Below are 57,671 nucleotides of genomic sequence, written 5' to 3'. Positions count from 1 at the left end.
CCGGATAGGCTTCATAAATAATAGAAAAAATCGCTAATTAACTATCGATATTATCGTAAATTAATTGTCACTTCGTTGTCATCATTATCACTGCTACGTAAATCAAGTCGATTTTTAACTACAGGACGGCTAGGCTCTACGGTACTAGGTAGTCTATTAGTGTTAACTGTAGCTATTTCCCGCTCAGAGTCTTTATTCTGTAGAGAGATAGGATTGCCCACCGGAGCAGCCACAGAAGGAGTGTTGCTTATCGACCCCACGCTATCTGAGACCTGCTGCGCTGATGAAGAAATTTGCACGCCACTGGGTTTAGTAACCGGATTTACCGCAGGCTTTCCGCCTAGCTGCTGTCTTTTTGCTAGCCATTCATCCAAGAAAGACGAACCTCCGGCTGAGGGTTTCTGACCAGCAGATGAAATGCCCTGCATAGAATTCAGCTTTGGCGCTTGGCTACTCCTAAGCCTATCGAAAATCTCCTTCTCAACAACCGCGCGCGGCTTGCCGTACTTAGCTGCAGACAACCTTACTAGAGCATCTCTCAACTGGTTATTGGCCTGCCCCATCGGAGGGATCCAGTTCATACTGAATGGAGCTGACGGCACGTTATTAATCATTACAGAGGTTATAGATTGGAAATTTGGCAATTTAGCCAAATCGTCAACATCAAAAGTCGGCTGGAACTTCTTAACCATCAATTCTGCATCCGTCACACCAATACGCCCAGAGATAACCGTACCAACGTTACCAATGATAGCTTCACGTATCTTATCGGTTAATTGGGTCATAAACTGATTACCCATAATAAGGCTTAATTTATATTTACGAGCCTCTGATAGAATAGATTCAAAGCTGTCTGTAGCAAAGTTCTGGAACTCATCGACATATAATGAGAAATCAACTCGCTGGTCCTCTGGAATATCGGCCCGCGACATTGCCGCCGCCTGAAATTTCATCACAAAGATAATACCCAACAACTTGGAGTTTAGCTCCCCCATCTTGCCCTTCGACAAGTTAACTAGTAAAATCTTATTATTATCCATAATTTCACGCAGATTAAAGCCAGATTTTGTTTGACCAATAATATTACGCATAGCATCATTAGAGATAAATGGGCCAAACTTTGCCACAACCCACGAAACAACCTCGCCGGCTTCATTCGAACGCTGAGATGCCGGAAATTCCTTTGTCCAAAAATCAATAACCTGCTGATCCTTTACATATTTCAGCTTACTCTTAACAAATTCTGGATCAATAAGACACTTTGGCACATCAATAAATGTTCCACCTGCGGGGTCTGCCATCAGCAGTAATGCACAGTTTCTAAAAATATGCTCCAGACGAGGACCAACAATGCCTGTATGTCCCGGGTCGTATAACCCGTATAGCATATTAATTGCCTCTTGAACCAAAAAATCTTTCTGATCCGGCGTATCAAATTCAAACATATTGAGCCCAATTGGATTAGCCATATCTGATGGGTTAAAGTATATGATGTCCTCAACTCGCTCTTTTGGCACTTTTCCTAGCAATGATTCTACCAAATCGCCATGCGGATCAATAAAAGCAAACCCACGACCATCCATCATGTCTTGGTATGCCATGTTCTCCTGAAGCACTGACTTACCTACACCAGTCTGACCAATAATGTAAACATGGCGACGGCGATCTTTTGTGCCTATACGGATTGGCTTCTTTACTCCCCGAAACTCGTTATAGCCGATTAGAAGGCCCTCGTCTAGAATGTCAGTTGGTCCATCAACCTGCTTTGACATTTGACGCTTAACCTGTGAAGTCGGGATTGCGCTAGATCCTGGCAGGTGGAATAATGTTGCCATTTCAACACTGTTGAGAATATTACTACGAGCTTCTTGAGGAAAGAACCGCATGATATAAGCCGTTGTCATTTCCTCAACATTTCTCGTTAAAGAAAACTTAAAACCGTTATTACGAGGGGAATCAAATAGCGAAAAAGCAGCAATAATATTTTTTAGCAATACCTGCGAACGAGCTGCGGTATTTGAGGAAATTACAACACGTATAAGAACTTCGTAGGCAGGATATCTAGTCTTCTCACTAATGGCATCGACTTCGGCCTGCTCTAAAGAGGTCAATTGCTTATCTTCTGGACTCTTTGCTTCGTCCTTATCTCCACCCTCTGGTGGCTTCCATAATGCCTCCATAATATCAAGGGGAGCAACACCAGCCAGCCCCTTTTTCTTACCTTTATTCTTTTTCATACCATCAATATGAGACTCTGAGGCTTTTGACCACCCATCATAAGCTGGTCTCAATAAGAACTGAACACCTATGCCATCCTCTCTAGAAGCAGAAGATAATGCATTTAAAAGTGCCCTAGAAGCGTCCCTTTTTGACTCTTGGTAAGTAGATATCGGATATACAAATGACTTCTTTAAAGTAAATTCACCACCTATAGTACCGCTCATTTTTCCCACTTTACTGAATATATTAGCATCAGTGACTTCTTCTAGTCGAGCAGATGGATAAGCCGCCGCCACAGCCTGACGAATAACATCCACCAGCACTAACGGAACTACAGCATAATAATGGACAAGCCCACCACGCGCAACAATCTCGAATGACATATGACGCTGTCCATAAACCTTACTTTTAAACCCTTTCGTAGCCGTACTTGAGATGATGTTGTACATCACCTGAGCTTGGGACAAGACCTCTTCCGTAAGGTCTCTCTCGTCTCTATTGGAACCATTAACATCTTCGCTAGTTGGCGGTAAATGAATAAGTAGTGGCACCATTTTCAGCCCACGTTCGTAATTTTTAGCCTCCCTAAGCATATTACGATACTGAAGAAAAGCCACCGCAATACCAGCCGCAATAATAACTATTACTATAAAACTAACAATCAGAGGACCCGCACCCATATAAAAACCTATTCACCACTATTATAATCTTTACCCAACGTTTTATTATACCTTTTTTTCAAATAATCAATTTGCAGCTGGGTAATAACCCTACTTCTCTCATAAGGGTCATCTTTCGTTAAAATTATAATTTTTTTTACTTTATCTACCCACTCTTTTTCAATTAGATCCTCGTCTGCTGCAACTAATGGCGTATCGTCGCTAGAGACCGAAGTCGAACCCGCATTTACTGATGTTGTATTTTTATCATCATTCAGAAGAGCGGCTGAGTCATCGGTGTCATCGACGGGCAATGCTACTGGTATATTATTGTATCGCTCAACAGTAGAAGACTGTCTACGCTCTGTATCAGATATCAGTTCAGGACTTTCTGTTGTACTTTCTACACCATTATCGCCACCCATAAATATATGGGGTTGTGCCTCAGTATTCCTGCTGACTTGTGGTAATTCCGGATTCATACATATACATTGTATCACGTCACCACTTAAAAGCATACGTTTAGGCGTTCCGAGATATTAGTATCTTTTATGTATAAAAAAGCACACCAAAAGCTCAAAAATCGCCAGCAGCATTACTTCGAAAAACCCAACACCGCCCATTGACTGCATCCCAACATAAATAGTCGGAGCAAGAGATATCATAGTAGAATAATAATATATTTTATACTTAGACTTCTCAGAGATTTTATTAAAATCAAAAAAGTTCGCAGCTATTCGCTCCGAAACTAAAAATATCACATAGACTATACAGATAAACAATATATACAAGCACGTAAAAAATGCCAAAATTCCAAACGGACCCGCACTACTTGGATTAGTCGCATTCAACAAAACAGCAATAAAGATCGTGGCAACCAATGCAATGAGACTAACTATTCTTATCCCCATACTCACATAATACTATAAACAAGAAGCCTGAGCGATAGTATTATCAGAAATAAACACAACCATCCGCCGATAAAAAATAACTATTAGGCGCGGGTGTCTATAGCTGCTTTTAGCTACCGCTCGAGGCGATTGACCGCTCCTTAATTAAGGAGCATCCCTGCGGCGTTCCTCTGCATACACCCAGTATTATAATCGCTAACATCTTAACGAGGATTAACTGGATGCATGCGGTACTAGCCGCGCGCTCAACGCTTTTACAATTTGTGTTGTCGTAAAGGCGGAGCATTGGCTGCGTCATTATAAAAATCATGCAGCCAATTGTCCGTCAAGTACTTACTCTTAAATGTTGGGTCTTTATTTATGAATTATTAATGTGTTTTTTTGCTTTTTAGTTTCCAATAAAAGCTTACGTTTATACTAGCACAACCCATTTATTATGTCAACCAAAACATTATTAAAAATTATTGTAATATTTACTTATTATTAGCTGTTGTTAAAATTATCATCTGTTAAAGTGGTAAATATAATTTTGTCTACTTAAGTGTTTTTTACAACAATATTACGAATACTGCCCTATTGCAGTCCCATAATGATACCCATGCCAAGGTAGCTAAAGTCATTACAGAAGGTGCAATTTAAATTTTCGCCAACACGTACGAACTCGATAACATTGGTTCATTTATTTTTTACCTATATAAATCTATAGTACAAATCTTTAGATAACTCACAAAATAAACTAAGTATTTTTGTCAATCAGAATATATTAAATATTTACAATCATATCGCCCCCCTTTTTTCTTCTTTTCATCGCCACGGACACGACTATCGTGCATACTTTTTTAAATAATTATTACGTCATATCAAATAGTGATTATTCCAAAATTATACAATCGCCCTGGACATTACAAGCCAGCTCAAAATATATTAAGACATAAGCCATAGACCCGACTATACAAATAACGTCTTTACCCCAGCAAACTATGGCACAAACCACCCTAAGACAAAACTCTCAGGTGATACAAACGATCAACTACAAATCAATCTTCTATAGCACCTCGCCACCATAGACGGTGATAAATAATGAGGATAGTGAGTGTAGTATTTTTTACTTAGGTTTTTTGTAAAAATACTGTTGACATAAGCATTTCTATGACTTATTATGGGGGTAGCTTCTGAATAAAAAAGTTATACAGAAGCCAAAAATAAAAAGAACTTGTAAAACTCCACTTTTTAAAAACAACCACTACTCGCAGGTGGTTGTTTTTTTGCAGCCTACATTACTTACCAAATAAAAAACCGGCCTCTCGGCCGAATCAAATATACATGGTGGAGCTGCCGGGTACTGCCCCCGGGTCCAACTGGTATCATGATACTCGTCTACGAACATAGGCTCATTTAAAAATTTTATAACGTCACCTGGCTAAAAAATGAGTCGAAAAAACCAAGTTTCGTTACGCGGAAAAAGTCCCGCATGCCCGCCGCTTCCGAGCGTGCAGCTAGCAACATATATATGACACCCTACACATCGGCTGTTGCCACGATGCTAGGATGATCGCTAAAAACTAAGCAGCGATAGCGACCGGCTGAGCAACTTTGAACGAATCAAAGAATGCAGCAACACGATCTTTCAAAGATGTTCTTGCATCTAAAATCATACGTTACGCGTATCGTCGGCTCGCAGAATATCTTGATAAAGTCCAATTGTCGAAAGCTATATCAGCCCCGCACATTAATAATGATTATACCACTGCCTCATTTAAAAATCTATACACTTATGTTTTAATAGACTTATGGTAAGCAGAGTTGTCTCAGCCACACCCTATGGTTTCACTGGAAAGATTATTGAGGTTGAAGGCGACATGTCAAAGGGGCTACCTAGCCTACAAATCGTAGGTATGGGCAACAAGGCTATTGATGAATCTCGAGATAGAGTACACAGTGCAATAAAAAATTCATCCCTAGATTTTCCAAAGGGCAAATTAATTGTTAATTTAGCTCCAGCGGAACTGCCAAAAGACGGATCACAGTTTGATCTGCCAATAGCACTAGCCATCTTGTGTATAGGAGGTATGCTAACTCAAAACGACATAGAAGGTGCAATTTTTGCAGGTGAACTAGCCTTAGATGGTAGCCTACGACCAATACGATCAGCAATTGTCACAGCTGAGGTTGCTAAAAACCACAAAATTAAATCAGTATTCGTGCCAGCCCAGAACGCAGAACAAGCATCTCTAGTTCCCGGTGTTGAAATATTCCCAGTAGACAATCTCAAATCTCTCTTCCTACACTTAAAAAAGGAGAAGTTCATTAAATCAATAAATAGAACTAAAAATAAAATAGAAACTAACACGCCAGAAGACAAGACGACAATTGACGACATCTATGGACAGGAACAGGCTAAAAGAGCCATTCAGATTGCCGTAGCTGGAAGACATAACATTTTGCTATCTGGCCCTCCGGGATCAGGAAAAACTATGCTAGCAAAATCTCTAAAAAACCTATTACCCCCACTATCAAAAACTGAAATCGTTGAAGTTACCAAACTACACAACCTGGGCAATACTAACACTATCAGCAGTACCATTAGAGAGCGCCCATTCAGATCACCCCACCACACCGCTAGTAGAGCTTCCATCATCGGCGGCGGATCAAGGATACAACCCGGAGAAATCAGTCTGGCGCATCGAGGTGTTCTATTCCTAGATGAGCTATTAGAATATCCCAGAAATATCTTAGAGTCGCTACGCCAGCCCCTAGAAGACCACGAGATCACAGTGAGTCGTGCTAACGGTAAGTTCAACTTTCCTGCCAATTTTTTATTGATTGCCACTATGAATCCCTGCCCATGTGGGTTTCTTGGTGACTCAGACAAAACCTGCATCTGCTCACAAAATCAAATCCTTAACTATCAAAAAAAGCTATCAGGACCGCTACTTGATCGCATAGACTTAACCGTATCAGTTTCAAGAGTTCCCCACGAAAAGCTACTCAGTAATAGCTCGTTGATAAAATCACAACATTCATTATTTTTGTCTGAAATTTCTCAAGCTCGTGCCATTCAGAAAACTAGATATGGATGTAGCTATAAATACAACAATGACCTTTCAAGTAGCGATGTTGACAAAATTACATCTATTTCAGCCGCTACGAAAGCCTTCTTGATTAACGCAGCTAGGCGACTAGACTTAAGCACGCGCAGCTATTTTAAAGTAATTAAAGTTGCCCGCACAATAGCCGACCTAGAAAATTCAACCTCGATAGAAGTTTCACATATCGCCGAAAGTCTGCAGTATAGACAAATTAACATTAACTAATTACATCCTTGAAAATAATAAACATCTCTGTTACAATAGCAACTGAGTTAATCTAAAATTGCTTCAAAAGGAGAGCCAGAGATTAATAAGTCAATCCGTATCAACGGAGCAATCCGTGCAAAGGAACTGCGGATAATTGGTCCTGACGGCGAGCAGCTGGGAATCATGTCGCTTCAAGAAGCCTTGAAAAAGGCCGAGGACATGAATCTTGATTTAGTTGAAATATCGCCAGGAGCCAAACCGCCAGTTGCAAAAATCATTGACTGGGGCAAATATCAGTACCAGAAGATGAAAGATCAGCAAAAAAACCGACGGCAAGCAAAGTCTGGAGACTTAAAGCAAATGCGCTTTGGTCTAAAGATAGGAGCTGGAGATCTTGAGGTAAAGCTGAAAAAAATCCGTAAATTCTTGGAAAACGGACACAAAGTTCGCATACAAGTAGTTTACAAGGGGCGCGAAATGGCCCACAAAGAAATTGGCTACGAATTGATTGACAAAGTCATGGATCAACTTAGTGACGATGCAATATTAGAGCAAAAGCCTCAGATGGCTGGTCGCAATCTGAGCGTAGTAATAAGGAGTAAGTAATGCCAAAGCTAAAGACCCATAAAGGCACTGCGAAGAGAATTAAGCTGACCAGTACCGGCAAATTGACACGCCAGCGCGCATTTGGCGGTCACTTTTTGGCTAAGAAGTCAAAAAGCCGTAAGCGCGCAATAAATACAACAGCAACCGTAACTGGTTCGATGGCTAAGAATGCTCGTCGAGCAATGGGAGTATAATTATGCGAGTAAAACGAGGAGTTACCGCACGCGCCAAACATAAGAAGATTCTAAAAGCAGCCGCAGGGATGCAACATAACCGTACTAGAAGTTTTCGTCTAGCAAAACAAGGGGTTATTCGTGCCCTACAATACGCTTATCGTGACCGCCGCAATAAAAAACGCGATTTGCGTGGACTATGGATTACCCGCATTAACGCAGCCGCTCGCCAGGAAGGCACAACTTATGGCAAGCTAATAGCTTCTATGAAGTCCAAAAATATTGAGATTGATAGAAAGATTCTGGCTGAATTAGCAGTTAGCGAGCCAAAAGCTTTTGCCGAGATAGTAAAAGCTAGCCTATAATATAACCTCCTAGCCATAATGGAAAACACCCTGTGTCATATCAGGGTGTTTTCTTATAGCCTGTCTATAAGCCGGGTTCTGTCTAGGGTAATCATCTATCTAGTTTGCTTGTTGCCAAACAAATCAAGCGGTTATCGGTCTACGAGTGGACTCCTCTTTGCATGCAGACCTCCTTGCAGTCGGCAGGGTTTACCTCCCATCTACGTCACCGTAGACGACTGTGAGCTTTTACCTCACTCGTTTCACCTTTTCCTCTATATAAATAGAGGTAGTTTCGTTTCTGTGGCACTTTCCCTAGGGTCTCCCCCGGTCGCCGTTAGCGACTGCCGTCATCCTTCACTGCCCGGACTTTCCTCTTAAGATTAACTCAAGCGACTACCCAACAGGCTACCTATCCATTATACCATTAAAACCCCAAGCTTTTCCGTGAGCGCTCGATATTCCCCGCGTAGATGCAAGGTGGGTGCCCGCAAAGTATTACCACAGTAATAAATCATTAGAGCTCCCTATCATATGATGTTAGGAAAATCATACGCGCCCACGGAAAAACCTAGGGTCTACTAATATTATACACCAAAAATCATCATAAATATATGCAATATAGCCCGAGTACAGCCAAACATTACCTGACCCACCGCACCAGAAAACAGTAAAACAAGAACTAGCACCAAAAGAGCGCCCTGCTGCTCAATTTTTTGCATAATAACCCTAACCCCCTCTGGCGCTACAGCATACAAAATTCTCGATCCATCTAGCGGTGGGATTGGTAGCATATTAAAAATAAAAAATCCTAAATTTACAGATACAGCAGTGGAGATAACCATCCCATATATAGTTGGCTGTATCACTCCCCCGGAAGTAATAATGCCACAAATCACCCCCAAACCAAATAAGATAAAAGCAATTAGTAGATTAGTAATTGGACCAGAAAGAGCCACTAATGCAGCCCCCCACTCACCAAAGCGTACCCTATTTGGATTAAATGGAACCGGCTTAGCACCACCAAAAATTGGCCCGTGCAACAGCACCATCATTAGCGGCAGCAATATGGTCATAAAAGGGTCAATGTGTCTTATTGGATTTAATGTTAGCCTGCCCTCCTGTCTGGCTGTATCATCACCCAAAGCATAACCCATAAATGCATGCATAGCCTCATGGATGGTCATAGATAGCAGTATAACGACTATAACTATTATTATCTCCAAAACCATAGGTGCTATTATAGCACCAACCGGCCATCTTGACTAATTACATAAATGTCGCTACAATAATAAAGATTGTTATCAATAATAAAGTAAAGAGAGTGGAAATGGCATCACGATGTGATTTAACAGGCAAAGGCAAGCAGTATGGCAATAATGTCAGCTTCTCCTTGCGCCGCACCAAGCGTGTCTTCAAGCCAAATCTTCAAAAGAAAACTTTTGTTGTTGATGGTCAGAAAATCACCATGACCTTAAGCACACAAGCGATTCGTACTTTGAAGAAAAAAGGCATCTTAAGTACGCCTGGCAAGTAAATATCTATTTACGAACTTCTAAAATTAAAATCACCCCAGCTAAATACTGGGGTGATTTTAATTTATTGCAAAGACTAGCTTCTAGATATTTTTACAATCGTTAAGCTGCCAGGCAAATCGGCAGACTTCTTTAATTTCCACTTCTGCCCAGCCTCAATGACCGGAGCCCCCAAGGCCTTCACGAACTCATCCAAGTCAGCTTGCGGAACCTCATAATTTAAATTTGAATCCCTATAATGTACTGGAATAACCACCTTAGCGTCAAGCTGGCGAGCCACCTTAGTTGCACCTACGGCATCCAGTGTATAGCCACCACCTCCTACGGGTAATATTGCAAAATCTACAACGCCAATATTCTCTAGCTGATCGTCAGAAAGTCCATCCTCCACATTACCGACAACCACACCCTTAACGTCGCCGACTGTAATTCTGTAAATTGTAGTTTTTCTTACATCACTACCAGCATCAATATGCCTACGCGCAGGGATACCTAATATAGATATATCCCCAACCTCATATTCACCAGGTCCATTAAAAAGCAACTTTGGCGATGATTCCACATTGGAGAGCCTATCTTCAGTGACCACCTCTATATCGTTATTAATGGGCACATTTTTACCACCAGCAATCTCTAAATTTGGATCAAAGACAACACGAAGCTTTCTTGTATTAATGACAACAGCGTTGGCGCCCTTATATTCTATCTCAAACATCCCTACTCCTTTCTCATTATACCTTCTGTATCTAACAATACTGAATGTTTGTTCCTAATCATATCCATTATAAACCTATCCTTGACGCTCATCCTATAATAAAAGTCATCATACGTCATTATAGCATAATTTATTTCACTCTTCTTAGCCTTCTCAATTCTTTTTATCAAGTTCTTTATTGCTACCGCAGACATGTTATCGCCAACCAGGAGCAAATCAACAGAGGCGATAGAGCCAATATCCAGCTTTCCAGCAGTTATAGCTATTTTTAAGCCTCGTATTCTCTTTATTGAATCTTCCCATGAAACACTTGCCGGCTTTTTATCATCATTATTTTTATCAGAGAAAATCACCATAAGAGGCTTCACATAAGGATAATCCTCATTCACACTGTAATATAACTTATTATCTATAGCATCCTGCTTCACAATGCCCACAGAAACCATATTCGCCAATTCACGACGAACAGAATTTATTTGCTCATCAATCATTCTAGTAATTTCTCTTACGTAGAACGATTTTTCCAGATTATTAAGAAATAAATACAGTAGTTTTACTCTTGTTTTTGAACCAAATAATGAATCAATCATTGCACTATAATTGTAACATATTTTTTACTTGTCATCTAATAATCGTGACAAATAGTGTTCGCATGAATCTATATCTCCCCACTCAATAAACGGATTGCGCCTAAACCATGTTAGCTGACGCTTCACAAGACCTATGTCCCTTTTTATAAACTCTTGGACCGCTTGCGACTGATCCATACTTCCATCTACTACCTTTTTAATAATCGGATAAACATTACCAGTCATCGCTTCGTTAGTCCAGCCATACTGACATCCCAATATTATTGTTTCTTTGACAACACCATCATTGAACATTTTTTTTGCTCTACCTGTAATCCGTTGCGTTAGTAGATCTTTTTTTGTTGTAATTCCAACAATAATAGTGCTTTTCGACGGAGTGGGCTGCCTAGACACTTCCTGTCCAGCCAATTCAATTGACCTAATCAGATATCTTTTATTCTTATTATTTTCTGGCAAAGAGATATCCTGTTTAATACAATAATCCTGAAGCTGCTCTACAGTCATTTTCTGCAGCTTATTACGCCTGTCTTTGTCATAATCATTACCAAATTCAAAGTCAAAAACAACTGCATCAACATACAAACCGGTACCGCCCACAAGAAAAGGCACATTGCCTCTGCTTCTAATTTCTTCAATTTTACGATTAGCATAATCTTTAAACTGTGCAGCGCTGAAAGAAACTCCTGGATCCACCAAATCAATACCCCAGTGAGGTACAATCCGTTGCTCATGAAGCGAGGGCTTTGCAGTACCGATGTCCATACCCCTATAGACAGTTCTACTGTCGGCACAGATTATTTCGCCACCATACTTCTTGGCTAAACGTACCGCCAGAGATGTTTTCCCGCTACCAGTTGGACCAACAATTACAATTAACGGCAACTTAGAACTACTGCCTATCAATTCTGACGCCATCTTCGCTCCTTAAAATTAGCTACCCTGTAACGATCATCGCACAAAATACCATCCTGCTCCAGCATCAACCGTTGCGCACACTGCCCTCCAGGAAAACCAACAGCCAAACCCCCTCTTGAATTAACAAGCCTATGCCACGGCAAATTACTCGGTCCGCCATGAGCAATCTCTCCAACCTGTCTGGCTGCATAGGGATGTCCAGCCATAGCTGCTATATCTCCGTAAGTAGTCACCTTATCGGACGGCAATAGAGCCATCAGTACATATACTCTATCCCGGAGATTATCAACTTTTATATTTTCCAAAAACTCTCCTTATAAAGATTTTAAATATCCAGAGAGGTTCTCTAGAGGAATTTTTTCCTCGCCAGTCTGAGTTCGAACACTAGCCTCGCCCGCTTCCATATCCTTTGGTCCTACTATAAGCTGAACTGGTATCTTCATAGACGTCGCCTCTCTAATCTTTTTACCCAAAGACTCGTTTCTTAGGTCTAATGTAAATCTTACATCATTATACTTAACGGGCTTAGTTAGGGTAGTTTCTGACAAAATAGTTGTTATTTTATCAACATAGCCTAATACAGAATCATTAATGGTCAAAATACGCACCTGCTCTGGAGCTGCCCAGAATGGAAACCAACCACCTGTATGCTCAATAAACACGCTCAAAAATCGCTCAATCGAACCTAGTAAAGCACAGTGGACCATAACAGGTGTTGTAGAGTTGCCATTAATGTCCACATACTCCAGCCCGAACCTCTGAGGTTGTACGAAATCTAACTGCACAGTTGCCACCTGATGTTCACGACCAATTGCATCAGTCGCCATGAAGTCAATTTTTGGACCGTAAAAGGCCGCTTCGCCCTCCTGCTCAAAGTAATCTAGGCCCACTCTCTCAACGGCTGACTTTAATTGACCTTGTGCAGAGTCCCATAGGTCAATATCACCTAAGTATGAATCAGAATCGTCACGATAACTCAGGCGAACTCTTAGCTTCATGTCAATTGACTCATACAGTTCACGAGCCGCCGACAACAAGTTATTAATCTCCTCCTCAATCTGGTCTGGCCGACAGAAGACGTGACTGTCGTCTTGTGTCAATGAACGAACACGACTTAATCCACCTAGCTCTCCAGTCTTTTCATCACGATAATCAGTTGTCGTCTCCAGATATCTTACTGGCATATCTCGATAACTTCGTGGACGTGAGGCAAAAATCTGTGTATGGTGCGGGCAATTCATAGGCTTGAGGGCCATTTCATCACTAGTCTCTTGACTCTTTACTAGGAACAATTCTTCACCAAACTTTGCCCAGTGACCCGACTTTTCATACAAATCTTTTTTTGTGATATGGGGAGTCCACACCTTCTCAAAACCGAATTTCTGCCGCAACTGATTTGAATATTGAGACATCACCTCACGTAAAATAGTCCCTCTAGGTGTAAATAGTGGCAAGCCAACACCCACTAGTGGCGAGGTCGTGTATAAATCAAGGTCCCTACCCAGCTTTCTATGATCGCGCTGCTTTGCAATCTCTATATTTTCCAAATATTCATCTAGCTCTTCCTGGGTGGCAAATGCTACGCCGTATATACGCTGCATTTGCAGGTTATTTTCATTACCACGCCAATATGCGCCAGCAACCTTAGTCAGCTTAAACGCACCGACCTTACCTGTACTATCAACATGTCCACCCCTACACAAATCGACATAGTCACCCTGCGAATACAAAGATACGGCCTTGACCTTACTAGGAGCTTCATTTGCAGAGCCAATATCCTCGCCAGATAATTCACTAGCAACGGTAGTACCAGACCGCTTAAGGTCGTTTAATAGCTCAATCTTAAAGTTCTGCTGATTTTCCTTAGCCCAATCAATAGCCTCATCTATTGCCACATCTCGCCTTTCGAATGGATAATTAGCAGATATTATTTTTCGCATCTCTTTTTCTATCTTCGGCAGACTATCTTCAGAAATTGTCGCACCATCAAGATATATATCATAATAGAAACCATTCTCAATAGCTGGACCTACGCCAAACTTTGCCTGAGGCCATAAACGCTGAACAGCCTGAGCCATAATATGCGCCAAACTGTGTCTCATAGATTTTAGTTCATCTTCACTCATATCAATATTATAGCACGCTCCTTGCGAACAGATATCTGTTGTGATAGTATTATTACATCTGGGCGATTAGCTCATTTGGCTAGAGCGCTTCATTGACGTTGAAGAGGTGAGAGGTTCGAATCCTCTATTGCCCACCAGATACGACAAAAAGCATACCCTTTATTATTTACCAATAAAGGGTATTTAATTTTATCGATGTAAGCATTGACATTATAGAGTAAATATGTTAGTATCCATAGTATGAGTAAACATAGCTCGCCGCAATTAGACACAAAAATCAAACAATCATGCTCCTTGTTGAGCAAAGCGCAACTTCATTATGAATACAACAGGAAGATTAACGAGGAGAGATCTGCGCTGTCTGCTGATCTGCGCAATCGTTAGACCTCTACTTAATACACAGTAGAACTGAGGGCCCCTGTAAATGGGGCTTTTTATTTTACACAGTGCTTTTCCACTAGATTTTTTTATAGTTATATGACAATATATTGATATGATATGTTTAAAATGTTTTCACGACAAAACCCGTATAGTAAACTCTCGTCAAAATAAAAAATATCCGGCAACATGGAGAAGGCATGCGTGTACAAGGTGCGGACACTCTTTTACAACCTACGAGAAGCCGGTAATTCACCTTCCAGTCCTATCGAAAGAAAACAATATTAATAACTTCTCTATAGGCAAGCTAATCATCAGTATTGCACGAAGTTTTAATCATGATAAAAAAGCAGCTGATTTTTACAGCTACGATTTAGCAAATACCGTACAAGATAAGCTACTATTTCTACAAAACAAACATACAATATCGGCACAAGATATAGCAAAGATTACCCACTCTACTCTACAGAGTTTTGATCAAATAGCAGCCCTACAGTACGCTGCCCAGCATAATCTAATCACTAGTCAGCGGAAGAGACGCGGTCGCCCCTCTTTTTATTACCCCGAGAACGACCCTGGTCATTCATCTCAACAGTAGTTTTTTCCGTTACATCAAATTTATCAAGATACTTACCCAGTAAAAGATGCGTCTGAGCATTGTACGAAGCCATTGAACTGTATACAATAGCGATTACTGGCATCAAAGCCCACTGCATAACCATAAGTATGTTCCTACGCTTCTTATATCTTTCTGGGCGTGGAGGTAGAAGCTTAAATGATACAAAAATTAATACCAGTATACCCACCATTGCCACCTGTTGTATCAGACTTACTGTATCAGGCAATTGATGAGCGGCGACGCTACGAGCAGCCTCACCGTTTAATACAAGCGGCGCCCATCCACCAAACGCAACGATTAGCGCAATGCAGGCCTGTGTAACATGTCCATCTAATAATCTTATAAACCTTGCCAAGCTCGGTAAAAACCTTACCTTCCTGTCCTTATTGAATACATTGTTACCAACATATGCCACATCTGAAGCGCCATAGCTCCAGCGGCGTAATTGAATAAACTGAGCGCGTAACGTTTTTACATAGCCATTAGACAATACTGCGTCCTGATATATTGGAACGAACATTGGCACGACCTCATAATTGCCATTGAAATAAAAATAGCTACGCCAATATTGATGTCCGTCTTCGACAATTGTACGAGTACTCCAGAAGTTCATCTCCACAAGCGCACTCATAGGCTGTGCATGAGATGCAAAATTGCGCAAAGAGTAAGGCCTCATAGAACTAATGATATTCCAAAATGAATTACCTGTCGCCACCACTCTCATCGGCGCAGGTACGTCCCATATATTATTAGTAAACAAGCATATTGGCTGGAACGATAAATGCTTCCTATCTTCATGTGTAATATATTCATACGTTAAATAGTCAAAGTAGTGCTTGTGCGGTTTATTATCGCAGTCCATTGTTGTAACTATTACATCAGAAAAGGCTATTCCTTCATGTTGTAAATACTGCTGCAGCCATTTACCAGCATAGGTAATATTCCCTCCCTTACCAACAACTTCATTTGGTAGGTCTTTTGGGTGCTTTACTATATGGAAAGAGTGAAAATTCTTACCGTACTTTTCCTTTAAAATATGGGCTGTCTTATCAATTTCAGCACCACCACGTTCTTCATAGGCAAAAACAACAATCAAACGCGTCTTATCGTAAGTCGTCTCTAAGACCGACTTTAGTGCAGGCTCTATCACTTCAATACTTTCATTGTATGCCGGCATTATGAGGGCGTTGTAAATATTACCGGGCTTTGGGAAATGCCCTTCCTCTGCAGCTGACATAAACCTCAGATTCTCTAAGTGTTGTTTATAAAGCAACGCCCCAGAGGGGATATCTCTCAACCTAGAATACGATTCTTTTGGACTCTCTAAGTCCATTAAACGCCTGCTCCAATCAACCCTAGATGCTCTTTCCATGTTTCTGTGACCACTAACCACCCTATAGCTAATGGCAATCGTCTTCACAAAAGCGACTAAAATAATAGTCAGAAGATATATTGACGCCAGAACAGGATTAACTATTGATAGAATAATGAGGAGAATGATAGCTCCGTAGCTTAACAATCCCGGTAATATTTCAAAAAATCGATATTTTTTTGTTCGTTTGCCAAGTGGAATTTCAATATCCATACATTTATCCTAATGATGCAATTTTAATAATTGAATATGCCAATGCAGTCAAAACAATCAAGATTCCCAAAGTCAACCACAGAAAAAATACAGCCATACTACGCTTTTCTAACGAAACCAACTTAATGCTTAATATAGAATGTCCAAACACAATCATAAAAGCTAGAGCAATATATCCGAACAAACTGTACCAATGGTTTCTATAAAAGTTTGCAACTCCGTACGCAGTGTAACGAGTAATAACCTGCGCCTCACTATGCTTAATAGATGTTATCAAGAATATGGAGATAGCAATAAAAACTATGATATTAACAATCAAAAGGATAGATATTCCACGATCGCTTAAAACGGTTTTTATCGATTTATTGATAGTATCTTTCATAAAATGGAGCCGCTGACTGGGCTTGAACCAGCGACCTGCTCGTTACGAATGAGCTGCTCTACCAGCTGAGCTACAACGGCAAACTCCTTAGAAAATTATAACAAAAATAGAGGGTTTTTCAAACCAAAAAGATTATTTATCAATGGAGATAAAATATTTTACCTTATTATTGTTCTTAAGATAATTAAACCGATTATTAAATTCTGTTAGCGGCACCTTAACGTAAGAATAATTCACCATATTATCCTCAAGACTATTAAGCGTCACAAAATAGTAGCCGTCGCCAGCTAAGGTTTTTACTGGTTCTGATATCTTACCTTTTGCTAGCAATGTAGCAGATTTTGTCAAGCCACCGTCAGAGTTGTCTGTAGAAACAGACAGATTAAATACAGGCTGGACTTTATTGCCCATCTCATCAGCAATATCTTTTAAAGATTTTCCACTCTTCACCTTATTTTGGATAGTAGACACCAAATCATCAGCCGTCTTATCAATCTTAAACGATACTTCCTGCTTTAATAAGGTGTATTTCATTGCTATCTTTAGCTCATCCATAGACCAGTGCAGATTATCTTTTACTACAGATTCATAAGCAGACTGTGAAAGTTTGCTGGATTCTTGTTGCTTTTTAATTAGATCCTGAACCTTGTTGTCGTCAACTGTAATATTATTTTCTCTTGCAAGCCTTTTAGCGTATGCGACCTCTAGGGCTTTATTTATTGACTGATTTTGATAAAACTTAACTTTATCTTTTTGATCAGATTGCCCTTGGGTCTGCAGGACAGCCAGCGAGCTTCGATGGTACAGCAAATAATCACTATAATTCGCATTTTCTCCATCTATATTCGCCACTGGAAGGGGCAAAATTTTAGTAATTCTATAGGCAATATCACTAGTATCTTTCCACAAGTACAGCTGAGCCCAACCAAGACCAACAAAAATAGCTAAAATTGCCACGCTGACAAACATTGTTATCCATACCAATCGACGCTTAGTATACTGGATGGGATATTTATGCTTACGACCAGCCGCCAAGACCTTTTCGCGATGCTGAGCTACAGTATCATTTGTAATTCTCGTAGGTAGCTTCTTTGGTTGTTTTTTATCTTTACGATTCAATAGATTTTTCATTATCACCCTCCTTTTTCACTGAAAGTTCTACCGCATCCTGTAGTTTATTATAGACATCGTCCGGATGCTCTACGTTTTTTATAACAAGATCACCAACAAACGTCTGAATAATAATTGTGCCAAACTTAAACATCTCCCCACTAAATCCTGGAATATTATAGCTAATATTTTGAATTTTTGATAATTTCAGCTCAATTACGTCCTTACCAAAAAAACCATGCTGTGTAATTTGACGGATTCTCTGATCTGTAACAATGTAATAAGTGTAAAACCACATCAGAAAATGGTAAGAAAATAGTACCAGACCAAAAACAAAACTACCAAGAAACAACCATAATAAATTCAGGTTATCTTGCCAGAGAAGAAACGGTAACGACCCAAGCGCCATTGACCCGAGAAGTAAATAGAACCCTTTACGCATAGCAATAATATGACGACGAAATACGAACAATAGCTGCTCCCCGTCACGCTGTCCATCAAATTGATTATCTTTTAGCTGTCCTGTCATATACGTGGTACCCCGGGCAGGAGTCGAACCTGCAACCTTATCCTTAGGACGGATCTGCTCTATCCAGTTGAGCTACCGAGGCATAACCTAATTATACCACGAGTAGCTCTCAGGTAGACCAGCCTAACGCGTAAACTTCTCACTTAGTGTATGATAGCTAACTAGCTCCTCTGGCTTGAACCAGTGGTTAATCTCACTAACAGCCTCCTCTGGGTCACCTGAAGCGTGGATTAGGTTTGGTACACCCTTTTGGCACTCATCAGCATAGCCAAAGCTAATATGAGAATAGTCGCCACGAATAGTTCCCATATCTGCCGACTTTGGCTCAGTTGGACCAACAATCTTCCTAACGACAGCTACGGCCTCAACCCCTTCTAATACCATTGCTATGACCGGACCATCCATCATCATATCTAACGTTATATTTAGCGTACCCTCGCCTCGACGCGTAGCCAACTTACCTATGTCCTCATAGTGCGCATAGTAATGGTCTCTAGATGGCGATGTCATTTTTACACCAACTATCTTCAAGCCGACTCGTTCAAAACGTTGTAAAATTTCCCCAACTATTCCCCGCTGAACAGCATCAGGCTTAAAAACGATCAGCGTTCTTTCAACGCCACAATATTTTTTTTCACTATCTGACATAGGTTGCTCCTTTGCTCATTATTATTTTTATTATAGTACCAAAAATAGATGATTTGATAAACCAGCCCTCTAACTGTAAAATAAGTATATGTTTATATCAGAAGCCCTAACTGATTTTCTAGAACACCTGGAAGTTGAGAGTGGGCGCAGTCAAAAAACTATTATAAATTATCAGCTCTATCTAGAGAGATTCATCGATTTTGCCGGTGATATACCTGTTGATAAAATTACATCAGAGCTAATTAGGCAATATCGTCTCTGGCTAAACCGTTATAAAAATGACAACACAGGCGAAAGCTTATCTTTAATCACACAAAGCTATCATCTAATTGCACTTCGAGGGCTACTCACATACCTTTCTCGCCGCGATATCAAAAGCTTGGCTGCGGATAAAATTATCCTACCCAAGACTGTCCGGAAACAAGTAACTTTTCTGCAATACGACGAGGTACTGCGAATGATTGAGCAAATACCAACCGACACCGAGTCGGGGCTGAGAGATAGGGCAATTGTTGAGCTACTGTTTTCCAGCGGCCTCCGCGTCTCTGAATTAGTCAACTTAAATCGGGATCATATAAACCTAACAAGGCGCGAGTTTATGGTGCGAGGAAAAGGACAAAAAGACCGACCAGTTTTTATATCAAAAGGCGCCGCCGAACATGTATCCACATATCTGGACTCAAGAACAGATAACCTACCTGCACTATTCCTAAGTTACAGTAAACGAACCGTCGCACCCAGTACTTCTGGAGGTTACCGACGCCTAAGCGCTCGTAGCATTCAACGAATGGTTAGCCAATATGCACGCCTAGCTGGCATTACCAAACACGTAAGCCCACACACCATGAGGCATAGTTTTGCAACCGACCTTCTAATGAATGGTGCCGATCTACGCTCAGTTCAATCTATGCTAGGACATAGCAATATATCAACAACCCAAGTATACACCCATGTTACAGATCAACACCTAAAAGATATTCACGAACGCTTTCATAGCGATACGTAAATTACCTTTAAGGTTTGCATCGACCAGCAACGGCAGATCCGCTACCAGATACAGAGAAATCCTTACAGAGGCTATTTTTTAGCTCAACCGCGTTATCTGGATAAGCAAAATCATCGCCAATTTGCAGACGCGCCTCGACTCGTCTAAATAAATTACTCGCTCGTCCCGTTGAATCAATAATAGGCTGAATTCCATCGAAATTTACGATAGTGCCATCCGTTTTTTGAAGTGAAACTTTTACGCTGCCACCCTTGTATATGGAAGTTAGCCTCAAAAAAGCCGTTTCGCTGCCTGCAGCAATTTCATCAACATCAATCACCGCCTTGCACGAATATTCGCCAGAAAATTTAAAGGTCTTGCTACAAGATACTATATTCGTTCCATTATTATGCTCATTTCCGTCAGTTGCCCTTGGTCGATCTGACGTCTTACCAGAAACTGCAGTTCCATCTTGCCCTGCTACATCTGACCTCAATACGTTTGGTCGCAAAAAGGAGGTGACGCCAGTCGTATCCAATGTTGATAAGCTAAATGTTGGCCCTGGATTAATTAGCTGCGCCCTCATCAATTGAGGAGTGTTACTATGCCAACTGCTCCTTGCCGGCAAATCTCCTGTAGTAGATATCTCTGTATTAACTGCGTTTGCGCTACCAAGGTTGCTTTCATCATCGCGGCGATACCACTCAATTGATATCTTATTAAATGAGCTGGTTGCGCGTAGCGGTATAAGCTGGGACTTATCTTCAATAGATTTATATATAAAATCCTGAGATTTCATAGTAATCTTTACGCAAGTGTAAGCTTGATCAAATCTCTTACCAGCGCCGGTACCCGTCTGAATAATAGTATCACCAGATATACTACCGCCGACAACACCAGAGGCGGCAACCATATTACAATTAATCGGACCGTTAAGCACTCCTGCAGCCTGAATATTTCCTGTTTGTGCAGCACGAACCACTCGCTTGGCATCTTCAACCCCAGCCAAAGCGGCATCATAAGCACTCTGCGATAAATCATTATTAGAAGATTGTCTCTGGTCCATAATCATTAATCGCATAAATCCAATTGTGACAATGGTTAGCAGCATCGCCCCAAAAATAACCGCAAAAAGCGATACAGCACCCGATTGTCGCATATCTCTACCCATTTGTCCTCACAATCATTTCAAATTTATTTATAGAACAGAAATCAAAATTATTATCCGTCTCGCTCGGATCTTTACAAGAAGAATTTCTAATTTCACTCATCTTACTTGTTCCTAAAGTGAAGGTTAATTTGTAAAGAGCCTCTCTGGAATCATCCGATGTGATCTTCTCTAATGTAACGTCATGTATGCCAATCGAGCCATCACCACTACTTATCGATCTGAGCAGATTTGATGATTTTGCTAAATCAACCATCTCTGGATATTTACCGGACCCATCTTTCTTACACAAGCCACCGTCAACGTCAACTACCCGCACCAAGTTTATCGGATTACCGTCAACCTTAAATAGTCTATTTGCACCCAGCAAGCTTGGATCGTCTAAATATCTCGGGTTATTCCAAATATACGAATGAGACCCCAGACAGAGCCGACCAGTTGCCCAACTGCTATTGTTCGGCACCCTCAGTCCAGAGCTATCGATCTTATTGGCGTTTGCTTGCAAAAAATCTCGTCGAATTGTGTCGGAGATATCTCGCCCTGCCTGATTAATATCACGTAGCACTACTCCCCGGCTATACATTCTACCCGCCTGAATACCCACCATAGTAATTGACAATAGAAGAATTGAGATAAATGCCATCGCAAGCATTAACTCAACAAGTGTGAATCCCTGTTTATCGACCCGAGTCATACAACCTCACAATCGTACCAATTGTTGCTGGCATTTTACTGCCAACTGGCATCCAGCAAGCTTTTATATACGCATCATATTTATTACTATCCCTACTGCCTACGGCCGTACTTGGCTTAACAAGCCTAACCGCTATTCCATATGTTTTTTTAGTACCACTATCGACTCGCGCATAAGTTTCTGCCGGTTTATAATCGCCTGGATTATTTAAAATACTGATCTTAGAGCCGAGTGAAGGTGTTGCAGCCAAGGCAAACTCTTTATTAGAAAAGTTGTCAGGACAGCTTTCTGCACCCAAGCCACCCTCATTATCATTAACCGAGGAAGCGCTTACGGAGTTATTATCAACCAACTTTTTCCAAATATCACTCTTTGTGTCATGAGCATATCTTAGCATTTCTGCCTGCGCATCAACCTGCTGACGCACCAACGTCGTCTCTAAGGCATACTGGGAAATAGCCATGCCCCGATTCATAGTCTCTAACGTAATAACAGCAACCATACTAAAAATCGTTACACCAAGCAGCACTTCTACGATAGTATCACCCCTGTTAAATTTACGCATCAGCACACCCTCCGGTAGCGTTCCCCACGACAATCGCATCAGCAGAGCCTGCATACGAACGCAAAAAGATAGAAAGCCACTCATTCGGCAACCAACCATCATCATAAATACAAATTTCCCGCTGTTGGCGCTGCTCGCCAGCGGACTGTACTATGCCTGCACTATTCTTATTATTAACAAAATCCGTTAAATTATCGCCAAATCTACTAGTGTCCGTCCTGATGTCTAATTGCCCTGTTTCTGGATGTCGATACATTAAGATAGATATATAGGCGCTATTTTTAGGCTGGCTAGAAAATCTAGTCTTTGCTTGCCAATTCACGGTATATTTGTCAGATTCAGCACCACGCCGATATACCCAAGCACTACCCTTATCTGATCGGTACGCATAAACAGGATATGTTCTATAGGAATTACCGTCCGTTGAACCCAGTAAACCAACTGTCGTAATGTAACGACCAACAATCACACAATCCGACTGACCACGCGTAGTCTCCAACCTACCGTCTGCCCCGTCAATTGGACAGACACCTTTAGACCTATCATTTTCAACATTAACGACTTTTGAATACTCATTACGCAAAAAACCAGCATAAGACTGAACTGAGTCGCGATATTGCTGACGATTAATTGACATACTAACACCCACCATAAGCATAGAAGTGAGCAAGCCAGAAATAGCCACAAACAAAATAACTTCAATTATAGTAAAACCTTTTTGTTTATTGCCCATCACTTCTCCATTATAGCATAAGCAAATTTTACTTAGACGATAAGAAAGCCCCATGCTAAAATTTGTTGACTAAAAAACCATGCCAATAAAAACCCTACAATCAATAACGGACCAAAGCAAATTCTTGAAGTTGCCTGTAATTTACCCCTTAACATTGAAGGCAGGACTAGCAACGTACCGATTAAATTAGCTGCGAATAAAGCCACAAAAGCCAACAACCAATTACCCAAGAATAAAGCCAACCCCAAACCAAGCTTAACATCACCAAAACCAACCCAAGTTTTTTCCTCTCCATAGCGGTATTTTGAGAAAAGATAAAGTAGCAAATAAATGCCGCTTAAAATTACAACCGAGCCTAAAAGAGACATCAGGCTCTTTGTAAAATCATTAGATAGCGCTAAGTTTATTATTGAAAAAATAAAGCCTAGAATGATAAAAGGAATATTTATAACATCGGGCAGAAGCATCCACTTGAGATCATAAATAAATAAAATTGCCAGTAAAACTAGACCGATTAACCACAAAGCCAGTAGCAAGACCTGCCAAAAATCCATCAATGACCCTGGCCAAAATGCTATAGACAAGACAAATAGTCCAGCCATGACTACTTCTAGTAGAATTTCCGTCCAACCAATAAAATTCTTACAATATCGGCACTTTCCCAGCCTAATCACCCAACTGAAAACTGGTATGAGATCACAAAATGACAATTCGTGACCACAAGACAGACAACGAGAACGGTCCTTAGAGACTCTCTTTATTAGTGGAGATAGCTTCTTTAGTTCTTTCTGGTCAACCTTCTCTCCAGCCTTTTTATCCTCAGTTAGCTGGCGGGCACGCAAACGCCAAACCTGAGCCCCTACAAAGCTACCCAATATGGCACCTAAAAAACCTGCTATTACAAATTTCATCATACTTCTTATGGTAACAAAAAAACATAAAAAAATCAGCCCCATTAAGAGGCTGACATTATGTAAATATTCCTTATCTATACATCCTGGCAGTACAATTGTTTCTGCGAGCCATTATTTTCCAACAACACCACGACGGCAGCATTACGCGAAGAGCCATTCTCTAAGGTAATGTTTGCTGGGTCGTCTGCAGATGGAGCCGGCGTACTGGACGGACACTTACGGCCGCGCATCACCTTAATCTCATTACCAGCAACCGACATTGATGAACCGGTAGCGACCACCTTCAGCTCTGAATTCTTATCATATTGATCAAGTTTATCAACATATTTGCGTAAAGATTCCTCGTTGAACGTTCCGCCGTTACGGTTGGCAGAATTCCAATTGTTAATAGCGGCAGCCACAGTTGAAGCGTCATTCTTCCTCGACTGATCGCGCTGATTCCGCTGTAAGGCTGGAAGGGCGATGAACACCATCGCGAAGATAAGTCCAGCAATAGCCAAGACTAAAACTACCTCGATGATTGTAAATCCTTTTTTGTTATCTTTGTTTACCATTGAAATTTCCACCTTTCTATGGCTTATACTTATATTTGTGCAAAAAATGCTTACGCTTATAATACACCAAAATCACCTGGTCGTCTAGTGAATATTTATATTACCGACCAAACTATAAATTGGGAATAGTATTGCAGCAACCATCGTACCAGCAACTAATGCTAGAAATACCATCAGGACTGGCTCTATAGCTGTCGATAAAGCGCGGATTTCTTCATCAAGTTCATCTTCATATACCTGAGCAGTTTTCCCCATCATTTCGTCAATCTTACCCGACTGCTCGCCGATTTTAATCATTTGTGGCACCATCGTTAAGAAATATTCCTCATTCGACAAAGATGCCGAGAGGGCTTTTCCGCCCTTTACCTTATCTGCTGCTCGGATAATACCTTCGCTAATAATCACGTTATTGACGGCATCCGACGAAATACGGAGCATATCAAGCATCGGCACACCAGTGCTTAGCAGAACTTGTCCTGTTCTAGAAAACCGCGCCATATACATTTTTCGGAACATCCCCTTAAATAATGGAGCATTAAGCTTAAATGTGTCTTTAGTTCTAATGCCCTGCTCGGTTTTTAGGTATTGCACCAAAAAATAGCCACCAATAATCATTATCAACAATGCGAGCCACCAAAAGTGAATAAAAAAATTGGCCACATTAATCATGATTAAAGTTATGAACGGCAAGCCTTTATTTAAGTCGCGATATAATCCCTCGACCTGCGGCACCACTGTAAACAACATAAAACCAACCACTAAGATAATCACCGCCAAGACAATTGATGGATACATCATAGCACCACGAATCTTACTCATCATGGCAGCATCTTTTTCCTGCTGAGCAGCTAGTCTTTTCAAAGATTCGTCCATTGTACCTGAAGTTTCACCAGCTGCAACCAGTGCCACGTACACCTTATTGAAAGCCTCCGGATGCTTAGCAAATGAGTCGGACAATGATTTACCACCCTCCACATCAGAGATAATCTCTTGAACGATTTCTTGCATCCGCTTATTAGTGGTCTGCTCCTGAACAGTCCTAAGACTCTGAGATAATGGCAGGCCCGCCCCAATAAGTGTCGCTAGCTGACGAGTGAACACCACTTTGTCTTTAGTGGTGATTCTACCAGATAACTTTGCAAAGAAACCCGTTTTATCATCTTGTAGTTCAATTTTTAAGGGCACAAAACCTTGCGTCGTCAATAATTTTGCAGCAGCATTTTCACTTTCAGCCTGAACTACAGATTTAACAATTTTATTACTAGCACTATCTCTGGCTTCGTAATTATACTTCTTCATCTACTACCCCCTCATTAACCTCTCAAATTCCGTCAAATCAACCGCAAACTCACGCGCATTATCATACGTAATCGTACCATTCTGCACCAGGTTGACCAGCGTTCGGTCCATCGTCTGCATTCCTTGATCGGCACCGGTCTGAATAACTGCGTCTAACTGATGTGATTTACCTTCGCGAATAATATTACGCACTGCTGGATTGGCAATCAAAACTTCTGCCGCAACTACACGACCACCCCCAATAGCCGGCACCAAACGCTGCGAACAAATAGCCATCAAAATGTTTGATAGCTGAGCCCGAATTTGTGGCTGCTGATGCGGTGGGAACACGTCAATCATACGGTCAATCGACTGTGCTGCCGAGTTGGTGTGGAGTGTGGCAAAAACTAAGTGTCCGGTTTCGGCGATAGTGATAGCTGCTGAAATCGTTTCTAGGTCACGCATCTCACCAATTAGCACGACGTCCGGGTCTTGACGAAGGCTGGATCGTAACGCCGCCGAAAATGAGTAGGTATCATAGTGAACTTCGCGTTGAACCACCACCGACTTTTTTGATTTGTGCGTAAACTCAATCGGATCCTCAATGGTAATGATATGTTGTGAACGCTCAGAGTTGATTTTATCAACCAATGCTGCCAAGGTCGTCGACTTACCAGAGCCGGTTGGACCAGTCACCAACACCAAACCACGAGGAAAATCTGCAAACGTATTAACAACTGGTGGCATACCAAGCTCAGACGCCGACTTAATTTCATTTGGAATCAAACGTAGAGCTGCCGCCAAATTGCCACGCTCATGAAAGGCGTTAACACGGAATCGGCCCAACGTACCAAATGCAAACGAAAAGTCGAATTCTTTATCCTTCAATAAAATTTGGCGCTGATCTTCATCAAGTATCTGAAACACCAGTCGCTCAACCGCTGGCTCATCAAGTGGCTGGGTCCCAGCCGCCGGCACTAATGCGCCATCAATCCTGAGCATCGGCGGAAGCCCAACTTGAATATGAAGGTCGGAAGCGCGTTTTTTAACAACCTCTTCTAGTAAAATCTCAATTCGCAATTCTTGATTATTCATATTTCCTCCTTTTTACGCGGTATCCGCCGCTACTCTATTAACTTCTTCTATTGTCGTTATTCCGTTTAACGCCTTCAGGTATCCATCCTGGCGCATCGTAATCATGCCTTGCTGAATCGCCATTCGCTGGATTTCAGCTGACGTAGCACGCTTAACGATTAAATTCTGAATTTCCTCAGTAATATCCATCACTTCATATAGACCGGCTCGACCAGAGTAACCACGCGGAGTTTGAGGTGTATCCTTACCCCTTGCTAAGGCAAATGAGGCCTGCGTTGCCAGCGGCAGACTTTCATAGCCCAAATCTTGCGCAAACTGAGCAACCTGCTCTTTTGTCTGAGGCAATAATCCACCAACCGCCTCCCGAATTGCCTGTGTTTCCAGAGGCGACGATTGATATATATCACGCCGACGCGCTACTCGCCGAACCAGACGCTGCCCAATAATCGTATTGACCGTACTAGCAATAAGAAACGGCTCAATCCCCATGTCGAGCAGTCGCGGCAACACGCCAGCTGCGGAATTGGTATGAAGCGTCGAGAACACCAGATGCCCCGTTAACGCTGCTTGAATCGCCAGATTGGCCGTCTCATTGTCGCGAATCTCACCTACCATCACGATGTCTGGATCTTGACGCAAAATTGAACGAAGTCCAGAAGCAAATGTCAGTCCGACCTCTGCATTAACTTGAATCTGATTCACTCCGTCCATCTTATACTCAACCGGATCCTCAAGCGTCACAATATTAACAGTATCGTTCTTAATTTCTTTAATTAACGCATATAAGCTAGTAGACTTACCGGAGCCAGTTGGACCAGACGTTAGAATCATACCGTTAGGACGCTTAATTCCCTTGCGAATTGTCCGTAGAGCGCGCCCAGCATAACCCATGTCCTCCAAGTTAAAAGAGCTCCCGCTCTTGTCTAGCAAACGAACAACCACCTGTTCACCCCAAACAACCGGAGAAATAGCAATACGCAGGTCAACTTCCTTGCCTGCAACATTAACCGCAAATTGACCATCTTGTGGAATGCGATGTTCGTCAATTTTTAGATTGGAAAGAATTTTAATACGACTAACCAAAGCCGGCTCAATGCTTTTTGGTAGTTGCATAATCTCGCGCAACACACCATCGACCCGACAACGAATCTTTAAGGCCTTCTCCAATGGCTCAATATGAACGTCCGAAGCATGGCTTTTTACGGCATATTCCAAAATAGTCGATAATGCCCGTGAAATGGGCGAATCTTGAACAATAGTTTTAATATTGCCAGCTTCCGACAGAGATTCTTCTTGGGACGCTTCAGCCGCCACATTAACAGATGATAAATCGGTCTTATATTGATCAAGGACGTGACGGACGCTCTCTTCTGAGGCCATAAAGACTTTAATTGGTCGCTGAATGCGATTCGACAGATAGTCAACAGCCTGGACATTATTGGCGTCAATCATCGCCACTGCTAGGCGGTTTTGAACTTCCGCTAAAGGCACCGCCATAAAACGTTCAGCGACATCAGAAGACAACAGGGATAAAATATCCTGGCTAATAACACTATTTGATAAGTTAACGTATGGCACACCCGAAACCTGAGCCACGCCATGGACTAAAAGCTCATTATCAAGCAACCCCTCTTCGCTCAGCAAGCTAAATAGTGGCTTATTATTCTCAGAGGCACGTTTTAAAGCATCATCAATGACAGACTTCTCAATAAGTCCTTCGTTTATCAGCAGCTCAATCAACTTGTCCTGAATATCGTCCGTCAGTAAAGCCATCCTACGTCCTTTCTCTATTTGGCCGCACTTTGACCCACAAACACCTCAACAGTTGGATTTATCGCATTCTTATTGAAAATTGCTGGGTTTGGTTTTTCAACATCAGATGATATTTCTCTAATAGTTTGGACTTTTGCTCCAGATTTTGGAACCTTTAAAAATGATATATTAGAGGCAACAATATAGCCGATAGCTACACCCACGCCTGCAATCAATATCACCATAGCTATGTCTGTTTTCTTCATGGCTTTACCACCTTATTTTCTAATTGTACTGTTTGCGCTGGCTCATAATAAGCAACGCCCCGCACTACTAAGCTTAATTTATCTTCATTACGCTGAATCTCTAACGCCTTTAGATCAATCACGCGAATTGATGACTCGAATTTAGTTAATAGTTCCTTTAGTCTGTCGGCCGGCCCACTAACTTCCATCGTAAACGATACTGTATTAGCCGGAGCTGACTCAGAACCCTCGCCACCAGAACCAGCTTGCGATACTGACAGACTCTGAATTGTCACTCCAGTTGTCGTATCGATAAACTTATTCTTCAAAGAAGCACCAAAGGCGTCAGCATTAGGATTATCTGGAAGGGCGTCAAGAATAGTCTGCAAAGCATTACTCTCGTCACTTGATTTTATAGAGTTAAGCGCTGTGTTTGTGTCTAAAACCCTAATATTTTTCTTTAATTCATCAATGGTTTTTAAGTTCTTATCTAAACGAGAAATTGTACTCTGCTTCTCAATAATAATCTTTGAATGAAAAACAATTTGCTGAATCAGAAATATACTGACAACCAATGCAATTCCCGCCAAGAAAGCCGCACTTGCTACAAAAATAAACATTGTCTTTTTTGAAGAATCAATCTGCTGGCGCTTGCGAATTGCCACCCCTTTATTATCGGCTGCCATTATTTTTCTCCTGTTTTACCGAATTACTCTTAAACAAACTATCCGGAATACCCTGGCGTGAATCTGTCATATCAATTTTAGCTGTTGGCGTTATCACTGAAACCGTACCATTTGGTGCTGGCGCTAATAGTTGTTCAGTGTACTCAAATGAGAACGAGAACTGCAAAACTTTTTTACCTTCTGAGTTTTCACCAAAACTAGTATCGCCATCTTTTATATCTTTGGTTAATTCCACTTCAGAAGTTTTATCTCCATCAGTTGTTCGGATTTTAGTGCTTAGAATAGTCTTCTTTAAGGTCTCCAAAGCACTATAACCATTAACAGCGCTACCTTCTAAGGTGATAGTCTTAGACTCTGGATTAATCTTTATATTTGAAAAGCTAACATTATTAGGCGCTACTGGATTTACAGCTGAAACTACATCAAACACCCTCGAATTGATTTTCTTACCAGCGTGCTGCTCGTTAATCTTTGAAAGCTGATTTTGAATTGTTACAACCTTATTAAGATCCTCTACAGACATAAGTTTATCATTTCGATCTTTAATACCACTATTCTGCACCGCTTCGGCTGCGATTTGGCCACCTAAAATTACCGCCAAAACAATTACCGCCGCAATTGAAGCCCCACCTATCAAAAACGATACAGAGATAACACGATTACGCATTACTCGAGTTTTTAGTAGCTCTCGCTTAACATTCGGAATAAGGTTTATTTCAATCATGACATGTTACTCCTCTGTGCTAAACCAACAGCAATAGCAAATTCTGAAGCAATTGGCGCTAATTGTTGCTGATCCGCCTGAGATACCTGAACGCGTTGCCAAGGGTCGGCGGCAATTGACTGGATGCCGGCTTTATTCATTACATAGCTATCCATCTGTGGAATAGCCGAGCCAAAGCCTGACAGTAAAATACCAGAAACCGCTACATTAGGATACCTAGTCTGGAAAAACTTAATAGATTTAACCAGCTCTGAGGAAAAACTGTCCAAAGTCGAATCAATTGCCCTTAACACTTGGCCATCTAATTTATCTGGCGCCAAACCAAATTTAAGAATAAACTGACGAGCCTGATCTTCTTGTACATTCAAATTCTGAACAGCTGCGCGGACCAATGATGAGAGTCCAGTTGGAATCATACGAATCAACCTTGGCGCACCATTATATACCACTGCTAAATCTGTCGAATTTTCACCCACGTTAATAATTAAGCGAGCATCCTGAGAATCAGAAACCGGCAGAGAACGAACCATAGCAATAGCGTTTGGTTCCTCGGCTATCACATTAAAGCCAAGCCCCTCAACCAACTCCAGCCTTTCTTCTGCGTAAGTCTTTGCTGTACTTGTCAGCAAAATTTCATATTGATTCTGAGCATGAAGACTATCACCTAACATTACCCAGTCAACTTCTGCTTCGTCTAACGGCATCGGTATATATTGGTCAACCTGATATTTCATCATCGCCTTTAGTTCCTGCTCAGAAACTTTCGGTACGTCAATCACAGTCGAAAACGTTTTATTTGACGGCAGTCCAACAGCCACATTGGACGTCTTAATACCAGCCTGACCGACGGCAGTCATAATTGCCTCCCCTAGACGTCGCCGCGCCTCGGGAGAATCACCACTTGATATCTTAGAATCAACTGGCGTGTAACCATAATGAGACAAACTCCATCCCGCGCCAGCACGAGACAGCTGAACCACTCGCACAGCATTTGTGTCGATGTCTAGTCCGAAGAAGTCGCCCAACCCTTTTGCTAATTTCATAACTAATAATAATTATATACATTAGCGTTTTAATTTGCAAACTTTTAATACCTTGGCGGCAATTCACGAATATTCATAGTGCTAATTGCACCGGTATTGCGGTAGTTGCTGTAGGACCAAAGATAAGCATCGGCCCGCAAGTTAATAATTTCGGCTGGAGTTCCTGGGTGCATATTCGGGTCATTCTTCGCCGAGGAGGCATGCCTTCCTCCGTATGTTCGGCGTAAGAATAAGTGGCCAGCCTTAATCGGACCGTTGATTCTCAGCTTCTTGCCACATAAAGCTTCGGACACATTACTTAACCAATTGGTCATATTAAATACAGCGCCACAAGTACTAACATATCCATCTTTCGGAGTAATTAGCCAAGCATTCACCTCCCCAACTGAAGGGTCTATCACAATATTCTTCGCATAAATTACCAATTGTGGCAATGAACGAACATTTCCCGAATCAGTATACAGCAAATCTCCTGAAATCCTAACCGTACCAGTAGATTTTATAACGATACTCTTACCCACATCCAATTTAGCGCCAACTAAATTAATGTTACCGGCAGTATATTCACCCGTAGCTAAACTGTTAATATTCACATTACCTGAGACACTACCTTTTACGCCACCAACAGATGGCAAGGTGAAGTTGTCCGGAACTAAACTAGCGATGCTAAAGTTACCAAATTTTGGAGTATTGGCAAAGGTCAATTTATTGTAATCTTGCATTGCTAAGCTGTCGCGGCCATTGAAAGATGACGACAGGCCGGCACCCGAAGCTGAATCCGCCCTTCCGCCAGAAATAATTCCATATTCCGCCCAAGATCCATACATATTCTGATAGGCCCGATCCATGGTATAAGATACTGAAATATCTTCAATCAAGAGACCCATGTGCGACGGGCTAGACTTAATATATATATCAATAACATTGCCATCGCTATAAAGAACTGTACCTTCTTTTATGTCAGCCATAAGTGCCGAACCTTCATCATAACCAGAAAGCCCCCATCCAGAATATTGTGTACCCTCAGGCCTGGAGCCGTTTTCATTTCCTTTGACGTCCATTTCGTGGCCATTAATTTTCGCTCGAACAAAGTTGTCTGCTGAACCCGAGAACTTAAATTGCAATTTTTTAGCATTCTTCAGATCACCCAGTTTAACGTTTTTCAACCTAAAGACATACGTATTTCCACAATTCAAGATAACAGGTCCTGTAGCTCCCAAACAACCAGCCGCAACACTTGCGTCGGGCTTTAATCTAAAATGGGTATGACGCCCAAAACTATTAATACTAATCCACGCCGCCCTAGACGAAGATCTCCAAACTCCCCTGCGACAATGAGGAGAATATGTAATGATTGGCGCATCCCCAATCAATTCCTTATTCTGTATATCAGAACAAGGAATCCAACCATCACTTATTCGATCTCCTGATCCAGGCAGCTGCCATTGCGTTTTCACAACAGTCCTAGCTTGATATTCATTCGTCAAATTACTTGCATCATTATGACAATTTGGTAAATCGGCGATTGCGCCTGAAGCCTTGCTGTAGGCCCGCTGATTACCATTACCTCCAAAAGAATCCTGCGAACAGATTAATGACCAGTGAGGATCAATCTTATCTCCTCCCTTATATTTATATTCACCAGGACTAAAATTAACTGTACCACCAAGAATATTACCATTGTCATCCAAGCCCGTACCCCAAAGGCCCATTGACTGTATGGTTGACTTATCCAATATGCTATGGCTATCTGCTTGAAGTATGGTGTTGGACGTCTTACTAGTAATCACCTCCTTGTCAGTTTTAATATCACCACCCCAAACCTGAACTTTTGGCTTATTGGAGGTCCTAATACATTTAATTGCGTATCTAAAATCTGTAGATGGTGCCGAGCCATTATAATTACTAACCATTGCCACATAGCATAAGCTATCATTCGCATTTAGGTTTACTCCACTCAAATTATCAGCTGCATTTGTGGCAATTGATGTCTGGCCGGTAGGAATCTGGTTCTTGCCGCCATTAGCAACAATTTCCTTACATGTTCCGTTATCAATATTAAGTTCTCTATGCTTTTCCTTAATCAATCGTACAATCGCACAGGACCAGTCATGAACGGTTCCACCTGGCAACGAAACAGCATTAACGCCAGCCATACTGGATACTTCTGTGCCTCTAGCCACAAACCGAGCCAACGCATACGAAGACCCCTGGGACTTCTCTGTTCCCTTATTGTTCAGTCCAGCATTTATGCCCTCAATACTTGTAACGTTTTTTGTATCAATATAATCAGAACTAATGCCAACCGATGGCTCGATATCATAATTATACGGCACCTCGACACAAGCGTAAGGTGAATATCCCCAGCCTGCAGTCGGTGAAGAGTTCTGCTTACTCCAGTAGATTCTCTGGCAGATACGCTTACCCATGTCTTCATTTCTGATAATCCGCGTATACATAAATTTATTATTTCCAAGATCGCCATGAAGATCCTCCAGGCGAGTTTTACCGTTAAGCGTCTCCATTGTAGTGTTTCGATAATCCGCCGGGTTGTTCATTCGCTTCCAAGCATACCCCTTCCAGTCGGTAATAATGCCGTGTTGCTGCGGATCTTCGTTATGCCAAGCACCTCTGTTACCTAGGCTAAAATCATTATCTATCGGTTGATTTGAAGTGATATCAAATACATCCTGCTGTACACCCGTTACAACTTGACTCGTGGTTCCACCACTCACAAAAAGACTATGCCACCAATCAACCGTATCTCCGGGCTTCACATTCTTTAATCTTCCTGGAGCAACCACCCAATTAGACCCAAAGTTAGTGGTATCTGATTTATCAAATTGCTTAGTAACCCAGGATTTACCAGTTATCGTCCAAGCTGGTGAACTTGGAATTGCGTATGTGTAGATAAAAAACGCCGTTACCGAAACAACTAAAGCTACTACTATTGCCAGCATGCCCACCCGAGGCAATGAGTATTTTCTTCTCATGCTTATAATTATATCAAAGATTGCGCAGATGATATAATAAAGTTATGAGTTTATCTATTGGAATCGTTGGCCTACCTAATGTAGGCAAATCGACACTTTTTAATGCTTTAACAAATAATGATATTTTGGCTGCTAATTATCCGTTTGCAACTATCGAGCCGAACACAGGAATTGTTCCCGTGCCAGACAGACGCCTACAAGCCCTGGCAGATCTTTATCACGCCCAAAAAATCATCCCAGCTACCGTTACTTTCGTTGATATTGCCGGACTAGTTGCTGGCGCCTCCAAAGGCGAAGGTCTGGGTAATAAGTTTCTTCACAATATCAGAGAATGTAACGCCATTATCCACGTTGTTCGTGCTTTTGAAAATTCAAAGATTTTGCGACACGATGAAGCTCCAATTGACCCAAAAAAAGATATCGACATTATCAATACCGAGCTAATCCTAGCCGACTTACAAACAATTGAAAAACGCCTGCCGCAGCTACAAAAAGAAGCTAAGGCTAATCCAGAAGCCCGCCAAAAAGTAGCTTACTTACAATCACTGGCAGACAATCTACAGTCGGGGACGCCAATTTCTGCTCTGACCAACGTAGACTTTGAGGCGATTGACGATCTACACCTACTAACCGCCAAGCCAGTTATTTACGCCTTCAACGTTGACGAAGAAGGATTGAACAATTCCGCTCTAAAAGGAAAATTAAAAGAACTAGTCCACCCCTCAAAAACCGTCTTTGTCTGTGCAAAGCTAGAAGAAGAATTAAAAGGTTTATCAGAAGATGACGCCAAAGAGCTTCTGGAAAGTTATGGCGTTCAAGAAACTGGACTAGTCAAACTAATTCACGCCGCCTACGACACATTGGGATTACAAAGCTACTTGACTGCCGGAGAAAAAGAAGTGCGCGCCTGGACAATCCATAAGGGCTGGACGGCGCCACAAGCTGCTGGAGTTATCCATTCAGATTTTGAACGAGGCTTCATTGCGGCGCAAATTGTCGATTTTAATGATTTGATTACTGCCGGGTCAGAAGTAAAAGCTCGCGAGGCTGGTAAGATTCGCACTGAAGGCAAAACGTACATTATGCAACCAAATGATGTTGTTGAGTTTAGGTTTAATGTTTAGCTAATTGCAATTTATAAAATCGCTCAAGATTTCCCTTGCTACCAGCAACTTCGCTATCCTTTTTATCTAAAATCACAAAATACTTTTTTGCCCAATTTTCAAAATCAGTTAAGATCTGCCGTCGCACCTTATCGTTTTTAATAACTCCCTTATTAGTCTGATGCCGCCCCGCCTCAAATTGCGGCTTTAACATAGCAATAAGTATGGTATTTTCATTCATTAGTTCGTTAGCTACATGTGGCAAAATTTCCCGTAATGATATAAATGACACATCTCCTACAATCACATCGATCACTTCATCTGTGCAAAAATCACGAATATCAGTTTTTTCGTGAAGGATAATCTTTGGGCTCGTCCGCAAGCTTAGATGAAGTTGGTCAGTACCAACGTCAACGGCAAAAACTTTCCTAGCACCATGACGCAGTGAATAGTCGGTAAAACCACCAGTACTTGAGCCAATATCTAATACTGTTTTATCTTGAAAATTAAGCTTAAAATATTTGGCTACGCTAGCCAGCTTTAAGCCAGCCCGCGACACATAAGTCTCTGTCTTTTTTAGCGTTATCGTATCAGTATCAGATACCATTGCCCCTGATTTTTGAGCAACTTTTTTATTCAAATAAACATAACCCAAGCGAATAAAATTATCCGCCTGAGAACGTGTTGACGCTAGTCCGCGCTCGACCAGAACCTTGTCTAATCGCTGTTTCATCTGAAGGACTGCTACTTCTTTCGTTCGCGATATTCACCAGTGGATGTGTCAACGCTAATAATATCACCCTGCTTAATAAATGCTGGAACTTTGACAACTAGCCCCGTCTCCAAAGTAGCGTCTTTTAGCACAGATGAAGTCGTATCACCCTTAACCACATCTTCTGTGTAAATAACCTCCAGATACTTATTCTTTGGTAGTTCAACGTTGATCACTCGACCGTCAAAGAATTGTAAGTTCAATTCGTCACCTTCCTTCAAGTATTTACTAGCGTCATCCACGATTTCCGCCGCTAATTCAAACTGCTCAAAACTAACCGGATCCATAAAGTAGAATTTATCACCATCGTTATATAGATATTGCGCAGTTTTATTATTTACTTCCGCAGCCTCAATGCGCTCTTGACCCTTAAACGTCTTCGGAATAACGCTACCGTCAATCAAGTTCTTCAGCTTCACATTAACGATTGAGCCACCACGGCCCATAACCTTCTGTCCGTATTCCACAACCCGATACGGCTTACCGTCAATCTGGCAAACTGCTCCCTTTTTCAAATCAGTTGGCTGATACATATTTTCTCCTTTCCAATAAAATATCTCGCTGCCAAATATATCATAGCAACGAGATATTGCGCATTAAACGTTCCTAGTTGCTACTGACAAAAGGCAATAGCGCCAAATGACGAGCGCGCTTAATTGCCACTGCCAAACTTCTCTGCTGCTTTTCGCTTAAACCAGTCTTGCTAATCGGCTCGATTTGACCGTAAACATTGATGTAACGTTGCAAAGTTTTTACATCTTTATAATCAAAAATAATCGGTGGATTTTTCTTCAATTGTGCCATTATTATCTCCTTATTAGAATGGGATTTCGCTCAGGTCAATTGGCTTATCGTCAATCTCCGTCACAACTTCCTCTTTTTTAGTAGTTTTTGGCGCAGCAGAACCAGAATTGTCATTGTTCGGACCATCTAAGAACGTTACGTCCGAAGCGGTAACTTCAATTCGACTCTGTCTTTTACCAGTTTCCTTATCTTCCCAACTATCTTGCCGCAGTCGCCCTTGGACTAGAACTCGACGACCCTTGCTCAAATATTGCATCACCAAATCACCAAGTTTGTCCCAAGCAGTAATATTGAAAAAGTCTGCCTGATCATCCTGAGTTGGTCGATCAACCGCGATACTAAAACTAACTACGTTCTTTCCAGAAGCCGTTGTTCGCTGCTCCGGATCGCGTGTCAATCTACCCAGTAAAATTACTTGATTGATACTTCGTGCCATATTCTATCCCCTCTTTTACCTTGCGGCAGTTAGGCTTATTTATTTGATTCGCTTGAATCAGCTTCTTCGTTGCGTGCTTTTTGCTCGCTTAATGCCTGACGAGTTTTTTCATCAGTTTTTACCAATAGGTAGCGCAATACTTCGTCAGTAATGTTAAGCGTGTTAGAAATCTTCAATAAAGCTGGCGCTGGCAGTTTTACCTCAAAACAAACGTAAATTGCAAAGTCTTCACGCTTGATTGTATAGGCCAATTTTTTCTTGCCCCAGTTATCTTCTTTAGTAATTTCACCACCGTTATCGGCGATTAAACCACGTACCTTATCCAACGCTGAATCTAGATTAGACTCTAAATCCGGATGAATAAGAACAGTTAGTTCGTATTCGTTCATGCTTCCTCCTCTGGAATCCATTTACGGATGCTTATGCTGTCTCACATAAGCTTAGGTTAATATCTACTTATATTATACCCCACTCTGTAATATCGTGTCAATGAGCTCATAGATAGTGTCTGTATCGTCAACACCGAGAGATTGAGTGCTATTTCTTATGTCAGCGATTAATCTTCTGATGTCTTCAGAGTTTCTCAAATCCAAACTTTCTAGATCAAGATTACTCGGACTTACTCGTCGTCCATCTATGGAATATTCGACCTTATACTCTCCCTCAAGGCATTGCCCTTCCCAACCTCTAATACTCCAGCTGTGCTCTATATGAAGTGGCGACAAGTCACCTGAACGACCCACCACCTCAGTAACGTACAAACCTAATTCAGCGGAACATTGTTTACCGTCTTCCAACATAGATTCTGGTAAATAGATTATTTCGCACCCCTCCGCATCACCGTCCGAAGAAACGCGAATGGTTTCTAGTGGAATTGAAAAAATATGATGTACTATTTCTGGCGATAGTTTACATGTAAAAATGTTCGCAGCAGCACTACTATCGTCTATTTTATAGCGACCATTCTCTAGCCCTTCAGTGCCCTTCTCTTTAAGAACTTTACCTGCTGCTTGTACTATAGCGACAAGAGTATCTTGGTCAGGGGCTAAGTCATAACTTCCGGGAAAATGCTCATTCATAAAGTTTTTTATACAATATAGATATTATTTGGTCAATCTTTTATACTATTCCGCCAACAATTCATCTAATTCTTCTGGACTAGAGATCAATACATCACGTGGCTTTGAGCCATTCTGCGGACCGATAATACCCCGCTCTTCCATTTCTTCAATAATGCGTGCCGCTCGCTGATATCCAATGCCTAGTCTCGTCTGTAGCATACTCGTTGAAGCCTTTCGTCGCTCAACTACCACCCTCACAGCATCCTTGAATTTATCATCGCCACCTTCTGACAAATCCATCACTACACCACCCTTGCCGTTCAACTGCACTGGCTGAGCTACTACTTCATCGTTGTACTGCGGCGCCATCTGCATTCGCAAATGATCAGTAATTTTATTCACTTCATCATCAGTTACCCAGGCACCTTGGATGCGTTTCGGTTTACTCATACTTGGTGTGTAGAATAGCATATCACCCTGACCCAGCAGCTTTTCGGCGCCCGCCTGGTCTAAAATCGTCATACTATCCACCTGGCTAGCTACCGTAAAAGAAATACGCGCCGGCACATTCGCCTTAATCAAACCAGTAATCACATCAACGCTTGGGCGCTGCGTTGCCAACACCAGATGAATACCAACTGCTCGTGCCTTCTGCGCCAAACGAACAATTAACGCCTCAACATCTTTCTTAGCAATCATCATCAAGTCCGCCATTTCGTCCACCACAATCACAATGTACGGCATCGAACCGTCTTCATGTTCCTGCACATTACCGTTTTCATCAGCAATAGCAATCTTTTTCGCTCGTGATTGTAGCCTCTTATTGTAATCCTTAATGTTGCGGATCTTCTCTGTCGCTAATAATTTGTAGCGCCGCTCCATTTCATTAACTGCCCACTTCAAAGCTGAAATAGTCTTTTCTGGCTCAGTAATCACCGGGGTCAGCAAGTGCGGAATATCCTCATATGGCGCCATTTCCACCTGTTTCGGGTCAACCAAAATCAGCTTCATGTCACTCGGACTATTGCGGTACAATAAGCTCGTCAGTAGCGTATTAATCATCACTGACTTACCGGAGCCAGTTTGCCCAGCGATTAGCAAGTGCGGCATCTTTCCCAGCTCACCAACCACGACTTGCCCAGAAATATCCTTACCAATTGTAAAACTGAGCGGATCGCGCGACGCCGTCCACTGCTTTGAAACTAATGTGCTATACAGCCGCACCTCAGCTGCCTTGCGGTTTGGCACTTCAATTCCCACCGCTTTCTGTCCAGGAATCGGCGCTTCAATCCTCAAACTTTGGGCCGCCAAATTAAGCGCAATATTCGTTTCCAGCGCGGTAATTCGCGTCAATTTCACACCACTTGGTGGCCTTAGGGTATACTGGGTTACTTTTGGTCCAACGTTTATATCACCCATTGCTGCATCAATGTTAAATTCGGATAGTGTATCATGAATAATCTGAGCATTTTGTCTCGTATCGCCAGCATCCGCACCGCCTTCGTTCTTCTCTAATAAATCCAGGCTTGGCGCTTGCCAATTTGGATCACGTGTTGCCACTAGCGCCTGCTCTTCAGCGGCCTTTTCTGGCTTTTCAGTACGCTTTAATAAACCCTTCTTCTCCTTGGTGGTGTCAATAATCGGCACGCCAGCATTGAGTTTAATATCCCCCAAACTCACCTTTTTATCTTCGTCTGTAGGCTGAGACTTTGCCGCTTGCTTCATGATAGATCGATTATTATCGTCCTCTGAGCTATTACTTTTAATTGCTTGCCACAATTTGCTAAACACAGTAAATGGTGATGTTTGAGTGATAAATAAAACCGTAATAAATGCCAACACCAGGTAAAATATTGCAGCAATGGCCGAATCTACCATTTTAAGTGTGGCTGTATTTAATATATCGCCTACAAATCCACCGGCATCTGGTCGCAAAGACGTCTTTAATAGCCCAAATAATCCTGAAAACCACACAATCTCTAAAACTGCCGCAAACTTCACCGCCGTAGGTAAGCGATTCTCTTCTGCCCGGAAAGTTTCTACCGCCAAATAAATTAATAGTATCGGTAAGGTGTAAGCAGTGTAGCCGACCGTCTTTATGGTTGCCATATCAATCCACTGAAGAACTGGACCGCCAACACCAAACCACGAAACCACCAATAGCAATGACAAAAGAATCAATAAGACCGCGCCTACTTGTGACCAAAAACCCACCGGCAAACTATGTTGCGGTTTGGTAGGAGTAGACTTTTTCGTGCTCTTTCGCTTTTTTGCCATAATCGTTTTTATTATACACTGATTTTATACTTCTTAACAGATATAAATATCAATTTAATACGTGTTGTATTATAGCATAATTTATCAGTAAAATCAATCTACGGGACTAATACGGACGAAAATCTTGTCGTTCCCGAGCCTTCGTGTCATTCGCCTCAGTGTCAGGCACTTGGCGCTGCGGAAAACGACGGCGCGGCGTGGTTGGCAAAGTCATCCTTGGCTCTTCCGCCGAAGCAATAGATTTTTTGTTGCGAGGCGTGGATTTTGCAGTCGGAGAAGCTGAAGCAGTCGTCGATTTTACCGTCTTTAAGCCGCCAACTTCATTAATCACCGGAATAACAATTGGCGTACGGCGCGTCTGATCGTACAAAATATGTGTGACTTCATCCTTAATTTCTTTCTTGATAACGTCTAGGTCGTACTTGCCAGCAAAACTCCGCGCTGCCTTCTGTTTCAAATACTGGCGAATCATATTCATCAATTCCTCAGAATCGCGCAGGTAAATAAAACCGCGGGAAATAATGTCCGGACTAGTCAACAGCCGCCCCGTGCCGCGCTGCACCGTCAATACCACTACAAACATTCCCTCTTGAGACATATGAATACGATCTTTCAGCACCACCTCAGAAACAATAGCACCGGTATCGTCATACATCACGCCGCCAGCTTGGATTCGGCCCGCCTTATTAGCTTGCCGTTCAACGTCAATTTCAATAATATCGCCAGCGTCACACACAAAGATATTCTTTCGTGGAATACCACACTCTTCTTCCGCCAACCGAGCATTATACACCAGCATATGAAATTCGCCGTGAATTGGCATGTAATATGTCGGATTCAAGGCATTAATCAACTTGACGTGATCATCATAATAACCATGTCCCGACAAGTGCAGCGGCCCAATCCCCGTCAAGTGTGTCTTGCCGTTCTGAATCACATCAGAACCCTCGCGCATTAAGCCATCAACCGTTCGCACCACGTTTTTCTCATTGCCCGGAATCGGATTGGAGCTAAACACCACCACGTCAGAGCCTTTGATCTTCATGTATTTATGCGCGCCAGTCGCCATACGGCTCAGTACGGCATTAAACTCACCCTGCGAACCAGTACAAACCACGGTGATTTGGCTATCCGGCAGCTTGATGATATCTTCCATCTTCATGACAGTGTCTTTCGGGATCTTGATAGTTCCTGAGCGCAGCGCCACTTCCAAGTTCTGAATCATCGAAAAACCAGCAAACGCCACCTTACGGCCGTGCTTATGCGCTTCTTCCAAAATCAATTGCAATCGGTGCACTTGTGATGAGAAACAGCTTAAAATCACTCGACTGTTACTGAATTTATCCATCACCTGGCCGATGGAATATTGAATATCAAACTCAGTGTGGGTGTGCGTACCGGCGGATTCACAGTTGGTCGATTCGTTCATGAACATCAAAACGCCTTCTTTGGACGCCACTTCAGTCATCCGCTTGAGGTCAAATTTCTGACCATCAACTGGGCTTTCCTCAAATCGCCAGTCACCAGAGTCAATGATCACACCCAGTGGCGTCCGAATGATCACCGCTGTTGAGTCAGGAATCGAGTGGTTAACCCTCACCAATTCCACAGAAAAGTGCTTCGACACTTGAACAATTTCGTGGCTCAATGGGTCCATCACTCGAAAGTCCGGCTGAAAATCAGTATCGGTATCAGCCATCGACTTGTCCAGCATGCCGATAGTAAACTTTGATCCATAAACCGGCGCTGGAATTCGGTGAATAAAGTGCCGGAAAGAACCGATGTGATCAAGGTGTCCGTGAGTAAACACATGAGCCTTAATCTTGTGCTTATTTTCTTCTAGCCAGGTGATGTCTGGCGTAATGTAGTTGATGCCTGGATAATCACTACCTGGAAACAGGAAGCCCATATCCACAACGATAATCTCATCGTCATACTCAATGGCGTTCATATTTTTACCGATGCCCATTTCGCCGACACCGCCGATTGGGATAATCCTCAACTTCGGTTTGCCGCCGCGAGTGCGTTTTGGCTGCATTTTGGCGCTAAATTGCTCGCCGCCATAGCCATTATAGACCGACTTATTGACCGGAATATCAATCACGTGCTGCGACGCCCTGAGATTAACATTCTCGCTCGTCCGCCGCTGCGCACGAAACACCTCGCCCTTGCGAGTGGTGGTGCTATTTAATACTGCATTATTACTCTTTTTTGATTGCGGACGCTTTTTAGTATCGTCCTTCTGAGGTGTTGCCAGTCGCCGCTGACCCATATTGTTATACTCCTTTTTTATTACAATATAATTCAAAACCCAAGTATAGAGGCGTTAATCTAACAATAAATTCCTCTAATCAGTACTATCTATAATAACAAACTGACTGTATTTTGTCAAAAATAGCGCCGCACAATAAGCAAAATACCAACACCACGTAAAGAGGCGCTGGTATTTTAAAATGTTATCGTCAGACAGGACTAATCATCACCATCTACTGAGGTGTGAGCAAATTTACGCTTACCACGATAAATAAAGAAACTTATCATCAGCAAATTAGCTGCTAACAAAAATCCAGCAAGTGCCCACATACTACTGTCATAAAACGCATTGTCTAACCCACCTGATATAGACTGGCGCAACGCTCGGATGGAATAAGTCATTGGTACCAGCGGATTAATTGCCTGGAAAAATCCATTAGCCGTTTGAATCGGGAATGTTCCCTCACTTGAACCTAACTGCAATACCAATAGCACCATTGCCAAAAATCGGCCCGGGTTATCCAGCGTAATCACCATAAACGACACAATAGACATATAGACAAATGACGTCATATAAATTACCCCGATAAAGTGCACTGGGTGTTCTGGAGTCAAACCTAAGCAGTAGACCATAACTAGCATTAGAATCGTTGCTTGAGCGAAAGCCGCCAGGCCAACGACTGATGTCTTAGCCAACCACCAACGAAAAGCACTTTCCTGATCGGCAAAAGTCTTACGAATTGGGTAAATGACATTCAGAACAATCGCCCCAACAAACAAGCTCAACGACAATACGTATGGCGCCAGAGCATAGCCGTAATTTGGAACATCACCCTTTGCTGTTGTCTCCGACTTAACTGGATTAGCGATATGCTCCTGAGTCGCTAATCCCGTCGGCTGAGCTTTAAGCTTATTAGAAGCATCTGCCAACTTAACGGAAAGCACATCTATGCCATTAGCTAGTCGAGCACTACTGCCAACCAACGTTCCTGAACGATTACTCAACACGCCAGCGCCGTCAGCTAATTTCTGACTACCAGCTTGCGCCTTAGCTAAGCTACCACTTAACGACGTTACCCCGGATAGTAATTGGCCATTTGCACCCCTGAGACTATTATAGCCATTAAGTGCAGTATTTACATTTGGCACGAGTTGGCTCACACCACTGTTAAGCGCAGCGACTCCTGTCTGTAGTTGTGATTGTTGCTCCGACAATTGGCGGGTAAGCGTTTGTAAATCCTGAAGTAATGTAGCCACCTGAGTAGTAATTGTTTGCGTCTTACCAAGCGCCTGAGAGATTTTACTTATTTGAGGCAACGTTATAGTTGTCATACCATGACCAGAAGCCATTGCCTGAGCACCCAAATCTTTCACTACTGCCCCCGCCGTAGATAGGTCTACCACCGACGCTTGCACAGTTTGCGCCAAAGCTTGAGCCTCAGTCTGCACTTTATTTTGCTGAGCGAGGATCGCTGGAGATGGGTGATACACACTATAATTTAGTTGATTAATGCCGGTTTGCAATTGCTTCACCCCACTTGTTAGTTGCGCAACTTGAGATTCACTAGGTAGACCATTTGACATCTTCCTAAGAGCCGTCTGCAATTGCTGTGCCCCACCGTTTAATTGCACCAAACCATCAGTCAAACTATGCTGACCTACCGCTAGTTGATTAACTCCGCCAGCATACGCTTGAACGCCACCGTGGAATTGGGCCAAGCCACTGTGCAGCTGCGCCGTCCCGTTGGCAGCCGACTCTAAACCTACCCCCAGCTTATCTATACTCTCCAACACCCCTTTAGCGTATGCCTTAGTGACTTGCTCAGAGACTGAAGACTTCACTCTCTCGGCCGCCTGATTACTCACCAATGAACCAATATAGTTCTTGGCCGGTGTAGTGGTAAAATTGATAACCGCTTGTTGAGGCTGGCTGCCAGTGATTGACGCCACCTTCTCCGAAAAGTCAGATGGAATTTCCACTACGGCATAGAAATGACCACTCTCTACGCCGCTAGACGCCTGTTTTTTACTAACAAACTCCCATCCCAAATCATGATTATCTTTCAATTTTTGCTGCACCGATTGACCAACATTCAATGTTTGACCGTTTAAGACAGCGCCCCCGTCTTCATTAACAAGTGCTACTGGGAGATTTTTTGTTTGACCGTATGGATCCCAAATTGAACCTAAGAAAAATCCGCTATACATAATCGGAATAAACGAGATCACCAACATAGATATAAGGAGTATTTTGTTTTTAAATAAATGCCGCCACTCGGCTCGTACCATATTATTTTTAATCACAAGAAACCTCCCGAGTAACATCTTCTAGCGTCACAGTTTTTAGGTATTCACTCCACTTTTCCTGAGCCTCAGAAAAAACTTTTTCAATCATGTTCATGCCAATTTTCACTTGACGACGGCGCGACGCAAAAACCCGCCCAATAACTCCTTTAGGCTGAAAAAATGGCGCATTGCCCTCAATTGCCAAGACTACATCATGTAGTGTTACCCCCTTCATTTCTCTTGCCAAAATAAATCCACCTCCGGCACCCTGTGTCGAGGTGATTAATTTTGCCACTACTAACTTACGACTAATTTTCTTCAAATAAGTTGGCGAAACCGACATTTTTTCCGACAAAGTATCATTAGTTATCGGCGTTTTTTGTTTCGGATCGGCTAAAATTGCCATGATACAACACGCTTGTTCGACAGCCCCTGATAATCTCATATAGGTCCTTTCTCAAATTAGATATAATGGATATCGACTATCTACTATACTACCCTTAGACAGATTTTACAAGCAACTTGGAGTCAACTATATCTCCAATTACTGAAGTAGATAATAGGCATAACTTTACTCTAACAAAAAACGCCCCGTAAAAACGAGGCGCTCATGACCTACAAAAATCTATTTATTGGCTTTATCTTCTAATACTTTTTGTAAATTATCAAGGTTATCTTTCAATCTCTTAGCAATATCCTTTTTGTAATTAGGTCTTGGAGTCGTTGGAACTTCAGGTGACGACAAAGATGTTTGGCCATTTGTTCTTACATAGTCCTGCCTATAGGCTGCTGCTGCTACGTAATATTGCTTCATCTCCGCATAATGCTTTTTCAAGTCTTCACCATATTTCTTAGCAATATCATTATCAGACTTAATCATGTTGTCCAGGGCGTTTATACAATTTTTCATGACAGAGTCAAAATCTTGTTCGATTTCATCTTTAGATTTCTCAAAATATTTATTTGCCCGAGGAACTCTACAATTAAAGTAAGCCTTTTCTTTATGAAAAATTGCAATATATTTTAAGTAAGGCTTCATCTCGTCATTCCACGCGTTCAGATACTTGTCGTAAGCCTCCTTAACATCTTTGTCCTTAAAGGCCTTATTAGCGACAAACTTAGCATGAGCTTCGTCAACTGAGTTTATAATTTTATTTATAACCTCTTCGTAATCATCACTTTTTTTCACATCCTTAAATAGATCCTTAGGCTCAGACAGTTTCATTTGCGGCACTAAGCTTGCTGCGTCTTTATAATCACTCTTACTTGGACCACTCAAGAATATAATAGCCAGGACTACACCAACGATGATGATTATTAGCCCAATTACTCCGCCAATAATTCCCCATAAAACACCTTTACTCATTTTCTTTTTTGGAGGCATTTGGTATGGAGATTCCATGACTGGCTGCTGTGGGACTTGTTGGAATTGTGGTGGTTGTTGTGGAGCCTGTTGGAATTGAGGCTGTTGAGGCGTAGCTTGTTGAAGTTGTGGCTGTGGTGGTATTTGCTGCTTCTTATTATTATTGCTATTATCCATTAGAAATTTAATCTCCTGAAATTATGCTTTTTCATTATTATACATTTACAGACCGATCATCGTCAAATTGATCTTACCGCGCTCATCAATTCCAGTAATTTTTACGCGAACCAACTGACCCTCTTTAACTACATCAGTCACTTTATTAACTCGACCTTCAGCTAGCTTTGAAATGTGTACCATACCGTCAACACCCGGTAAGATATTTACAAAAGCACCAAAGTCCTTAATACTGACAACCTTACCATCATAGACCTTGCCAACTTCTGGCTCCTCGACCAAGCTCTTAATCCAATTCAGTGCCTTTTCAATTGATTCACTATTCGGGCTAGCTATTGTGATCAAGCCGTCTTCCTTAATATCAACTTCAGCACCGGTTTCTGAGGTAATCTTATTGATAGTCTCTCCACCCTTGCCGATAACCGCGCCAATCTTATCTGGATCAATCTTAATCTTCTCAATTCGTGGCGCATACGGACTAAGTTGATTACGCGGGGTAGCTAGCACGCTCAGCATATGTTGCAAGATGTGCGCTCGACCAGCCTTACTCTGCTCAATCGCCTGACGCAGCACCGCCACCGGTAAGCCGTGCACCTTCATATCCATCTGGAGAGCGGTAATTCCCTTTGCTGTACCTGTAACCTTAAAGTCCATATCACCGGCGAAGTCTTCAGCATCGGCAATGTCACTCAGTACATACGGCGTATCACCATCCATCATCAGACCCATAGCAATTCCACTGACTGGAGCCGACAATGGTACGCCCGCATCCATCAACGCCAAGCAGCTTGAACAAGTTGCTGCCATCGACGTTGAGCCGTTCTGGCTCATTATTTCTGTCACCGAACGAATGGCGTATGGAAAGTCTTCTTCGGTTGGCAATACTGGCAACAATGCTCGTTCCGCTAAATAACCGTGCCCAATTTCACGTCGACCCGGGCTACCCATTCGCTTAACTTCACCGACTGTATAGCCTGGCGCATTATAATGGTGCATATAACGTCGCTCGCCATCATTAATTTCCATAGTGTCAACTAGTTGTGAATAGCTCAGCGGCGCCAAAGTAACAATGTTCATACCCTGCGTCACGCCGCGAGTAAACAGACTGGAGCCGTGAGCGCGCGGCAAGAAGCCAACTTCCGAGCTAAGCGGACGAATTTCTGTCAATTGTCGACCATCAGGACGGACTTGTTCTGCAACAATTCCCTGACGTACATCTTTATGAAGCGCCAAAGTAAACGCCTCATCATAATCACCACGTACCTCATTATATTCTTCCTCATCCATACCAAGTTTTTCCGCCATCGACTCATGGAATTCAGCACGAATCTGACTAATCATTTCATTACGCTCTGGATATGGGCGACGAAGTTTTTCACCAAACTTACCCCTAGCCCACTCATCAACTGTCTGCTGAATTGATTCATCTGGCAAGATTAAAGTATATTCCTGCGTAGCTGGAGCAACTTTTTCCGCCAATTCCCGCTGCAAGACAATCGCTGGCTGCATCATCTGGTGCGCCCATGCCATAGCATCAACAATAGTCTCCTCAGAAACTTCCTTAGCGCCAGCCTCAACCATAGTGATGCCACTTTCAATACCAGCCACCACCAAATCAAGATCCGACTTCTCACGCTCTTCCGAAGTTAAGAAGGCCTTAAATTCTCCGTTGACGCGACCGACACGCAAACCAGCCACTGGACCATCAAAAGGCGTGCCAGTTAGCATTAAGGCACTAGACGCCGCAATCATCGCAATAACATCTGGGCGGAAATCAGGATCCATACTTAGTACGGTTGCCACAACCTGCACCTCTTGGCGGTAACCCTTCGGAAATAGCGGACGAATTGGACGATCAATCAACCGACCAATCAGCACAGCCTCGTCACTTGGACGACCTTCACGCTTAATAAATCGACTACCGGAAATTTTACCTGCTGCATAAAATTTTTCTTCATAGTCAATTGACAATGGAAAATAGTCCATCTGAACTGGACGACTACTCACCTGCGCACTACCCAAAACCACAGTATCGCCGTAACGCACCAGCACACTACCAGTTGTCCGAAAGCCAACACGGTTTACTTCTAGTGTCAGCGGACGACCACAAAACTCAGTGGTAACGCTAAAAATCTCCTTGCCACTTGGATTAATAATTGCCATAGATCCTCTCTTTCTCGCAAAGACAGTAACAGGTGCATGCGTGCTGGTTTACCGGTCAACACACCACACATCCATCACCGTCTGCGGGTTATATTCGCGTATTTTATTATATCACAGCGGTGTGCGCTTTATAGGCTTTATAGAAAGCCAAAACTAGACACAATCCACTCTGAAAATCAATCTCCTTTGATGAACGGCAGCTCACCATACAATACACGTTACATTTGCTCCTATGGCGCCCGGCCTAACCGTTTAACTCTGTTTGCTGCTTCGTATTTCCTACAAATCAGCCAGCTCTCTAGCGTCCGGATCTTCGCCACGCAATACGGCGTGAACACGCTTATCAGCCTTATAGGTTGCCGGAATCTCTCCTAGTGCTTTTAGGACATTCTCTGGGCTTGACGGCCTATACGGCGAGACGGGGGGAGCAATGACTATATCCCTTGTCTCGGGGTGTGCCAATATCCGAATAGCGACATCAGTAGCGGCTCGAAGATAGTGCGGTGAATCTGTAACGATACTAAGAGGATACTCTTTATTGCGCTCTAGGACACCCAAATCTAGTAGTTCTTTGATCTGACTATCACTCGTTGGCCGTGGAACACCGCGCTTTCTCGGCACCGCAGCAGCATTTAGCAATGTTGCACGAGTTCCATCGAGCAAGTGATACGTTACTAAGACATTTTCTCGATCCGGAACACCCGGTATACTTGGCCGGCTTTCGCTAGGTGCAGTCTCCTCAATACCATTCTCCCAGTCAATTAAGCCATGCACGTCAAAGTAAGCCTCAAGACCCAGCCGTCCAATCGCCATCTCCGTGGCGAATGCTTCACCCCAACTACCAGCCTCAACCTTTTTGCGTAGCTCATCCCGTAGCCAAGGTGATTTTTCCTTGAGCCTATCCATGTCAACACCGCCAAGCGATCTTGATACTGCCGCCAAAATGGCATCAGGATTTTTCTCAGTCGGTATACCGCTCCAGCGTTGGCGCTGTCCAACTAGTAAATACGTGTCCTGAACAGCGATATCTCGTGGATTTTTACCTCGCGCAGCCTGTAGACGTTTTGGCATCTCTTCTGCTGATCCACCTAGAACAATACTACTACCATACTCTACGGTACTATCGGCCGGATTTGACTCTAGAAAACGCATATCACCATAGTGTAGCTGTTCAGCCAACGGTCGCAACCTAGGATAGTTTTCCTCATTAACCCGCACCTTACCGTCGCCACCTTCCATAGTGCCATGCTGGACACCCATAAAGCGCGCCCACATGAAATCTCGCGAACCTGACGCCAAATCACCACTTTCAATATCATTGGCAGCTGCCCGCGCGGCTTCAGCAAATTGCTGGTTAGAACGATCTGTTGCGATAACGCCTAAGATTTTGATTATAGACTGCCGATTTTCTTCATCAAGAAACTCTCTTTCCGGCACCCAGAGTGGCTTATTAGGGAGTGTAGGTTCTTTATTCATAATAGTAAATTATAGCATAAAAATCATAATAATTCAACCCCCATTACCTCATGTAGCACACCACTCCTATCCCCACCCACGATTATACAGTATGAGTATAGTGCTATAATTGAGTCATGTCACTACAATTGAAGTCGTCAACAAGACAGTCAAAAAACTGGAAAGTTCGCCTTCCTTCTATAATTGCGACTATAATGATTATTAGCGGACTGTATACACTTGCTATTGCCATAACACCGTTTATATTGTCACAAACTATTGATCAAAAGAATAACTCCACCACCCAACTGATCAGCAAAACAGAAAATAAAATCACTGAAAATCGACTTTATATCCCAAAAATTGATATTAATTTGCCGTACGCACCTGGCGGTGCAGAAACTATGGAACACGGCGCTTGGTGGCGTAAACCAGAGAATGGCAATCCGAAGGATGGTGGCAATTTTGTTTTATCCGCACACCGTTTTATTATGGGCTTGACCCCTCAGCAAACACTTAGAAAATCACCATTTTACAATATTGATAAGCTGACAGTTAGCGATGATATTGTTATCGATTATAACGGAGAGCGCTACATTTATGTCATCAGCGAAAAACGTAGCGTTAAGCCAGAGGCAATAGAAATCGAACAGCGCACTGATCAGCCACAACTAACTCTCTATTCCTGTACTTTAGGCGGCGCCAATGACGGACGTGACGTACTTATCGCCAAATTGAAAAAATAATTGCCATTACAAAAGTCCCCTTCTCGCCGAAGGGGACTTAAGCAGTTTTCCTAACGTAAAATTACTTACGCAAACCTAACTTGGCAACAACTGCTTTGTAGCTCTCAAAATCAGTTCGCTCCAAATATTTCAGCAAGCGCTTACGCTTACCAACCATTTGAATCAAGCCGCGGCGCGCCATGAAGTCGTGCTTATTCGCCTTCAGATGCTCCGTAACCTCTTTGATACGAGCCGTCAAAACTGACACCTGAGCCTGTGGGCTACCGACGTCGTTTTTATTGACCTGAGTCAAAGCAATTGCTTTCGCTTTATTATCTTTGCTAATCATAGCCCTGTCATTATACCAAATTACTCAGCTTTTTGCAATTAGATAGTAATTCCAAAATCCGCTAAAGTCTTCGCTTCCCTAATAGAATAATCGGCTATTTGTGTGCGCCGCAAATTCTCACAATACGCACCCGTATTTAATCTATCACCAATATCCACCGCTAATGTTCGGATGTAAGTTCCGCTAGAAACATGAGTTTTGATTCTTAACTTAGGATATTCATAGGACAACAATTCCAACGAATAAATCTCCACAGTGCGCTTCGGAATCTCCACTCGCTTCCCTTCGCGAGCCAATTTGTAAGCTCGCTGACCGTTAATTTTTATTGCACTAAAAATAGGCGGGGTCTGCTCAATTTTCCCCGCAAACTGACCGATTACCTGTTGGACTTCCTCTAAACTCGGCTTATAATCAGATACTTCGACAATTTCGCCCTCAGGATCGCCAGTTGAACTATTTTTACCCAGGATAATCTCCGCCTCATACCATTTATCTAGCTTGGTAAACGTCTCGGCTTCCCGACATTTCTTTCCTGTCACAATAATCATTAATCCTGTCGCAAACGGATCAAGCGTGCCCGTATGGCCAACTTTCACTTTCTTACCCGCCTGATTAGATAAAACTCGCCGTAAGCGCGCCACCACCCCAAAGCTAGTCAAACCTTGTGGCTTATCGATAAGAATGATTTCATCCATCAACTATTTTTGCCCTGGAATCTGGAATTGACCTGGATTAAATTCCCCGGTATTTTGAATTGGCTGAGTCGGCAACGCTGGCGCTGGAGCTACTTCAGCGGCTACCGGTTCAGGCGCTACGCCTAGTGGCGAAAGTTGCGGCAATCCAGCAGTATCAACACCGATTGGCGCTGGCGGCATTGGCGGCATTGCACCAAAATCTGGAATTGCTGGTGGCATTGGTAAAGAAATCTCGTTAGCCGTATTCTCAGGTTGTAACGGAGCAGCTAAAACAGGCTCAGGAGAGACACCAACTTGATTTGGCTCTACAGCCAACGGCGTGCTTAGTTGGTTTGTATCATTGGTAATTGCCGCAATAATTGACTCATCAGATTGAGGAGCAACAGGTATTGTCGACAATCTTTGTTCAGCATTAGTTGTAGCAAATGGGTCAATTTTTGGTGGTTCATCAGAAGCCCCCATAGCCGCATTCAACGGCGTGTCGCCAAATGATGGTGTGCTATCACCCACATACTTACTATGAGTTAAGATAGTCTTATTCTGGTCACTAGCTAGCGCCCTTATCTTATCCTCGGCAGCCTGCGTAGTAGTCGCATTTAACGTGCCGCCCATCAATGGAGTTTCCTCAAAGGAAAGCTCTTTAGAGACTATTTTTTCACTAGGCTGCTCTTCCTCTACTCGAATTTCTTCCTTAATCGGCTCGATGTTGGCTAATTTCTCTTCAGCAACCCTAGCAGACTCTTCCTGCTTTTCTTTTACCGTCTGCTCAGCTACTTCATCAACGTCGCCCTTCTTTTCGTGACTAATTGACAACGTTCCGTCTGCCTGCTCTGATTCTTCGGCTTCCTCTACTTCATCTGCCTTATCTTCAGATGAATCATCTTTGTCTTTGGCTGGAACTTCTTTTTTGACTTGCTCAATTTCCTTAGGCTTATCTTCTGTCTCACTCTCGGCAATCTTTGATATTACTAATTGCTGATTTGCCCCCGCCGCCATCAGTTCTGCCGCAGTGGTCATCACCTTTGATGAAGTATTGTCGTTACTAAAGCGATCAGTAACCGCCACAATTCCCGTCAACAGTGCGGTTGCCATCTGTTCATCCAAAGTTACCTTCGGCGTCTTCAAGTCATTAATCAGCTCAACAATCATCTCACTTACACCACTAGTACTACCCTCATGCCAATCAATCGACCCCAAGCCACTCTTTACGTCGCCCGCTGTTATCGAAATGACCGTAGCATCATGCAAAATCTTACCGTGTGCCGTTAATGCTGTATCAATGCTCTCACTATTCTCAACATTCAACGCCAAAACTAACTCAACATTATAATCACCCTGTGAGAATTCTAGGTCTTTGTCAGAAATCGTCGTTCGGTATGGCGTAATAAAAATCTTCACCGCATCATCAACAAGTTTATAGCGCAAATGATCAGCCTTTTCCTTATCTAAGGCAATAATAAAGTCACGTAAAGAATCTGTTGTCTGCTCAAACGTTTTATCGGGATTAAGAAAAGTAATAGCTGGCGGAATATCACCACTAAACACCGCTGTAGCGTGTTTGCCAAGTTTGTTAAGGAAAATCGTCAGTCCTAATGCTGCCGATAATTCATCGACCGACGGGCTGGAGCTGACAGTCACCAAAATATTAGTTACATCCTTGATGCTCTGGACTACTTTTTGTTTTGCTGATCCGTTTGACATGACTTTTCCTATGTTTGTTTTTTGTAATTACGCTTGGCATCACTATACCATAAGCACTACCATAAAGTCAATATCTGTACCGCCTCTTTACAATTTGGACTGTTTTCTGTATAATTCTTCCTGATTAGCGATACAAATCTATAGAGGTAAAGGAGTAACATGCCAATAATCAAATCCGCCATCAAGCGCGCTAAACAAACTCTAAAACGCCGTGAACGCAATATCGGCATTAAAAAAGATATCAAAACTGCCGTTAAAGCTTTCTCTGCAACCCCAAGCGCCAAGACGCTTTCTGCAGCTCAAAGTGAAATCGACACCGCTGTTAAAAAGGGCCTGATTAAAAAGAATACTGCTGCTCGCCGAAAAAGCGCGTTGAGTAAAATTGCTAAAAAAGCAGGCGTTACTTTAGAAGCTGCCAAAAAGCCAGCAACCAAGCCAGCTACAACTAAAAAACCAGCAGCCGCTAAGAAAACTACAGCTAAAAAGGCTCCAGCAAAGAAGCCAGCTACTAAGAAAACTGAAAAGTAATTCATTAGTTATTTTTCTTATAACACTCCAGCCTGTCTGGGGTGTTTTTATGCTAGCCGATGTCAGCCAAAGCCACCTCTATAAGAAGCCACGGATTGACCGAGGTTGTTTTCATCTGTAAATCAGCCCTAAATAAAGCCTCGTTAATTCGCCTCAACCGCTTTTTATCAATACCTTTTGACAATGAGGCCAATCGCCGTAAAACATACGGATTAACAGAAAAATCTGATGCCACCGCACCACTATCACCATCCGCTAAAATTAATGCCGTTAAATTGGTTGACTGAGAGGCTAATAATCCCATCGTCTGATAAGCACCATCAATGCCACTTTCCGACTCCAGATAGCCAATTATGGCGTGAACCTTATCACGGTCTCCCGCTAACGCCGAAACGAACAAATCAAATACGTTTTCTGATCGCGCCAGCGGAATAAAATCATCAATCAATTCATCTGTAACGTTCTCCGCTAACGCTAGCTGGTCCAGAAAATTGCTCAATCGTAACTGATCAAACCCTAAGCGGCCAACAATTACCTCTGCCTGCTGGTTCGTTAAATCATATCCACGATTTTTTGCCTCTGCCTGGCACCACTTTAAAAGTTGCGGCTTTTGGCGCTCGCTTAACGGCAAAAACTCTCGAACCTGAGCATTTTTTTGAAGCCATTTGTAAGTCTTTGTTCGCTTATCAATTTTATCTTCTACCAGAATAATTGTCCTATTTTCGTCAAACTTCATATCTGGTAGTTGCGACCATACCTCATTATTTTCACTTAATCTCGAAATCAAATATCTTGAGGAATCCATAAATAATGTTTGACCAATTGCTATTTCCTGCATACTATTTAGCGACAGACTCTCACCATCGTGACGCTCCACATTCTCACCGCCAATCAGCTCCGTTAGCGCTGCTCGCTTTTCAAACTCATTTTCACCATAAAAAAGATAGATCATTCTGCCTCTACCTGACACACCGGACAAACATGTGTCCCACGGCCAGAAACTTTTAATTTCACAATTTCCTGGTCAGGATGAAGGTGGCACGGCTGACCTTCCCGACGAAATACATGAGCAAACGTCAGATAATTACCCTTCCGACCTTCGGCATCAACATAATTCTTATCCGTTGAACCACCCTGATCAATGCTTAATTGCAAAATCTGGCGTAGCTCGTTAAATAAAGTTGCCAGCTTCTCATCACCAATATTTCTCACTCGAGTTTGAGGGTGAATTTTTGCCGCCCACAAAGCCTCATCGGCGTAAATATTACCCACCCCAGCAATTACCGCCTGATCAAGAAATGCCGGCTTAATCATTGAGTTTTGGCGACGACGAATCCGCTTAATAAAATCTTCAGCACGAGTCTGTGGATCAAGCGGTTCCGGCCCCACTTTTTTCATAAATGGCAGATTCTTTATCTCGTCAGTCGGCAGCAGTTTCATCCAACCAAATTTGCGCTGATCGTTAAAAAATAGTCGCGACCCGTCCATAAAATCAATCTGCACTCGTGTCGATCGATCGGGCAACTCGCCAATTAGACTATCATTTGGATGACCACCAGCAAACTCTCCAATATTGCGAGTGGTATCCGCAGAAAAATCTTGGGCAACTTTACGTGGGTCCCGAGATATTTTTGAGGATATCCGAGCAATACGACGAGAGTCTTGACGAAAAATAAGTTGCCCTGTCATCTTCAAATGAATCACCAGTGAGTAGTTAGTGTCTAAATCAATCATTAATACTTTTGCTCGCCGCCGCACCGCCTTTACACGCGCACCGTGTAAAAAATGCTCAACGTCAGCAGGCGAATTTGGAAAACTCTTAGGCGAGTCAAAGACTTTTGCTCGCACTATAGATTGGCCAGGTAGTAAATCTGCCAAACCGCGGCGCACTGTCTCAACTTCAGGTAGTTCCGGCATATATCAATCCTATAACTTAAACAGAGCCTCTTCCTGACTCAGGCCAATACCAGCCGCCATCTTCTTACCATCAGGAATTTGCTTCAAAAACATATCTAAGATTTCATTAACATTTGCCTGAGCCGAACCCTTAGAACCACTACAATCCGATGTCCATAAACTCTTCACGACTGAATTATCCTTCAGTGTCTCAAATTTATACACTTTGCCACTAGCACAGATACCACGTAAATCGTTTTGCTGCTCAGTAAGTTGCGTACCGTTCATCATTTTCCGCTTATCAAGCGCATAGACCAACTCCGTATAAGCCTTCATATTGTTGTCTAATTTTTTCTGATTAATTTCTTTATCCAGATAACCTTCGTACGTTGTCATATCACGAGAACTTGGCGAGATAATAACGCTATACGATCGAAAATTCTCATTAGCTACAATTGGGCCACGAACTGTTAACCGCACCGCCCTGCCTTCCTCTGTTGACAGCAGCGCAACTTGACCCGTGTTAACATTCTGATCTGTTTGTCCTGAATCATTTTTACCAAATAAAGCTCGACCAATTGCAATAACCGCCGCCACTGCCACAATAGTAATGACAATAACTAGCAAGATTGGTACAAATCGAGAAAATGAATTGCGTCGCTGGGTGTATTTCATGGCGTAATTATACCATATTTTTTATACTTCATCCCAATGAGCACCCATGCCGACGTCAACTTTTAATTTAATTGGCAGATCTGGACAAATACCTTCCATTTCCGCACGCATTATTTCGCTGACCCGCTCAGCGTCTTCCGCTCGGCACTCCACTAAAATTGAGTCGTGAACTTGCAGGACCG

The 57,671-nt window shown here is 42.4% G+C and carries 56 protein-coding genes, 3 tRNA genes, 2 other RNA genes and 1 pseudogene (2 of these 62 cut by a window edge); 11 read left to right on the top strand and 51 right to left on the bottom strand.

Translation table 11 applies throughout. The features are described from left to right. Positions 1-37 carry the final stretch of a hypothetical protein gene (locus TM074_RS00625; protein WP_369000472.1) on the top strand. Its footprint begins 536 nt before the window's first position, so 37 of the gene's 573 nt are visible here — the last part of the coding sequence; its start codon lies off the left edge, out of view; the stop codon is at positions 35-37. A 13-nt stretch (positions 38-50) separates the two neighbouring features. On the opposite strand, the gene TM074_RS00620 is transcribed toward TM074_RS00625, so the two are convergent. The 4 genes from TM074_RS00620 to ssrA form a co-directional block, all read right to left on the bottom strand. After that, positions 51-2,900, bottom strand: coding sequence for a type IV secretory system conjugative DNA transfer family protein (locus tag TM074_RS00620; RefSeq protein WP_369000471.1), 2,850 nt, complete (start codon positions 2,898-2,900; stop codon positions 51-53). A gap of 8 nt (positions 2,901-2,908) precedes the next feature. Further along, entirely contained in the window at positions 2,909-3,361 is a 453-nt protein-coding gene (locus TM074_RS00615) for a hypothetical protein (RefSeq protein WP_369000470.1), read from the bottom strand. Positions 3,362-3,418: 57 nt separating this feature from the next. Further along, positions 3,419-3,790, bottom strand: coding sequence for a hypothetical protein (locus TM074_RS00610; RefSeq protein WP_369000469.1), 372 nt, complete (start codon positions 3,788-3,790; stop codon positions 3,419-3,421). A 1,324-nt stretch (positions 3,791-5,114) separates the two neighbouring features. Beyond that, positions 5,115-5,514: a transfer-messenger RNA gene (ssrA, locus tag TM074_RS00605) on the bottom strand. Positions 5,515-5,580: 66 nt separating this feature from the next. On the opposite strand from ssrA, the gene TM074_RS00600 reads away from it, so the two are divergent. The 4 genes from TM074_RS00600 to rplT are packed head-to-tail and all read left to right on the top strand — an operon-like array spanning position 5,581 to position 8,230. Then, entirely contained in the window at positions 5,581-7,104 is a 1,524-nt protein-coding gene (locus TM074_RS00600; RefSeq protein ID WP_369000468.1) for a YifB family Mg chelatase-like AAA ATPase, read from the top strand. Positions 7,105-7,161: 57 nt separating this feature from the next. Further along, positions 7,162-7,692 carry a translation initiation factor IF-3 gene (infC, locus tag TM074_RS00595; RefSeq protein WP_082001319.1) on the top strand — a complete coding sequence of 177 codons (531 nt, stop codon included), beginning with the start codon at positions 7,162-7,164 and terminating at the stop codon, positions 7,690-7,692. Continuing rightward, positions 7,692-7,886, top strand: a complete 195-nt coding sequence (gene rpmI, locus TM074_RS00590) for a 50S ribosomal protein L35 (RefSeq protein WP_010164349.1) — start codon at positions 7,692-7,694, stop codon at positions 7,884-7,886. The genes infC and rpmI overlap by 1 nt, the downstream gene beginning before the upstream one ends. Continuing rightward, positions 7,886-8,230: a 50S ribosomal protein L20 gene (gene rplT / locus TM074_RS00585; protein ID WP_039326851.1), complete on the top strand. Its 345-nt coding sequence runs from the start codon at positions 7,886-7,888 to the stop codon at positions 8,228-8,230. Before rpmI ends, rplT begins: the two co-directional genes overlap by 1 nt. A gap of 51 nt (positions 8,231-8,281) precedes the next feature. On the opposite strand, the gene rnpB is transcribed toward rplT, so the two are convergent. Both rnpB and TM074_RS00575 read right to left on the bottom strand, forming a co-directional pair. After that, positions 8,282-8,621, bottom strand: an RNA gene (rnpB, locus tag TM074_RS00580) — RNase P RNA component class A. A gap of 175 nt (positions 8,622-8,796) precedes the next feature. Beyond that, complete coding sequence (locus TM074_RS00575) at positions 8,797-9,396, bottom strand: site-2 protease family protein (RefSeq protein WP_369000467.1); 600 nt, start codon at positions 9,394-9,396, stop codon at positions 8,797-8,799. Between the two features lie 143 nt (positions 9,397-9,539). On the opposite strand from TM074_RS00575, the gene rpmB reads away from it, so the two are divergent. Further along, complete coding sequence (rpmB, locus tag TM074_RS00570; protein ID WP_010164343.1) at positions 9,540-9,746, top strand: 50S ribosomal protein L28; 207 nt, start codon at positions 9,540-9,542, stop codon at positions 9,744-9,746. A 74-nt stretch (positions 9,747-9,820) separates the two neighbouring features. On the opposite strand, the gene TM074_RS00565 is transcribed toward rpmB, so the two are convergent. The 5 genes from TM074_RS00565 to thrS are packed head-to-tail and all read right to left on the bottom strand — an operon-like array spanning position 9,821 to position 14,090. Then, positions 9,821-10,459, bottom strand: a complete 639-nt coding sequence (locus TM074_RS00565) for an MBL fold metallo-hydrolase (RefSeq protein ID WP_369000466.1) — start codon at positions 10,457-10,459, stop codon at positions 9,821-9,823. 2 nt (positions 10,460-10,461) lie between these two features. Beyond that, the gene (locus tag TM074_RS00560; RefSeq protein ID WP_369000465.1) at positions 10,462-11,049 is read right to left on the bottom strand and encodes a transcriptional regulator; all 588 of its coding nucleotides are present in this window, start codon (positions 11,047-11,049) and stop codon (positions 10,462-10,464) included. A gap of 24 nt (positions 11,050-11,073) precedes the next feature. After that, positions 11,074-11,964, bottom strand: a complete 891-nt coding sequence (gene miaA / locus TM074_RS00555; protein ID WP_369000464.1) for a tRNA (adenosine(37)-N6)-dimethylallyltransferase MiaA — start codon at positions 11,962-11,964, stop codon at positions 11,074-11,076. After that, on the bottom strand, positions 11,949-12,269 hold the full coding sequence (locus TM074_RS00550) for an MGMT family protein (protein ID WP_369000463.1): 321 nt from the start codon (positions 12,267-12,269) through the stop codon (positions 11,949-11,951). Before TM074_RS00550 ends, miaA begins: the two co-directional genes overlap by 16 nt. 9 nt (positions 12,270-12,278) lie before the next feature. Continuing rightward, positions 12,279-14,090: a threonine--tRNA ligase gene (thrS, locus tag TM074_RS00545; protein ID WP_369000462.1), complete on the bottom strand. Its 1,812-nt coding sequence runs from the start codon at positions 14,088-14,090 to the stop codon at positions 12,279-12,281. 60 nt (positions 14,091-14,150) lie between these two features. Between thrS and TM074_RS00540 the strand changes: the two genes are divergently transcribed. Next, positions 14,151-14,227: transfer RNA gene (locus TM074_RS00540), tRNA-Val, on the top strand. 762 nt (positions 14,228-14,989) lie between these two features. On the opposite strand, the gene TM074_RS00535 is transcribed toward TM074_RS00540, so the two are convergent. The 6 genes from TM074_RS00535 to TM074_RS00510 form a co-directional block, all read right to left on the bottom strand. Further along, the gene (locus tag TM074_RS00535) at positions 14,990-16,672 is read right to left on the bottom strand and encodes a glycosyltransferase family 2 protein (protein ID WP_369000461.1); all 1,683 of its coding nucleotides are present in this window, start codon (positions 16,670-16,672) and stop codon (positions 14,990-14,992) included. 386 nt (positions 16,673-17,058) lie between these two features. Continuing rightward, positions 17,059-17,134 (bottom strand) — tRNA-Thr (locus tag TM074_RS00530). Positions 17,135-17,186: 52 nt separating this feature from the next. Further along, a complete protein-coding gene (locus TM074_RS00525; protein ID WP_369000460.1) occupies positions 17,187-18,185 on the bottom strand; it encodes a SurA N-terminal domain-containing protein in 999 nt (332 codons plus the stop codon). Further along, positions 18,163-18,693, bottom strand: a complete 531-nt coding sequence (locus tag TM074_RS00520; RefSeq protein ID WP_369000459.1) for a PH domain-containing protein — start codon at positions 18,691-18,693, stop codon at positions 18,163-18,165. The genes TM074_RS00525 and TM074_RS00520 overlap by 23 nt, the downstream gene beginning before the upstream one ends. 5 nt (positions 18,694-18,698) lie before the next feature. Beyond that, positions 18,699-18,775, bottom strand: a tRNA-Arg gene (locus tag TM074_RS00515). A 41-nt stretch (positions 18,776-18,816) separates the two neighbouring features. Continuing rightward, the gene (locus tag TM074_RS00510) at positions 18,817-19,341 is read right to left on the bottom strand and encodes a nucleoside-diphosphate kinase (protein WP_039326829.1); all 525 of its coding nucleotides are present in this window, start codon (positions 19,339-19,341) and stop codon (positions 18,817-18,819) included. 88 nt (positions 19,342-19,429) lie between these two features. Here TM074_RS00510 and xerA point away from each other — a divergent pair, with 88 nt between their 5' ends. Beyond that, entirely contained in the window at positions 19,430-20,347 is a 918-nt protein-coding gene (gene xerA, locus TM074_RS00505; protein WP_369000458.1) for a site-specific tyrosine recombinase/integron integrase, read from the top strand. Positions 20,348-20,354: 7 nt separating this feature from the next. Here xerA and TM074_RS00500 read toward each other — a convergent pair whose 3' ends face one another. The 14 genes from TM074_RS00500 to TM074_RS00435 form a co-directional block, all read right to left on the bottom strand. Next, on the bottom strand, positions 20,355-21,497 hold the full coding sequence (locus TM074_RS00500; protein WP_369000457.1) for a hypothetical protein: 1,143 nt from the start codon (positions 21,495-21,497) through the stop codon (positions 20,355-20,357). Next, positions 21,490-22,188, bottom strand: coding sequence for a PilW family protein (locus TM074_RS00495; RefSeq protein WP_369000456.1), 699 nt, complete (start codon positions 22,186-22,188; stop codon positions 21,490-21,492). The genes TM074_RS00500 and TM074_RS00495 overlap by 8 nt, the downstream gene beginning before the upstream one ends. Then, entirely contained in the window at positions 22,172-22,753 is a 582-nt protein-coding gene (locus TM074_RS00490; RefSeq protein ID WP_369000455.1) for a type II secretion system protein J, read from the bottom strand. The genes TM074_RS00495 and TM074_RS00490 overlap by 17 nt, the downstream gene beginning before the upstream one ends. After that, positions 22,746-23,486 (bottom strand): type II secretion system protein, encoded by a 741-nt coding sequence (locus tag TM074_RS00485; protein WP_369000454.1) that lies wholly within the window; start codon positions 23,484-23,486, stop codon positions 22,746-22,748. Before TM074_RS00485 ends, TM074_RS00490 begins: the two co-directional genes overlap by 8 nt. 32 nt (positions 23,487-23,518) lie before the next feature. Continuing rightward, positions 23,519-24,400, bottom strand: coding sequence for an A24 family peptidase (locus tag TM074_RS00480; protein WP_369000453.1), 882 nt, complete (start codon positions 24,398-24,400; stop codon positions 23,519-23,521). A gap of 74 nt (positions 24,401-24,474) precedes the next feature. Beyond that, entirely contained in the window at positions 24,475-24,954 is a 480-nt protein-coding gene (locus tag TM074_RS00475) for a type II secretion system protein (RefSeq protein ID WP_369000452.1), read from the bottom strand. 84 nt (positions 24,955-25,038) lie between these two features. Continuing rightward, entirely contained in the window at positions 25,039-26,253 is a 1,215-nt protein-coding gene (locus TM074_RS00470; protein ID WP_010165548.1) for a type II secretion system F family protein, read from the bottom strand. A gap of 3 nt (positions 26,254-26,256) precedes the next feature. Beyond that, positions 26,257-27,327, bottom strand: a complete 1,071-nt coding sequence (locus TM074_RS00465) for a PilT/PilU family type 4a pilus ATPase (RefSeq protein WP_010165546.1) — start codon at positions 27,325-27,327, stop codon at positions 26,257-26,259. 12 nt (positions 27,328-27,339) lie between these two features. After that, positions 27,340-29,100, bottom strand: a complete 1,761-nt coding sequence (locus TM074_RS00460) for a GspE/PulE family protein (RefSeq protein ID WP_369000451.1) — start codon at positions 29,098-29,100, stop codon at positions 27,340-27,342. A gap of 14 nt (positions 29,101-29,114) precedes the next feature. Next, positions 29,115-29,345 (bottom strand): hypothetical protein, encoded by a 231-nt coding sequence (locus tag TM074_RS00455; protein ID WP_010165543.1) that lies wholly within the window; start codon positions 29,343-29,345, stop codon positions 29,115-29,117. Next, complete coding sequence (locus tag TM074_RS00450) at positions 29,342-30,010, bottom strand: hypothetical protein (RefSeq protein ID WP_369000450.1); 669 nt, start codon at positions 30,008-30,010, stop codon at positions 29,342-29,344. The genes TM074_RS00455 and TM074_RS00450 overlap by 4 nt, the downstream gene beginning before the upstream one ends. Beyond that, a complete protein-coding gene (locus TM074_RS00445) occupies positions 29,997-30,734 on the bottom strand; it encodes a hypothetical protein (protein ID WP_369000449.1) in 738 nt (245 codons plus the stop codon). The genes TM074_RS00450 and TM074_RS00445 overlap by 14 nt, the downstream gene beginning before the upstream one ends. Next, positions 30,731-31,777, bottom strand: a complete 1,047-nt coding sequence (pilM, locus tag TM074_RS00440; RefSeq protein ID WP_369000448.1) for a type IV pilus assembly protein PilM — start codon at positions 31,775-31,777, stop codon at positions 30,731-30,733. The genes TM074_RS00445 and pilM overlap by 4 nt, the downstream gene beginning before the upstream one ends. Positions 31,778-31,821: 44 nt before the next feature. Next, positions 31,822-34,770 carry a hypothetical protein gene (locus TM074_RS00435; protein ID WP_369000447.1) on the bottom strand — a complete coding sequence of 983 codons (2,949 nt, stop codon included), beginning with the start codon at positions 34,768-34,770 and terminating at the stop codon, positions 31,822-31,824. 44 nt (positions 34,771-34,814) lie between these two features. Between TM074_RS00435 and ychF the strand changes: the two genes are divergently transcribed. Continuing rightward, on the top strand, positions 34,815-35,894 hold the full coding sequence (gene ychF / locus TM074_RS00430; protein ID WP_369000446.1) for a redox-regulated ATPase YchF: 1,080 nt from the start codon (positions 34,815-34,817) through the stop codon (positions 35,892-35,894). On the opposite strand, the gene TM074_RS00425 is transcribed toward ychF, so the two are convergent. The 13 genes from TM074_RS00425 to TM074_RS00365 form a co-directional block, all read right to left on the bottom strand. Continuing rightward, on the bottom strand, positions 35,884-36,606 hold the full coding sequence (locus tag TM074_RS00425) for a TlyA family RNA methyltransferase (protein ID WP_369000445.1): 723 nt from the start codon (positions 36,604-36,606) through the stop codon (positions 35,884-35,886). The genes ychF and TM074_RS00425 overlap by 11 nt on opposite strands. Positions 36,607-36,617: 11 nt before the next feature. Further along, positions 36,618-37,178 carry an elongation factor P gene (gene efp / locus TM074_RS00420; protein ID WP_369000444.1) on the bottom strand — a complete coding sequence of 187 codons (561 nt, stop codon included), beginning with the start codon at positions 37,176-37,178 and terminating at the stop codon, positions 36,618-36,620. 73 nt (positions 37,179-37,251) lie between these two features. Further along, positions 37,252-37,449, bottom strand: coding sequence for a 30S ribosomal protein S18 (rpsR, locus tag TM074_RS00415; protein WP_129634767.1), 198 nt, complete (start codon positions 37,447-37,449; stop codon positions 37,252-37,254). Between the two features lie 13 nt (positions 37,450-37,462). After that, positions 37,463-37,885: a single-stranded DNA-binding protein gene (locus tag TM074_RS00410; RefSeq protein WP_039326790.1), complete on the bottom strand. Its 423-nt coding sequence runs from the start codon at positions 37,883-37,885 to the stop codon at positions 37,463-37,465. A gap of 35 nt (positions 37,886-37,920) precedes the next feature. After that, on the bottom strand, positions 37,921-38,274 hold the full coding sequence (gene rpsF, locus TM074_RS00405; protein WP_369000443.1) for a 30S ribosomal protein S6: 354 nt from the start codon (positions 38,272-38,274) through the stop codon (positions 37,921-37,923). Positions 38,275-38,346: 72 nt separating this feature from the next. Beyond that, positions 38,347-38,964, bottom strand: coding sequence for a hypothetical protein (locus TM074_RS00400; protein ID WP_369000442.1), 618 nt, complete (start codon positions 38,962-38,964; stop codon positions 38,347-38,349). A gap of 45 nt (positions 38,965-39,009) precedes the next feature. After that, positions 39,010-41,223 (bottom strand): DNA translocase FtsK 4TM domain-containing protein, encoded by a 2,214-nt coding sequence (locus TM074_RS00395; protein WP_369000441.1) that lies wholly within the window; start codon positions 41,221-41,223, stop codon positions 39,010-39,012. Between the two features lie 106 nt (positions 41,224-41,329). Continuing rightward, positions 41,330-43,495: a ribonuclease J gene (locus TM074_RS00390; RefSeq protein ID WP_369000440.1), complete on the bottom strand. Its 2,166-nt coding sequence runs from the start codon at positions 43,493-43,495 to the stop codon at positions 41,330-41,332. 200 nt (positions 43,496-43,695) lie between these two features. After that, complete coding sequence (locus tag TM074_RS00385; protein WP_369000439.1) at positions 43,696-45,711, bottom strand: YhgE/Pip family protein; 2,016 nt, start codon at positions 45,709-45,711, stop codon at positions 43,696-43,698. A 61-nt stretch (positions 45,712-45,772) separates the two neighbouring features. After that, the gene (locus tag TM074_RS00380; protein WP_369000438.1) at positions 45,773-46,207 is read right to left on the bottom strand and encodes an Rrf2 family transcriptional regulator; all 435 of its coding nucleotides are present in this window, start codon (positions 46,205-46,207) and stop codon (positions 45,773-45,775) included. Positions 46,208-46,387: 180 nt separating this feature from the next. Then, complete coding sequence (locus TM074_RS00375) at positions 46,388-47,302, bottom strand: hypothetical protein (RefSeq protein WP_369000437.1); 915 nt, start codon at positions 47,300-47,302, stop codon at positions 46,388-46,390. Between the two features lie 45 nt (positions 47,303-47,347). Further along, complete coding sequence (gene pnp / locus TM074_RS00370) at positions 47,348-49,465, bottom strand: polyribonucleotide nucleotidyltransferase (RefSeq protein ID WP_369000436.1); 2,118 nt, start codon at positions 49,463-49,465, stop codon at positions 47,348-47,350. Between the two features lie 279 nt (positions 49,466-49,744). After that, positions 49,745-50,941: a hypothetical protein gene (locus TM074_RS00365; protein ID WP_369000435.1), complete on the bottom strand. Its 1,197-nt coding sequence runs from the start codon at positions 50,939-50,941 to the stop codon at positions 49,745-49,747. A 116-nt stretch (positions 50,942-51,057) separates the two neighbouring features. On the opposite strand from TM074_RS00365, the gene TM074_RS00360 reads away from it, so the two are divergent. Beyond that, positions 51,058-51,666 carry a sortase gene (locus TM074_RS00360; RefSeq protein WP_369000434.1) on the top strand — a complete coding sequence of 203 codons (609 nt, stop codon included), beginning with the start codon at positions 51,058-51,060 and terminating at the stop codon, positions 51,664-51,666. Between the two features lie 61 nt (positions 51,667-51,727). On the opposite strand, the gene rpsO is transcribed toward TM074_RS00360, so the two are convergent. Genes rpsO through TM074_RS00345 form a run of 3 tightly spaced genes read right to left on the bottom strand, consistent with a single transcriptional unit; the run spans position 51,728 to position 54,390 of the window. Beyond that, positions 51,728-51,994 carry a 30S ribosomal protein S15 gene (gene rpsO / locus TM074_RS00355; protein ID WP_039326777.1) on the bottom strand — a complete coding sequence of 89 codons (267 nt, stop codon included), beginning with the start codon at positions 51,992-51,994 and terminating at the stop codon, positions 51,728-51,730. Positions 51,995-52,032: 38 nt separating this feature from the next. Next, positions 52,033-52,689, bottom strand: a complete 657-nt coding sequence (gene truB / locus TM074_RS00350; protein WP_369000433.1) for a tRNA pseudouridine(55) synthase TruB — start codon at positions 52,687-52,689, stop codon at positions 52,033-52,035. Positions 52,690-52,692: 3 nt separating this feature from the next. Beyond that, positions 52,693-54,390: a hypothetical protein gene (locus TM074_RS00345; RefSeq protein WP_369000432.1), complete on the bottom strand. Its 1,698-nt coding sequence runs from the start codon at positions 54,388-54,390 to the stop codon at positions 52,693-52,695. A gap of 159 nt (positions 54,391-54,549) precedes the next feature. On the opposite strand from TM074_RS00345, the pseudogene rpsT reads away from it, so the two are divergent. Then, positions 54,550-54,780 (top strand): annotated as a pseudogene (rpsT, locus tag TM074_RS00340) (30S ribosomal protein S20); the annotation flags it as partial. 190 nt (positions 54,781-54,970) lie between these two features. Here rpsT and holA read toward each other — a convergent pair. The 4 genes in view from holA to polA are tightly spaced (at most 21 nt apart) and all read right to left on the bottom strand, a layout consistent with a single transcriptional unit that may run on beyond the window. Beyond that, entirely contained in the window at positions 54,971-55,870 is a 900-nt protein-coding gene (holA, locus tag TM074_RS00335; RefSeq protein WP_369000431.1) for a DNA polymerase III subunit delta, read from the bottom strand. Further along, positions 55,867-56,835: a bifunctional DNA-formamidopyrimidine glycosylase/DNA-(apurinic or apyrimidinic site) lyase gene (gene mutM, locus TM074_RS00330; RefSeq protein ID WP_369000430.1), complete on the bottom strand. Its 969-nt coding sequence runs from the start codon at positions 56,833-56,835 to the stop codon at positions 55,867-55,869. The genes holA and mutM overlap by 4 nt, the downstream gene beginning before the upstream one ends. 9 nt (positions 56,836-56,844) lie before the next feature. Further along, positions 56,845-57,489, bottom strand: a complete 645-nt coding sequence (locus TM074_RS00325) for a hypothetical protein (protein ID WP_369000429.1) — start codon at positions 57,487-57,489, stop codon at positions 56,845-56,847. Between the two features lie 21 nt (positions 57,490-57,510). Continuing rightward, a protein-coding gene (gene polA, locus TM074_RS00320; protein ID WP_369000428.1) for a DNA polymerase I crosses the window boundary here: on the bottom strand, positions 57,511-57,671 show its 3' end. 2,374 nt of this gene lie beyond the right edge of the window; only the last 161 of its 2,535 coding nucleotides appear in the window; its start codon lies off the right edge, out of view; its stop codon occupies positions 57,511-57,513.

The sequence above is a fragment of the Candidatus Nanosynbacter sp. TM7-074 genome (assembly GCF_041006295.1).
GTDB lineage: Bacteria > Patescibacteriota > Saccharimonadia > Saccharimonadales > Saccharimonadaceae > Nanosynbacter.
The sequence above is the reverse complement of the archived record's forward strand: the minus strand, read 5'-3'. Positions and strand labels throughout refer to the sequence as shown.

Excerpts from the sequence above, each read along its gene's own strand:
- TM074_RS00620 (WP_369000471.1), bottom strand. The coding sequence starts at position 2,900 with ATGGGTGCGGGTCCTCTGATTGTTAGTTTTATAGTAATAGTTATTATT.
- TM074_RS00615 (WP_369000470.1), bottom strand. The coding sequence starts at position 3,361 with ATGAATCCGGAATTACCACAAGTCAGCAGGAATACTGAGGCACAACCC.
- TM074_RS00610 (WP_369000469.1), bottom strand. The coding sequence starts at position 3,790 with ATGGGGATAAGAATAGTTAGTCTCATTGCATTGGTTGCCACGATCTTT.
- TM074_RS00600 (WP_369000468.1), top strand. The coding sequence starts at position 5,581 with ATGGTAAGCAGAGTTGTCTCAGCCACACCCTATGGTTTCACTGGAAAG.
- rpmI (WP_010164349.1), top strand. The coding sequence starts at position 7,692 with ATGCCAAAGCTAAAGACCCATAAAGGCACTGCGAAGAGAATTAAGCTG.
- TM074_RS00575 (WP_369000467.1), bottom strand. The coding sequence starts at position 9,396 with ATGACCATCCATGAGGCTATGCATGCATTTATGGGTTATGCTTTGGGT.
- rpmB (WP_010164343.1), top strand. The coding sequence starts at position 9,540 with ATGGCATCACGATGTGATTTAACAGGCAAAGGCAAGCAGTATGGCAAT.
- TM074_RS00565 (WP_369000466.1), bottom strand. The coding sequence starts at position 10,459 with ATGTTTGAGATAGAATATAAGGGCGCCAACGCTGTTGTCATTAATACA.
- TM074_RS00560 (WP_369000465.1), bottom strand. The coding sequence starts at position 11,049 with ATGATTGATTCATTATTTGGTTCAAAAACAAGAGTAAAACTACTGTAT.
- miaA (WP_369000464.1), bottom strand. The coding sequence starts at position 11,964 with ATGGCGTCAGAATTGATAGGCAGTAGTTCTAAGTTGCCGTTAATTGTA.
- thrS (WP_369000462.1), bottom strand. The coding sequence starts at position 14,090 with ATGAGTGAAGATGAACTAAAATCTATGAGACACAGTTTGGCGCATATT.
- TM074_RS00535 (WP_369000461.1), bottom strand. The coding sequence starts at position 16,672 with ATGGATATTGAAATTCCACTTGGCAAACGAACAAAAAAATATCGATTT.
- TM074_RS00525 (WP_369000460.1), bottom strand. The coding sequence starts at position 18,185 with ATGAAAAATCTATTGAATCGTAAAGATAAAAAACAACCAAAGAAGCTA.
- TM074_RS00520 (WP_369000459.1), bottom strand. The coding sequence starts at position 18,693 with ATGACAGGACAGCTAAAAGATAATCAATTTGATGGACAGCGTGACGGG.
- TM074_RS00510 (WP_039326829.1), bottom strand. The coding sequence starts at position 19,341 with ATGTCAGATAGTGAAAAAAAATATTGTGGCGTTGAAAGAACGCTGATC.
- xerA (WP_369000458.1), top strand. The coding sequence starts at position 19,430 with ATGTTTATATCAGAAGCCCTAACTGATTTTCTAGAACACCTGGAAGTT.
- TM074_RS00500 (WP_369000457.1), bottom strand. The coding sequence starts at position 21,497 with ATGGGTAGAGATATGCGACAATCGGGTGCTGTATCGCTTTTTGCGGTT.
- TM074_RS00495 (WP_369000456.1), bottom strand. The coding sequence starts at position 22,188 with ATGACTCGGGTCGATAAACAGGGATTCACACTTGTTGAGTTAATGCTT.
- TM074_RS00490 (WP_369000455.1), bottom strand. The coding sequence starts at position 22,753 with ATGCGTAAATTTAACAGGGGTGATACTATCGTAGAAGTGCTGCTTGGT.
- TM074_RS00485 (WP_369000454.1), bottom strand. The coding sequence starts at position 23,486 with ATGGGCAATAAACAAAAAGGTTTTACTATAATTGAAGTTATTTTGTTT.
- TM074_RS00480 (WP_369000453.1), bottom strand. The coding sequence starts at position 24,400 with ATGATGAAATTTGTAATAGCAGGTTTTTTAGGTGCCATATTGGGTAGC.
- TM074_RS00475 (WP_369000452.1), bottom strand. The coding sequence starts at position 24,954 with ATGGTAAACAAAGATAACAAAAAAGGATTTACAATCATCGAGGTAGTT.
- TM074_RS00470 (WP_010165548.1), bottom strand. The coding sequence starts at position 26,253 with ATGAAGAAGTATAATTACGAAGCCAGAGATAGTGCTAGTAATAAAATT.
- TM074_RS00465 (WP_010165546.1), bottom strand. The coding sequence starts at position 27,327 with ATGAATAATCAAGAATTGCGAATTGAGATTTTACTAGAAGAGGTTGTT.
- TM074_RS00460 (WP_369000451.1), bottom strand. The coding sequence starts at position 29,100 with ATGGCTTTACTGACGGACGATATTCAGGACAAGTTGATTGAGCTGCTG.
- TM074_RS00455 (WP_010165543.1), bottom strand. The coding sequence starts at position 29,345 with ATGAAGAAAACAGACATAGCTATGGTGATATTGATTGCAGGCGTGGGT.
- TM074_RS00450 (WP_369000450.1), bottom strand. The coding sequence starts at position 30,010 with ATGGCAGCCGATAATAAAGGGGTGGCAATTCGCAAGCGCCAGCAGATT.
- TM074_RS00445 (WP_369000449.1), bottom strand. The coding sequence starts at position 30,734 with ATGATTGAAATAAACCTTATTCCGAATGTTAAGCGAGAGCTACTAAAA.
- pilM (WP_369000448.1), bottom strand. The coding sequence starts at position 31,777 with ATGAAATTAGCAAAAGGGTTGGGCGACTTCTTCGGACTAGACATCGAC.
- TM074_RS00435 (WP_369000447.1), bottom strand. The coding sequence starts at position 34,770 with ATGAGAAGAAAATACTCATTGCCTCGGGTGGGCATGCTGGCAATAGTA.
- ychF (WP_369000446.1), top strand. The coding sequence starts at position 34,815 with ATGAGTTTATCTATTGGAATCGTTGGCCTACCTAATGTAGGCAAATCG.
- TM074_RS00425 (WP_369000445.1), bottom strand. The coding sequence starts at position 36,606 with ATGAAACAGCGATTAGACAAGGTTCTGGTCGAGCGCGGACTAGCGTCA.
- efp (WP_369000444.1), bottom strand. The coding sequence starts at position 37,178 with ATGTATCAGCCAACTGATTTGAAAAAGGGAGCAGTTTGCCAGATTGAC.
- rpsR (WP_129634767.1), bottom strand. The coding sequence starts at position 37,449 with ATGGCACAATTGAAGAAAAATCCACCGATTATTTTTGATTATAAAGAT.
- TM074_RS00410 (WP_039326790.1), bottom strand. The coding sequence starts at position 37,885 with ATGGCACGAAGTATCAATCAAGTAATTTTACTGGGTAGATTGACACGC.
- rpsF (WP_369000443.1), bottom strand. The coding sequence starts at position 38,274 with ATGAACGAATACGAACTAACTGTTCTTATTCATCCGGATTTAGAGTCT.
- TM074_RS00400 (WP_369000442.1), bottom strand. The coding sequence starts at position 38,964 with ATGAATGAGCATTTTCCCGGAAGTTATGACTTAGCCCCTGACCAAGAT.
- TM074_RS00395 (WP_369000441.1), bottom strand. The coding sequence starts at position 41,223 with ATGGCAAAAAAGCGAAAGAGCACGAAAAAGTCTACTCCTACCAAACCG.
- TM074_RS00390 (WP_369000440.1), bottom strand. The coding sequence starts at position 43,495 with ATGGGTCAGCGGCGACTGGCAACACCTCAGAAGGACGATACTAAAAAG.
- TM074_RS00385 (WP_369000439.1), bottom strand. The coding sequence starts at position 45,711 with ATGTTGGTGATCTCGTTTATTCCGATTATGTATAGCGGATTTTTCTTA.
- TM074_RS00380 (WP_369000438.1), bottom strand. The coding sequence starts at position 46,207 with ATGAGATTATCAGGGGCTGTCGAACAAGCGTGTTGTATCATGGCAATT.
- TM074_RS00375 (WP_369000437.1), bottom strand. The coding sequence starts at position 47,302 with ATGGATAATAGCAATAATAATAAGAAGCAGCAAATACCACCACAGCCA.
- pnp (WP_369000436.1), bottom strand. The coding sequence starts at position 49,465 with ATGGCAATTATTAATCCAAGTGGCAAGGAGATTTTTAGCGTTACCACT.
- TM074_RS00365 (WP_369000435.1), bottom strand. The coding sequence starts at position 50,941 with ATGAATAAAGAACCTACACTCCCTAATAAGCCACTCTGGGTGCCGGAA.
- TM074_RS00360 (WP_369000434.1), top strand. The coding sequence starts at position 51,058 with ATGTCACTACAATTGAAGTCGTCAACAAGACAGTCAAAAAACTGGAAA.
- rpsO (WP_039326777.1), bottom strand. The coding sequence starts at position 51,994 with ATGATTAGCAAAGATAATAAAGCGAAAGCAATTGCTTTGACTCAGGTC.
- truB (WP_369000433.1), bottom strand. The coding sequence starts at position 52,689 with ATGGATGAAATCATTCTTATCGATAAGCCACAAGGTTTGACTAGCTTT.
- TM074_RS00345 (WP_369000432.1), bottom strand. The coding sequence starts at position 54,390 with ATGTCAAACGGATCAGCAAAACAAAAAGTAGTCCAGAGCATCAAGGAT.
- holA (WP_369000431.1), bottom strand. The coding sequence starts at position 55,870 with ATGATCTATCTTTTTTATGGTGAAAATGAGTTTGAAAAGCGAGCAGCG.
- mutM (WP_369000430.1), bottom strand. The coding sequence starts at position 56,835 with ATGCCGGAACTACCTGAAGTTGAGACAGTGCGCCGCGGTTTGGCAGAT.
- TM074_RS00325 (WP_369000429.1), bottom strand. The coding sequence starts at position 57,489 with ATGAAATACACCCAGCGACGCAATTCATTTTCTCGATTTGTACCAATC.